Below are 50,814 nucleotides of genomic sequence, written 5' to 3' on the forward strand. Positions count from 1 at the left end.
TACGGGGGTGAGGCTGGATTCCATTACGTGATCGAGCTGCTCTGGGATGCCTGTAGCGGCTTGCTGGAATCCCTGGTTCCCGGGATCCAATGCCCGCCGTTGCCCCCCCGTGCTTGAGAGATTATTCGTCAGATCTGTATTCTTGATGAAACTTGACAGAATTCTTGATGAAACTTGACAGATAAGTCTGGACAACGGGATCCCTTTTGGCTAACTTTGTGGGCGGGATCAGAGTAGCTCCTGAACAGCTTTGGAAAGTTGGTTTTCTTGCGGTTTGGCCTTATAGCTGTATAGATTCGAGGGTTGTCTCTGACACCAAAGAGACGCTGGAGACAAGTGAGTTGACATTCGCAAATATCAAATATGTGGGAGGGTCACGATGGATGAGCTTTTACCAGGGCTGATTGCCGTTGCCCTTTACGCCTTCTTTAGCTACACCTTAATGGTGATTGGAGAGAAGCTAAACGTGCCGAATGCTTGGTTAGCTTGGATCCCGATTGCTAACATCTGGGTGATGTGTCGAGCTGCTGGTAAACCCGGCTGGTGGGTGATCCTCTTCTTCATTCCCCTAGTCAACTTGATCTTCGGTATCTGGGTGATCTTTGCCATTCCACCCCGCCTGAATAAATCCCGCTGGCTGGGTCTGCTGGTTTTCCTGCCTGTTTTGGGAGCTTTGCTCTACTCAGGCATTCTGGCCTTCACTTGAATTAGCCAGCCTTGCCTTGATACAAACTAAACAATCGAAAAAGTCTACCACTTAAGCAAGTTGAAGCTCTCCATATCGATAGTGGCGCGGTTGCGGTAGATCCCCAGCACGATGGCCAAGCCCACTGCGGCCTCGGCAGCCGCCACAGTGATGACAAACACCGAGAACACCTGGCCGCGAATCATCGCTGAATCGACAAAGTTGGAGAAAGCCATGAAGTTCAGGTTCACCGCATTGAGCATCAGCTCAATCGACATCAGGACGCGAATCGCATTGCGGCTCACAATCAATCCGTAAATACCAATGCAGAAAAGAATCGCTGCCACCACCAAGAAAAACTGCAGTTGCAACATCGCGATGAGCTCCATGTAGATACACAATGACAGGGGCCTCGGGAAAGCTCTAGGTTTTATGGCCGAGAGCAGTCAGCTTCAACGGGTGCTCACCAGCTCTGCCGGTCGTTCTGACTCTGATTCCAGCTGGGGTCGGGCCCGCTCCAGCAAGCTCAGATCCCCTTCTCCGGCTTGGGGAAGAACAAACTCCCGCCGCGCCAAGACAATGGCCCCAATCAACGCCATCAGCAGCAAAACAGAAGCCAGCTCAAAAGGCAGAAGATAATCGCTGAAGAAGTGGCCGCCGATCACCAACACACTGCTCAAAGGTTGGATCGGCTGCAGCGGCCAAGGGGTGTTCAAAGCCATCGCGGCTAGAAGAGCAAACAGACCCAAACAGACCACCGCCGTCACTCCGTTGCGCAGCCAGCCCAGCTTCAGAGGAGCAAAGGTGTAGCGCCGATTCACCAACATGATGGCAAACAGGATCAACACATTAACCGCGCCGACGTAGATCAGAACTTGGGCTGCGGCCACAAAATCGGCATTCAAGAGGAGATACAACCCGGCCATGCTCAGGAAAACGCCCCCGAGCAGAAAACCGGAATAGACAATGCTGGGGGCCCAAACCACGCCTAGCGCGAAGCCAATGGCCATCGCCGATAGCACCACAAACGTAACCAGTTGTACGCCTTCTCCGAGGGTCATGAGAGATCCGTCCTTAGCCAGTTTCTATTGCTGCTCCCTTACCACTGTACTGTCCTGGCGGATTTAAGAGAAGCCCGACTCCTTTTTCAGATCGATAGAGAAATCTCTAGAGTTGGGTCTCACCAACTGCCGCCCGCTCCGCCACCTCCGCTGCTGCCGCCACCGAAGTCTGAATCTCTGCTGCTATCGTTTGTGTGCCAATCGCTTGTGTCGCGATCGCTTGTGTGGCTGAGCTCGGGGATGACCACCTCTCGCTCGCTGCGGTACCCGCAGATAGGACAGCTCAGGATTTCCAGCTTCAAGCCGCTAGAGGAATAGGTGGCTTCCCTGAGAACCTGTGTGGTGAGGTCGAGGGTGAGGGCTTGGCACCGAGGGCAGTAAAGGTGTCGGGAGAGCGTGCCTTCGCGCACAACCACAGCTATTCCTTGACAGGTAGGACAAAACCAGCCGTAGTAGCGAGCTCTGCCGCGGCTCCTGGCCAGGCGATGCTCTTGGGGAAGGTACTTATCCAGAAGCTGGGGCTGGATTGGGCGCATGGGTCGGCCACAGGCTTGACAAACCACCGGCTGAAAAGGGATCCCACGCTTCCGGCCCAAGGTGCCGTCAGTGGCCATAGCAGCCACAACCGGCAGAGCGAACCCCAGCCAGTTGCCGCTGGACAATCCTAGGAACACGCCAAGGCAGAGGGATCCCGAATAGAGGAAGAGACGAATGGGGTCGCTCTGAACCGAAGAGAGCACAGCACCTGTTCTTAGATCTCTGCGTGTCAGGGAGAGGACTTGTCTTCCCCCTCGCTCAGCCCTTAGAGAGACGGGCATGCGAGAGCGCTGCCACCCCAGTCCCAAAATGATGATCCCCAGCAGCAGCAGGATCCCTTCCACCAGGGAAGAATCAATGCCCTGGGCCACCGCAGGAACATTTGCAACGGGCTGGCCCTGCAACACCGAGGTCAACTGCCGCACCCCCGCCAGAGTGCCGCCATCAAAATCCCCATTGCGAAACCGAGGCAGGATCTGCTGGTCGATAATCTGCTGGACTCGGCTGTCGGGGAGGATAGCGACCAGGCCCCTGCCCGTTTCGATTTCCACCCGCCGATCCCCTACCGAGATGAGAAACAAAACCCCGTTGTTTTGGCCTGCCTTGCCGATCCCCCAGTAGTTAAATAGCTGCGTGGTGAAGTCTTTTGGTGTTGCATATCCCTGAGTATTCGGCACGGTAACCACTGCCATCTCGGCACTGGTGCGCTGCTCAAGCTGAGTGATAAGACGGTTGAGCTCGTTTTCGGTGCTGCTGCTGAGGATGTTGGCGGTATCGGAAACCCACCCTCCATACTGACGGCGGGGGTTGGGCACTTGTTCAAGGGTAATGGCCCAAGCGGGCTGCGGCAGCAGGAATACAACTAGCAAAACTGCCGCCCAAACTTTCGGCATGGCTTACCTGGCTGAGCGCTGCCTAGGTTCTAGCACAGCTGTCTCGGCTAGACTGGCAGTCCTTTTCCCAGGGAGAGAGGGGAGTTGGGGAACGGTTGAGACAAGCCGCTTCTTGTTGCTGGTAATTGTTAACAGCAACCGGCCCTCAGTCCGGCCAAGGGAGCCAGGCTTCTTCTTGCCATTCCACTTCAAAGCACTCCCGGGCGGCCTGGAGAAAATGTTCGATCAAAGCAGGGATCCCTGGCGCCGTGGGGCAAATGTCGTAGATACCAATCACCTGCGAGCCGGGCAGATACCGTTCCCACAGCTCTAGATTGGGTTGCAATAGGAGGGATCCCTGTTGCAGGATCCCCCAAGGTTGCCACAGTTGGGCGTTGCCCATCAGCTTTTTGCCCTGCCAGCTCAAGTCAGCACGGGTACGGGAGGCAAAGCAACTGGTCTTGTTGCGGTAGCCGGGATCCCGGTGGCTTCGGCCGTGAGCAAAAGCGGGCTCATCTATGGCAATGCCCAGCTCCGCCAACCCCTGCACCCAAAAGCGGCAACAGAAGTCGTACACCCAGGCCCGCTGCAAACTGGGCAACCTGGCTTGCAAGTAAGAAAGGGGCAACACCAAGCTGTAGGTCAGCTCTGCTGCATCCTCAGCCGCCTGATGGAGCACCGCCCTTCCCCCCGTGGGTCGGCGCACAATCGGGATCCCTGGCAGGGGATCTGGCCAAACCTGGTGCCGTCCCAGCGAGAGGGTAAGCTGATCCCAGCCATAAAAGCGCAGGCAGGGCTGAGGATCCCGACGAAGCCTGTGCAAAAGCCGGAAGTCCTGCTCCATTTGCCAGGCCCCAGGGGCCACACAGTAGGGCAGCCAATGTCCCTGGGATCCCATCCCGGCAAAGCCAGACCTTAAACTTTGGGGAACTCCGCCTGGAGGGGCTCATCATATTCATCGGCCAAGCTGGCCACAATGGTGATGGCCCGGGAAATTTCGCCCGCTGTGATCCCTTCCAAGGTGCGGTAGTGGTTCAGCACCACCTGGTTGTTCCAGATGCAAAAGCGCGCCTCTAGGGTGTCGCTCCAATTCTTCTCCAGGAGCTTCTGCATCAGCTTGGCCGGTTCTGCCACCGGCAGAGAGAGAACGGGAGACCATACCAAAAGAGTGTCTTCTGGGGATTCGCCGCTCAGATGGACGAACACTTCTGCCGTGCCGTAGGTGAATTTCCAGGTGTGACCTTGCTCGTGGTTCTCGTAGGCGGCATCCTCCTTGAGGCTGGAAACCACCGCCGAGACAACCTCAACGTAGCGAACGGACTCTGGAAAAACCTCTGGCGAAGGGTTAAAGGTGCTCATGAGCGGCTCACTGTAGACCATGGTCTTCCCCCTATTCCCTATCCAACCACCTCAACTATACCGCTATACCGCCTAAGACTCCGACCTATCCGGTCATCGCTTTGGGATCCTCAACTCAGGCGAGAATGAAACCGTTGGCAATGGTTCACTAAGTGGCCGGACAGGTGAGGGCAAGCGATCCCCCCCGCCAACTGGAGAGAGAGCCTGTTCAAAAGTCTTTCGAAGAACCTGAGGGAAGCTCTATGGAATCTCCATCTCATCTCCCCCAGAAAGCCATTGGTATTCTTGGAGCCCTGCCCGAGGAAGTGGCCATGCTTACCGAGGCGATGGAAACCTGCTCCATCCATACCCATCTGGGGCGACAGTTCTACCGGGGATCCCTGGCGGGGCAACCGGTGGTGGTGGTACAAGGTGGGGTGGGCAAGGTGCGGGCGGCAACCACGGCGGCTCTGTTGGTGGCCCATTTCCCTTTGCAGGGGATCATTTTTACCGGTGTGGCCGGGGCCTTGGCCGATCACCTGCACATGGGAGATGTGGTGCTGGCCCATGCGGCGATTGAGCACGACTTCGGCACCGGACGACCCGAGGGCTTTGTCTTGGGGATCGACTTTATCCCAGAGCTGCGCCACCCACTGGCCGAGGCCGATAGCGCCCTCTACGACCTGATCGTGGCCCACCCCGAGCGGATCCCTCTCCACCCCCTACAAGGCCGGGATCCCGTCATTCATCAAGGCTTGGTGGCCACCGGCGATGTGTTTGTGGCCGACGCAGACCTACGCCGACAAATCCGAGAACGCACCGGCGCTTTGGTTGTGGAGATGGAGGGGGCAGCCGTGGTGCGAGTAGCGCAAGAAGCCGGGATCCCTTGTTTGCTGGTGCGCTCGGTTAGCGATGCAGGGGACGATACGGATTTCTTGAGCTTTTTTCAAACAGCAGCGCTCAACTCAGCAGCAGTTGTCCGCACCATCCTGCAAAACCTGCCCCCCTCCTTGCCTTAGCCCGACTGTGGGGATCCGGGGATCCCCTTTCCCAAGGAAGAGTTGGGCTGGATCGCGTTGGCGTCAGTTGTTCATCTCCCGCTCCAGTTTGGCCATCGAGATCTGGCTTTCCAGGCGGGAAATGCCTTCGCGAAGGGTTGCCACCTGCGCTTCAACTTCATCCAAAGATTTGCGAACCGCTTCTGCTGCGCTCATGTGCTGGTTGCGCCGGACCAAAGCCTCGCGGGCAAGGTCATCCTGGTTCTGTTGGCTGGCTTTCTCAGCCCTGACAAACCAATCTTCGGCCTTTTGCAAAATTTCGTCGTACCGCCGTTCCAGTTGCTTGCGACTGGCCAGGGTTGTGGTGAGGCTGCGCTGCAATTGTTTCAGATCCCGCTCCATCTGCCGGATGCTCACCCTCTGTCGGCTGGGCTTTCTCCACAGCACTTTGCTCAGACCCACCACCACCACTGCGGTAGCAATCCCCACACCCGCAGCCGCCGCCGGATTTTCACGAATCAAAGAACCATCCAAAACATTGACCCCCGCAAAGGCCGAGGTTTGCGTGGCCGTCTCCCGAAACTCCCAAGGCATCACCGGATTGCGTTGCTGCCAGAAGCCTAACCGCGCCGCTTGGGCCGCCTCTTGGGCTTCTAGGTAGCGTTGCCGATTGGCCCCGTGCAAAAAGCGCTCGTAAACCACCGCCTGACCCTGGCGCAACATCTCCAAATTCACCAAACCATCGGCGTTGTACACCTGGGCAATGTGAAGCCCTTCCGGTGTGACATAGAGGGTATCCACCTGCACCAGGGATCCCGTCGGGAGCAAGTTTTGCAGAGCCTCTTGGGATAGCCGCCCCCAGCGCCCTTGGGTCAGCTCCGGCGCATCCACGTAGGCCAGACGGAAACGGGTTGGCCTGCCGTTCAAGTCCGCCCAAAAGGTGTCCCCATCTACCACCGACCGCACCCGTGCCGTCCCGGAAGATTGTGCTGCCGCTGGAAGAACAAGCCAACTGCCCGAAAGGACAGCCACAGTCATCAGAAGGGAAGTTCTTGAGGTCATGGGGGTCACTCCTATTGTGCAGAACAAGAACAAAAGTTAAGAAATAATAAGATAGAGAAGTTTGGGGGAACAAACCGGAATCCCAGAGCGTCCTTGGGGGTTGCCGTGAGGCTGGCTGCTGCTCTTCCCTGGCAAAGGCAACAGAGCCAGCTGCTCCCTACGTCGGAAAAGCGAACCTCTCCCACGAAAAGCTGCGGCTCTTGAAGAGTCGGCCCGTTGGGTTGGCTTAATTTGGGTTAGAGTTTAGCTCACCTTTTGGGGCAACGTCACAGCCCTAAGGCGCAATCTTTATCCCCCGGATCAAATCACAGGCGCAAGCGATAGGGTTCTTCGTCGGGGAAGTCGGGCAGAGGAGGGGGCAGGATCTCGATCTCTCCGGTGGGCAGCGTTTGCAGCACCGTACCCAATTGGGCCAGTTGTTCCAGGACGTACAGGCGGGTATCCCGGTCGGTGGTGGAGTTAAACACGCTCAGCCAAACATCGAATTGGGAACGGCGGCTGAGGGGGCTGCGGGCAATGTTATCCCCCAACTGGCGAAATTCATCTCCAGGCAGGCCCACCTGCTCTCGCCAGGCAGCGGCTTGGTAGTAGTCATTGCGGCCCGCTTCCGCATCCCCCAGAAACATAAAGTTAAGTAGGGCGCGATCCACATAAAGTCGCCAGGCGTCAGGGTTGTTTTGGGGGTTGAACTGCTGCAAGCCGCGATCCAAAATCTCGACGGCTTTTTCCGGCTGGCCGGCCCGATAGGCCAACACCAAACTAGAGAGCCGGTAGCCCAAGAGGAAATGGGGATCCAGCCGCAGCATGTGATCGAAGTAGTCGTAGGCCAGGCCATAGCCAGTCAGGGTGCGAGCCGGTGCATCCCCGTAGTACTGGATCAGCTCCAGCCACAGCCAGGAAGCCCCCAAGTTGCGGTAGCCCAGCCACCCCAGCGTATTGGCCAGGGCAATGTTGCGGTTTTTGCGGGCCTCGGCATTTTCGAATTCTCCCAGATTGATCCGCTCCAGCATCGGCAACTGCAGCCGCACCACCAGGATCCCACACAGAAACGCCCCCCCAACGGCGGCCAGAGTGCCTGCCAGGGAGAAGCGAGAGCGACGACGGGGCAAGGAAGCAGTAGCCATGGCAAGTTTTTTGCGGATCCCTGAGGCTGTCGCGAACAGGGCTACACTCAATCATAAGTTGAACCGTTGAGCCTTTCCCCTGCCCATGGCCAGCTCTGCCCTCTCCGCTTCGGAACGAGCCTTGAGCCTTTACGAGGCTCTGCCCTACCCCAATGTGCCCCTCTCGCAGACGGCTCGCAATGCCCTGCCGGAGATGTTCAAGATGAGCTATACCACGGCTCAGTACCTGCGCACCCATACCATCGTCCCGCCAGAGGGCAAGGTGTTGTTGAATGCCGGCTGTGGCTCCGGCTGGGAAACGTTGATGATGGCCGAGGCCAATCCAGGGGCCCAGATTGTTGCCTGTGATCTGTCTCCGGCTTCGGTCAAGCTTACCGAGGAACGCCTGCGCCACCACGGCTTCACAGATGCCGAATTTTATGTCCTCAATCTGCTGGAGCTGGAGCGTCTGGGGATCCAGTTTGATTTCATTAGCCTCAATGATGTTTTGTATTTGCTGGAGGATCCCACCGAGGGCCTGCGGGCCATGAAAAATGTCCTCAAGCCCGATGGCATCATCCGGGCCAATCTCCACAGCCGCCACCAACGGCAGGTGTTTTTCCGCTTGCAGGAAGCCTTTCAAAAAGTGGGCCAATTTGACGTTCCACCGGCTGTAGGGGCGCAAAATGTGCGGGAGTTTATGGGATCCCTTCGGGAAGAAGTGGCCCAGGCGGTGCTCTGGAACCCGGCCAACTATGCCGAAGATGCGGCCATTATGAATAATTACCTACTCTCCAACGACAAGGGGTTCACGATCCCCGACCTGTTTCGCATGTTGCAGCAGGCGGGGTTGAGCTTTTTGAGCTTGGTGGATAGGCCCGACTGGTCGGTGGAGTCTTTGTTTAAAGAGGTGCCTGAGTTTGTGCGGCAGCGGTTGGCAACCCTCAGCATCATGGAGCGGCTGCATCTGTATGAACTCCTTCGCCCTGTCCATCGCCTCATCGACTTTTGGGCGGAGCATGCCGGCTCTTCGCCGGTGCTGCCCTGGAGCGACGAAGATTGGCTGTCGGGATCCGTACAATTCAATCCCCTGTTGATGGACAACCCCCGCTTTCGCCAGGAGTACAGCAAAGCCCTGCAAGAGAAGCGGCCCTACGAAATGCAGTGGACAGGAGCCACCCACGGGCGGATCAGCATCCCTGCCGAGAACGTGAGCTGGTTGGCGCCACTGCTCCAAGGGCCAACGCCGGTTCGAGAGCTGATTCAACAGGCCGTCCAGTTGGGATCCCCAGATGAAGAACGAACAACCGCTGAGGTGCTGACCTTCCTAACCAACCTAGAAGACTTTCTTTTTTTGATGCTGCAGTAGGCAGCTCCCCAAGTTCTGGCTGCCCATACCTGTCTGTTGTTTGTAACCTATGAGTCAGATGTCTGCCCGGTCGGGATCTTACTGGCGCGCAACCCTGACGCGGTGGTTCCCACAGCCTCTGGATCGCTGGGTTGCCCGGATTACCCTCTGCAACCTGGCCATCGGGGTGATCCTGGTGGTGTTGGGCAACCACACAGCTCCTTACGTGCGGGACTTTAACTGGCAACAGCAACGGGTGGGGGCGCAAGAAGTGCAGATGGTGCTCACCTTCAACCGCCCGATGGATCCCGTCAGTGTTGAAGAGCATTTGGAGATCCAGCCCCCTCTGCCAGGCCGAATGCGCAAACTGGGTCGCCGCTTTTTTTGGACGCTGACAGAACCAGCCCCTTACGGCCAGACCTACCGGGTGCGCCTGCAGGCAGCGGTAGATGAACGGGGCCAGCCCATGGCCCGGCCTTTCGAGGGAGAATTCCGCACGCCGGATCGGCAGTTGCTGGGGATCAGCACCGAACCTGCCCAGCGAGGGCGAATGTTTCTGTTCAACCTGGAGACGGGAGCCGCTACTCTGCTGACTCCAGCTGGGGTCAAGGTAACCCAAATGCAGCCCAGTGCTGATGGCCGCTTCGTGTACTATTTCGCCACGGCCACCAACCTACAGCACCAGGATCTGTACCGGCTGGATCTGGAGGATCTGTCTTCGCGGTTGCTGCTGGATCATCAGGGTTACCAAAACCTGCGCTTCCAAGTCTCGCCGACGGGGGAACTGGTGGTGGCAGAGCGGATCCCGCTGCAACGGGATCCCATGGCTGCCGTCCAGACGGAGCTGTGGATCCAGAAAACAAGCCGGGATCCCTTCGAGCGACTGGAATTGGATACGGCGGTGGGGGGAGATTTTTTCATTAGCCCCGATGAGAGCAGCCTGCTCATCTCGCAGGGACAGGGGGTGGGGATTGTACCCTTGCATCCACGGGCGGCAGCGGAGAGCTTTCTAGCCCAGTTCGGCCAAACCTTAGCCATCCGCCCCGATGGGGCTTTCGGGGCTTTGCTGCGCTTCAATCCCGACTACACCCGCAGCCTCTCCATCGTCAGCAATACCGGCAACAGCGAGGAGATTTTGAGAACCCAGGGATCCATCCTGAAAGGGGCTTTTTCCCCTCGGGCGCCCATCTTCTACGCCTTGGTCAGTGAGGTCTCTCACGTTAGCGGTGCGGAGCATTATTCTGTTGGCGAGGTCGCGATGGACTCCCCCAGCTACACCGAGTCGCCCCGCCTGCTGGCGATAACGCTCGGCACTGAAGCAGGCAACGCCATAGAGGTGGTTCGAGCCACCTATCCCGTCGATCTGGACTTCAGCATTTCCCCGGATGGACGCATGCTGGCCTACACGCTCTTGGAACCGTTCCCAGGGATCCCGGATCCCTCGGCTCCCCTTAGCCGTAGCGGGCAAGCCATCATGGCCTCGCAAGTGTGGTTGGTGGATTTGCAGGACGGGCTGCCCATTCCTGATGGACAAAGTGGTTCGCACCGCTGGCGGGAACGCCGCCTACCGCTGGGCAGCAGCGCCCTAGCCTGGATCCCTTAGGGCGAGAAAGCCACTTGGAGAACAAACCTGCCTAGAATCAAGACAGGGTGTGCGAGGAGAGCATGACTCTAGTCAATAATAAGCTCAACTATACTGAAAATAATGTATAATATGTTCAGTACGGATTACTACCAGTTGATCTTTCTGTTTACTTTCGAGTCTGCCAACATGGTAGCCAAAGCAAAGCAGAAAATTGGTAGTAAGACGACACGGAAACTGCGCTTTGGGTATTCTACTCAAAGCTTTGCGGGATACCGCCATTCTGTTTGGACTCCGTCCCGCTAACGCGAATGGAAACAAACAGAATGCTATCGCTGCATAGTTGAACAGTGATGTTCAGCAGTGTTCAGCGTAAATGTATCAGGTGATATGCGGCTCATTGACGAGCAGGGGCGGCTTTTGGGAAAAGTCAGCCTCTTGGATCTGGGAGCTCTGGCAATTGTGGTGGTGGCCATTGTCGCCGTCTTGTTCTTTCCGGGTCGGCAGGCGGGCAGTGTCGTCCAGGTGGGAGGTGGCCCCACGCTGCCGGTGGAAGTGGACATGATTGTGCGCGGGGTCAGCAGCCGCTCTATGGAACCTTTTCAGGCGGGGCAGAAGGCTGACCTGATCATCCGCAACCAGCCCTACGGCCAGGTGGAGGTGGTGCGAGTGGAGAATGTCAGCCGTACCGTGCCGGTGGTTTTCCCCGATGGGCGGGTGCAGAACTTGCCCGATCCCGAAGCCTATCGCCTCGATCTGGTGTTTACCTTGCGAGGGCGCGGCCAGCGGACGGAGAATGGCATCGTCCTGGGCAACAATCGCGTCAAAATCGGTGTTCCCCTAGAGCTAGAGACCTTTGGCTACAACTTGCGCGGCACCGTGATGGACGTGCGGCTGCCGCAATCGTAGAGCATGACTCTAGTCAATAATAAGCTCAACTATACTGAAAATAATGTATAACATGTTCAGTACGGATTACTACCAGTTGATCTTTCTGTTTACTTTCGAGTCTGCCAACATGGTAGCCAAAGCAAAGCAGAAAATTGGTAGTAAGACAACACGGAAACTGCGCTTTGGGTATTCTACTCAAAGCTTTGCGGGATACCGCCATTCTGTTTGGACTCCGTCCCGCTAACGCGAATGGAAACAAACAGAATGCTATCGCTGCATAGTTGAACAGTGATGTTCAGCAGTGTTCAGCGTAAATGTATCAGGATGTCAACCCCAATGCAGCTACAGGAAATTGCCCAAAAATTGGGGTGTGCCTACGAGGGGGATCCCACCCTGGAAATTCACAGCGTGGCCAGCCTGGCGGAGGCGCGTCCAGGGGAGCTGAGCTTTCTCAGCGAGGCCCGCTACCTACCTCTCTTGGAGCAAACCCAGGCCAGCGCCGTCATCGTGGAGGAAGGGCTGGCTTTGCCCTGTTCCATTGCCTGCTTGCGGGGCAGGGATCCCCGTCTGCTCTTTGCCCAGGCCATTGAGCTGTTCTACCAGCCCTACCGCCTACCGGTGGGGATCCATCCTACAGCGGTGGTGGATGCCAGCGTCCAACTGGGGGAAGGGGTGGCCATCGGGCCGCACGCAGTGGTGATGGAGGGAGTGAAAATTGGCGACCACACCCAAATTCACCCCAATGTCACCATCTATCCCCACGTGCGGATTGGATCCCGGTGTCAGCTTTTCGCCAACTGCGTTATTCACGAGCGCACGGAGATTGGGGATGATTGCCTCATCCACAGCGGCGCTGTCATTGGCGACGACGGCTTTGGCCACATTCCTCTGGCAGATGGCTCCTGGCGGCGCATGCTGCAGGCGGGCCGAGTGGTGCTGGAAGACAACGTGGAGGTAGGCAGCAACACCACCATCGACCGGGCCGCCGTTGGCGAGACCCGTATTGGCCGCGGCACCAAGATCGACAACCTGGTGCAAATTGGCCACGGCGTGCGCACCGGATCCCACTGCCTGATCGTGGCTCAGGTGGGCATTGCCGGCAGCACCCAATTGGGCCACCATGTCATTTTGGCCGGGCAATGTGGCTTGGCCGGGCATCTTCACATCGGCGATGGCGTGCGTGTGGCCGCCCAGACAGGTGTAACCAGCGATATCCCTGCTGGTCAAACGGTGGCCGGCTACCCCCACCAACCCATTGCCGAATGGCGCAAGAGCATGGCCGTCCAGCGGCACTTGCCTGAGCTGCAACGTACCTTGCGCAAGCTGGAAGCTCGTGTGGCCAAGCTGGAACGGAACAGCACGGATAGAGCCCCCAACGCAAAAATGCTCGAAGTGGGCGTGGATCCTGAAACTACATGCTCTAGCTAGAACCTCCTTTGTCAACTTCCCCAGTGGCCTTAGCTACTGACTGGGAGAACTTTTTACCGAAGAGGTTCTCGTGAAACGTCATGAAGGATATACCTTCTACTCAAGTAGCAAAGAGTACCTAGATGTGTGTGAACTATGTTTCCCTTGTACAAAACATGGGTAGGGCATAGGATCTGGTCTATTAATCGTCTATCTTCTTCAGAGTGAAACTCTAGGTATATTATCTTAATGTCGACTAGAATTTCGAATAAATCCTTTAATATTTGGGTCTCACTACCTTCAGTATCTATCTTGAGAATATCGATGTTGTAAGCGCCAACACTCTTTAGAAATGAGCCTAGGAATGAGCTTGCCTTTGCAAGCTGTACAACTCTTGGAAAGTCAGCATATCGGTTCTTGTGTATCGAACTATAACAGGCCGTTACAAGACTACTGTAGAAAGTCTTGGTGATATCATCACTGTACAGCCCAAAAGGGTATACAGTGCAGCCGCCTATAGCTAGGCTGTTTAGCTTCAGCAAGTGAAGAGCTACAGGGTCAGGCTCGAAGCAAAGAATAGTAGCATTTGGATAAAGCATTCGAAAGTAGGCGCTTGCGATGCCTATGTTTGCTCCTACATCAACAATTGTTGATACGCCATCGACGAAGTTTAAAAAAGGATATGGCTGCTTATTAAAGATTTCGTCAGTCGTGAATAGCGCTACGTTTTCTTCCTCCTTATAAAAATTGAGATGTAGTGTCCAAGAAGATCCATCCGCTCTAGTCGCGCCCAAGGAAAATCTTTCAACGTTCGCTAACTTTGTTGCGTTCGAGAACACCAATTGATTTTGTTCATCAAGGACAAAAACAAATTTTGAGTAGGGCAGGAGTCGAGAAGTAAGATGGCTGTTGGATCTGGCAATCAGAACATCCCAAGTCGCAGTACCTAAGTGGCTGGACTCTTCCTCCCAGACATGTACTCTGGAAACGACCCTCTCGTCCTTGGGAAGCTCAGACACTGGGAACCCGGCCTCAACATAGACTTCTAGTCTCGGCAGATCCAGGAGATCTGCCACAACTGCTACTGGGCAGTCTTTGCTAACCAGTACCTTAAGTTGCTCCTCTACACGGTGTAACTCCTGAACAGGTTCGTAGATAGCAAGGCGTGTATTGACAAGATCTCTGTAGGCAGTGCTAATGAAAAATCTGGGATCGGACTTAGCTGCGTAAAAGTTGGGTAGCTCTCCCTTGAAAACCCAATTCATCAGATCGGCTATCCGATGCTTGGGATGCCAGTCCACAAGAAACTTTTCATAAGCTCTTTTAGCTATCTCTAGAGCCAGCCCTGGATTTTCTAGGTAAAACTTGATTTTCTCAACTAGCTCCAGCTCAGAACTATAGACGTCGCAGTATAAGCCGGGGCTCAGATACTCATCAAAGCCGGATGCAAAGGAGAGCTTGTCTGTCAGCAAAAAGCCACCCGCAGAAATCACTTCCAGGTTCCTAAGGTTCAGATCCCCATTCAGGCTGCAGTTAAACGAAATCAGCGATTCGGCAAATAGGCGGGCTGCCTCTTGACGGTTGGCAGTTGTGGCAAGAATGGGCAAGTGTGCCCTCTTTATGGCTTCGACCAGACGGAAACGTCTGGGATGCCCGGATCCCAGCTGGCCAATAAAGACAACTTGGCTTTCTCTTGCTTCTACCCACTTGTGGACAACCGTATGCATGGAGATGAGAGGTAGCCAGGCCAGGTTTTCCGCGCCCGCCGCGGCAAACCAGTGCAGGTGCTGGCGGTTGTAAGCAGTAACAACATAATCAAAGGCTTCAACGGCCCAGTAGGCCAAAAGATGTTTGATGGGGAAGTGGCGATGATGCGTATCTCCGGCTAGTAAGACGGTTGGACAGCCAAATTTTTTCGTGTTGAAGGGGTTGCTGTATTCGCAGCTGGCAGCTAGTACAATCACCAAGTCAAACTCTTTATCCACAATCTGCTCAGACTGCTGGACAAAGTCATAGAGGTCATAATCTCCTTCCGGACACTCCACCAAGCCTTCACGACGGTTGACATAGCCTAGTCCACAGCCCCCCACTCTTTCTTTGGGACAGACAGTTACTTGCCGATCTGAAAGCTGCGGCGGTGGGATGTAGTCTGGCGCAATTGGCCAGCTCAGGAGAACTCGCGGTTGCAGAGTTTCTTTGTTGGAATTTTCCATGGCTCGTCCTTCTAATCAGTGCTGCTGACAAAGTGTAGTTTCTGCCCAGGCTACAAAGAGGGCTAGTTTTGCACTATCCTGCCCTACGTGCATCCATAATGACAAAGTCAGGAGCCATGTGCTGATTATACTTGCACACCTACCAAGTTAGACGGTGCATTCGCGGAAAGCTGGCAGCGCAAGTGTCAAATGGACTCACTCATCTGCGTTACCCAAGCCTGGTCGCAGCAGCGCCCCAGCTGCTTTGCTGACAACAATGAGATGGGGGAAGGTTTCCAGACATTGAGGCCGCGTGGGTTTGCTGGGCCACTGCTTCTGGGGAATTGGTGCCCACCGAGGCCGAACTGGAGCGGCAAAGGGCTGAGCAGGCCGAACAATGAGCAGAGCGCCTGGCCCAGAAGCTGCGGGAGCTAGGGGTGGATCCCGATACCTTGTAAGGGTAAAGAGAGGAGAACTGGCAATGACTAACCCGAACCCAATTACTGAGGTGCTGGATCCGGTTTATCTACCCGAGTTGCCCCCCACCCAAGACGAGCTCCCCTACGACGACAGCGAACCTATGGAAAGCTGGCGGCACAGGTGCCAGATGGACTTGCTCATCTCCACTACCCAAACCTGGTTGCAGCAGCGCCCTGATGGCTTTGTCGGTGGCAATATGTTTCTCTACTACAGCTTGGAGCAGACCCGCGGCCGCAATTTCAAAGGGCCGGATTATTTTGTGGTGTTGGGCGTGCCTAAAGGCGAGCGCAAAAGCTGGGTGATTTGGGAGCAGGGCAAAGGGCCGGACGTGGTGATTGAGCTTCTTTCTCCCAGCACTGCCCAGGAGGATAAAACAAGCAAAAAGCAACTTTATGAGCAGATTATCCGGGTGCCGGAGTACTTTTGGTTTGACCCGTTTGATCCAGAAGACTGGGCGGGGTTTCGGCTGAGGGGCGACCGCTATGAGCCGATTAAAGAGGATGCAGAGGGTTGCTTGCCGAGCGAGGTTTTGGGATTGTGCCTAGTGAAGTGGGAGGGCAGGTTTCGGGACATCGAGGCCACCTGGATTCGCTGGGCCACTGCTGCTGGGGAACTGGTACCCACCGAGGCCGAACTGGAGCGGCAAAGGGCTGAGCAGGCCGAACAACGGGCAGGGCGCCTGGCCCGGAAGCTACGAGAGCTAGGGGTAGATCCAGACGCCCTGTAGACAGCCAAGTAACTCAAGACAACAGATGGATCCCTAGGAGGCCAACAGCAACACAGGTAGCTTTTGAATAGCAGGCCGTAATCCCTTGGGAAAGCGCTCCCGCTTCAAGAGATAGCGATAGTTGAGTTGGGGAATAAGTCTCTCCCATTGATAGGGGTTCAAGCCAGCTACCACTGAACAGAACGGCTCTCTACTGAGCTCTAACCCCTCTTCCATGAGCCTGAGAGCTATGTTGCCTGCAGCTATCTCCAGAGTTTGATTGGCCAGTTGCGGATCCGGATCCCCTAGGAAGATCAGAGCATAGTCTTCTGGCTGAGGACTGCGCAGAATTGGCTCCAGCAAGCCCTCCAGTCCTTGGATAAGCTGCTCTGTCTCCATTTCCCAGTAGGGGAAAAGGCCCACGTTGATCTTGCTCAGGCGGATCCCTTGTGGTTTGGAGGTTTCTGTTATGCTATCTCTCATCACTACCAGGTTTTCTGAAGGACTTAACCACGCGGGACTAGGCCATTCTTGCAGCTCTAAGCTATCGATCTTCCAACCATAGGGCTCAGCTACACTGTGCAGTCGAAAGAAAACTCCAACTTCCTGCTCAAAGTCATGGACAGCCTTTGCGCATCCTTGCCAGTCTTGGTAGTCATCAACTTGGATAAACCCCCTGGGGTTAACTTGATGGTAGAGATGACGGAAAATATCCATCGTCGACTGATACCAGTCTGCATCTGCATGCAGCAAGGCAATCTCGCCCACCTGCTCTCGATAAACAGGCAAGGTGTCAGCAAACAGCCCTGGCACGGGGACAATGAGATCCCAAACTCCCAGTTCCTTGGCAACCACCTCTAAGTTCTCCGAAATGGGTGCTGCTAAGGCACCGGATCCAAAACCCGTATCGTTGGCACCAACTCCTCGATAATCTCGATCCACCTCTGTTGGATCAGGCATACCTGAGAAGGTATCGAAAGCATATAGCTTGCGAGGTCGACGGCTGTAGTTCTTAATCACCCAGGCCAGCAAAGCTGAGCTTCCACCCCTGCAAACACCACATTCTACAAAGTTCCCAGGAATGTCTTCTTCACAAACCTGCTTAGCCAGTGAATAAAGGCTCCAAAGACGCTCAAAGCCCAGCAAGGTAAAAGATTTAACTTTCTCTAGCACCCTAGACAACTCAAGGTTACAGACCGGATAGTCCTTGAGGTGCTCTGGCAATGTCCAATTCACAGCAGGGTCTGGAATATGCTCAACGGGCTTGACATTGCCTCGCCAGGCCACTCCCATAATTTGCATGGTCTGGTAAATCATCGTGTTCCAGCCCCTGTCTCTCAAGTAATTCAAACCTTCAGCCACATCCGGCGAGGCTAGATCATGAAACAGAATCAAGGCATCCTCAGCAGCATAGCGCTCTGCCACTTGAGCATCCTGCAAGGGGGCTGGTGAGTCATGATTCCCATCGATGAAAATCAGAGACCAGCGACAATCCTCTTGCTGGGCAATCTCCTCCACCTTCCCTGGGCTATAGCCAGGGTAGAGATTGACATTAGAGCTAACTCCAGCCGAGCAGAGAGACTGGTTCACGCTCTCATAAGCCAGTGGATTTTCCAAAATTGGATCGACAACATCGAGAATAACTCCTCCTGCCGCCAGGTGCGCAGTTGACCAACCTAGCCAACAGCCGATCTCTAGGGCGTTTTTTCCTTGTAGCTTAAGGGCAGTATTGTACAGAATATGAGCCTCGTCTCGACTAACAAAGTCGATAGTAGGTTGACGCAAATCCGCAGTACAAAGGTGAGGAACTTCTTTCCGTAGATAAGGCCAGGGATGAGGCCCTGGATCGATAGCAGTCATTAGAGGGAAGTTGTAGTCGAGATATATTTTCTTTTGATTAGCTGATACATAGTCATACCTTCTGATTGGAGAAGAATGGCTTCTAGGATACCAAAGACTGGCTTCAACTTTGAAGCCATCGGTAGTATGAGCTACATGAGTTTTTCTATCCTTAGCTTTATAGGTAATGTGTAGAATCCCTAAAGGGATGTAAGGCTTCCAAGGCTCAACCCAGAGCTTTCTTTTTGGATCCCATAGAGGTAGTTTACTATGAACTGTCCAGTTACAAAACAATGGTAAAATTTGAACGTTATCTATCCCTAAGTCATTATAAATAGCCAGGTTTAGAGAACACTGATCTGAGAAGGATAGATCGCGGCTCATAGAGATAGCTTGGCTCAGTCTGTTTTTCCATGCTACCCAGTGAATACCGGAATTACTTCCAGAGAATACACCATCATTTAGAATTGGTCTTATGTATAGGTGGTTATATACATCTCCAAAGTACTTGATGTATTCCGAGAGGTGAAAAGCTTGAAGCGAAAATGGATAGGGATTGAAGAGAGTATTTAGCAACTCAGGAACAACTGCAAGGTTTTTGTATCTTGCTCCCAGGGTAAGAAGCTCAATTGCAGACCAGTCTTGCACCCAAGCATCTGCATCAATCCAAATATAAACTTCATAGCCTGGAAAGTATTCAGGAAGGAAAGGCATACAAACTAGTGCCTTGAGATACTTGGGTTGTCTATCAATGTCGGGAATATCATAGTTCCAATCTGGCTCAACAATGTGGTCAACGTACTGACCTATCCATTGCAACTGCTCCGGTGTACAGCCTACATCCAAGAATCCAATATCTACAGAGTGCCTCTGAGGTTTCTCTCGGATGGAGAGAATAGTCCCCTGAAGTCAGCAGCCGTAACGATAATGGTTGAGTTCATAACCTTAAGTCTCTCCTCCAAGGCTTGAATTGTTGTCGACAAAGCAAGCCCTGCTTAGATAGCAAAGGACTCCTCTTTGGCCTGCTACAACTTCTCCCTGCCAGAGGAGATGAGAGGGATCCAGCATCTGGTCAATCCGCTTGCGGTCTTGCTCAGAAGTAAACTCCACGTAAATCACCTTGATGTCCCTAAGCTGCGGCTGCAGGTTAGCCAATACCTCCACCTCATCCCCACCCGTAGCTACCCTGAGCACATCGATGGGCTCCAAACCCAACTCCTTGAGGGCTGCCCTGGCTTCCCGGAAAGGGAGCGGCTGCTCCACTCCCCACTTCGCTTGAGGATCCTCCGGCCAGAGCCGACAAGTTCTGCAGCTATTCTGCCCCGCTAGCCCCACCGGATGCACAAAGCAGTTGCCCAGGCCAAGAGCATTCTGCTGCAGCAGGTGCAAGGCCAAGGGATCCACCTCAAAACAATGAATGGCCGCCTCAGGGCAGAAACCCCGAAAACAAACACTGCCAAGGCCCACCCCAGCTCCAATATCAACAAGCGTCCTCACCTCAGAAACAAACAGAGGAAAGTTCAGATAAGTGTTGACGAGAAAAAGGGTATCCTCATACAGCTTTGCTGAATACCAAAGTTCGCCTATACGGAACACGCGCGCCATCGGTTCCATCAATTTACCCGCATTGGCAAAGAGGAGCTGGGTATCTTGTCCCAGAATGAAAGCAAAGTTGGCCCTCACAGGCCGCCCCAGCCGCTGCAAGTCCTCAGCTGTGCACACCACAGCATCAAAACTAGGCCAACTGGCTGGCTCCCCTCTCACCTCATGAACTCGCTCGGGCACTCCCTTCTGCTGCAGCAGGGCACAGGGATCCCCAAACCCCTCTTCCACATACAGCTCCAGCCGCGGCAGGTCCAGCAAGTCTGCTGCTATCACTTCCGGACAGCCGCAACTATAGCCAATAAGGATTTGAGGGGTGGCTGGAGAGCATGACTCTAGTCAATAATAAGCTCAACTATACTGAAAATAATGTATAATATGTTCAGTACAGATTACTACCAGTTGATCTTTCTGTTTACTTTCGAGTCTGCCAACATGGTAGCCAAAGCAAAGCAGAAAATTGGTAGTAAGACGACACGGAAACTGCGCTTTGGGTATTCTACTCAAAGCTTTGCGGGATACCGCCATTCTGTTTGGAAACAAACAGAATGCTATCGCTGCATAGTTGAACAGTGATGTTCAGCAGTGTTCAGCGTAAATGTATCAGATACTGAATACCGAGTTTGAAGAGGACATCTGTGTTGATTCTGGACAATGTCCTGATTCAAAGGCCTACAGCCTGCTTTCGGGAACGGACGCTATCTTACTGGCTAGCGTCTCATTGTTGTTTGAATTGACCATCAACTGCCTCCCAAACCCTCTGCGCCGCTCAACCCTCATCCCCTGCCCCTCTCCCAGAGGGAGAAGGGAGTAGCAAGGATAAGGGCAACCTAAACCAAATCCGCTGCCACCCGGTGGGCGCAGGCAAAGCCGGAGAAGGCAACGGCATTGAGCCCTTGGCCGGGGAATGTGCTATCCCCCACGCAGTATAGGTTGGGGATGGCGGTGCGATTGAAAGGCATGCCCAGCAAGCCCCAGGGATCCCGGCTGGGGATGGGCCCATAGGTGCCGTTGCTGCGGCTCAAAAAGCGGCGGTGGGTGCGGGGGGTGCCTATCTCCTTCAGTTCAATGTGGGATCCCAGTTGAGGCCAAAGGGCCTCCAGGCGGCGGATGAGGCGGTCGGCGGCTTGCTGTTTTTGGATCTGGTACTGGCTTGGGCTTAACCCTTGCCAGGTGGATATCCAACTGGGGGTAAAGGCATGAACAATGTGGCGGCCCGGGGGAGCCAGGTCGGGATCCAACAGGGTGGGGATGGAGACGAAAAGGGTGCCCTGCTCAGCCTCCATCTGATCCCAATCTTCCAGGAGAATGTGGTGACAATAGCGTTCGCCGGACAGGGCCTCGGCCCGCACCCCCAGGTGCAAGCTCAAGAAGCTGGGGGATTGCTGGTAGCGTTTTTGCCACTGCCGCTCCGCCCTGGGCAGGGATCCCGGCCATAGGCGCTCAAAGGTGTCCCAGCGGGTGGCATTGGAGATGATTGTGCGGGCAAAGAGCTTTTCCCCGCTGGCCAGTTCTACGCCCACCGCCCGACCTCTTTCTTCCAGGATCCGCCGCACGGGTGCTTTGTAGCGGATCTGCCCGCCATGGGCCTCTAGCCCCTGGGCCAACTTTTGGGCGATCTGCCCCACCCCCCCTTTGGGATAGTTAATACCGCCGTAGTGTCGGTCACAAAACACCATCCCGGCATTGATGATGGGCGTGCGATCCGCCGGCACCACCGACCAGCAGTAGCACTCCATATCCACAAAGCGCAGCAAATCCGGATCCCGCAGACAGCGCCGCGCTACCTGGCCCACATTCACCGGCAAATAGCGCGCCAAGGTCAGGCAGCCGAGGGGATTGCTCACAAAAGAACGAAATAGATAGCCCCACTCCTCCAACGAGAGCAGCTCCATGGCGTTGAGGCTGTTGAAGATGGGCCACAGGCTATCGTAGAACCGGCGAATGCCGGCGGCTTCCCGGGGAAAGTAGCCGGATAGCTCCTGCAAAAACTGCTCGTAATCCCGGTGTACTCGGGGATTCAGCCCCTTGGGCAGGTGGTAGGCAATCTGCACCGGATCGGGGATAGAGTCTATGGACTGGCCCACGGCTGCCAAGGCGCGGGTCAGCAAGTTGGTGGTACCCTGGGTGCCCAACCCAAAGATCATGGAAGCGCCCACGTCGAAGCGGTAGCTCCCCTTGCCTAAGGGATCCGGACGCTCAAAATAGCCGGCACTGCCCCCTGGAATGAGGTATTTTTCCAGCACCAGCACACGGTATCCTTTGGCAGCCAACTGGCTGGCCGCGACCAATCCCCCGATCCCAGCACCGATGACGATGGCATCCCAAGCAGGGGAAGGGGTGTACAGAGCCTGCAAGAGGGTCTGAGAAGGCAAAGTTGAGGTCAAGGGATCCCTCTGGAAACTCAAACGCAAGATCAGTATCTTTACCGTACCAGAGGTTCTAGGGTTTCCCCATGAGTTGAGCTCCCCTGGGAATGAGTTTGCCCAGATCTGCAAGATCCCCAAATAGAGATTGTGGCGCGGGCTACGGAACCGAATTCACGAATTTGCTATACAGAATCCGGCCACACGACACAGATGGTTTTGCCATGTTGGTGACCCAGCATCCTGTCTTTCGGCGCTTCTGGTATCCGGTGATGCCCCTCAGCCTATTGGAGCAGGGATCCCCGCAACCTTTCGAGCTGCTGGGAGAGAGGATCGTCCTTTGGCTGGACAAAGCCGGACAGCCCCAGGCAGCCGCAGATCGCTGCTGTCATCGGTCGGCGCAATTGTCCAAGGGAATCGTCTGTGATGACCATATCCGCTGCCCCTACCATGGGTGGGAGTTCGATGGCACGGGAGCCTGTGTCAAGGTGCCGCAACTGCCGGATCAGGCCCGCATCCCAGAGAGCTACCGCATTCCCGCCTATCTCTGCCAGGCCCGCTATGGCTATGCTTGGGTGTGCTTGCATCCCCAGCCTCTACGGGGGATCCCGGTCATCCCAGAAGCCGAGGATTCCAGTTACCGGCTCATCCACGAGTTCTACGAACGCTGGGAATGTGCCAGCTTGCGCATCTGCGAGAACGAGTTCGATGCCGCCCACATCAGCTTTGTACACCAGAACACCTTTGGCAGTATGGAAGACTTGGTACCCAGCCACTTCGAGGTCGAGGAGCTGGACTACGGGATCCGCACCCGCACAGTGCTCGGTGTAGCCAACCCAGAGCTGCAACAAAAAAACCTGGGCATTGCTGCCGCCAAAACCGAGCGCACCACCACTTCAACCTGGCATTTGCCCTTCACCAACCACCTTCACATCCGCTACCCCAATGGCCGCAGCCATGTCATCGTCAACATCCCCACCCCCATCAACGACCGAGCCTCCCAAGTGGTGCAGTTTTGTTTGCGCAACGACACCGAAGCCGATACCCCAGCCGCCGAGGTTATCCGCTTTGACCGGGCTGTAACTTTGGAAGATAAAGCCATTTTGGAGACCACGGATCCCGACGTTCCTCTCACCCTCAGCACCGAACAGCACATGCTCACCGATAAGCCCGGGATCCTGATGCGCAAGCAATTGGCGGCTCTGCTCAAAGCCCACAGCAGCTCCTCAAACCAGATTTTCTAGGCTGCGGGTGCCAGCGTAGCGGCTGTAGGCGTAGATCAACCCCAGGGTGAGGCCGGTGACCAAAAAGCTGAGGGCCGCCCCGAAAGGATAGTCCAGGCTGGAGCCAAACTGCAACTGAATCACATTCCCGATCAACAGCGTTTTGCTGCCCCCCAACAGATCCGGCACTACGAACATGCCGAAAGCCGGGATCCCCACCAGAATGAGGCCCGCCGCCAGTCCAGGCAAGGTCTGGGGCAGAAGCACCCACCAAAAGACCTGCCAACCCTTGGCATAGAGATCCCGTGCCGCTTCCGCCAGCCGCCAATCGATGCGCTCCACCGCCGTGTACAGGGGCAAGACCATGTAGGGCAAAAACGTGTAGACCATGCCCAGATAAACCGCCAGCCAACTGGGATACAGAGCCGTTTGCGGTGGGATCCAGCCCAGCCAGGCCGCCAAGCGAGCCGGCCACCCTTCCGGGGCCAGCACCACCATCCAGGCATAGGTGCGGATCACCAGGTTCGTCCAAAAGGGCACCACCACCAAGGTGAGCAACAGATCCCGTTGTCGGGGTGGGTGGGCGGCAATGAAGAAAGCCAATGGGTAGGCCAGCAGCACGCAAAAAAAGGTGGTCACCCCCGCCACCAGCAGGCTGCGGCCCAAGATCTGCCAGTAGATGGGCGTCCATCCCAAGGGGCCAAAGCCGAGAATGCGCAGATAGTTCTCCAGGGTCAGGGGCAGTTGAATCTGGCCAAACTCCCCGCGGCTGAGAAAGCTGCACACCAACAGCAACAGCCCCGGCAGCACCAGAAAAAACATCACCCACAGCACCCCTGGCCCAGCAAAAATTAGGCTGCGCCCCAACTCCTGCCAAGGGGTGAGCAGCTCCCCAAATCGCACCTGGGCTTGGCCAGGGATCCACTTGCCCACAGGAGATGGCAGCTTCAACATCCAGTCTCCTCCTGACGGGGATCCGGTCGCAAACGGATTAGGCTTTTCGGGGGTAGGTGGGCCACCAGCGCTGCGCCGATCTCAAACCCTGCATCCTCAATATCGGTGTTGAGGGCCGTGGCCTTGAGCTGCTGACCTTGGTTTGTCCGCAACAGGTATTGGTTCTCAGCCCCAGTGTAGATGAGGTTTTCCACCCGCACCGGCACCTGGTTGGGCAGCAGATCCCAGCCGCTGCGAGAGAGCTGGATCTTTTCCGGGCGAATAGCCAATTGCACCGGTTCCGAGCTGGCCGGGATCCCCAAGACCTTCAGCTTTCCCAAGGGCGTATCCACACAGTCCGTCCCACAGGCGATCCCCTCGATCAGGTTGCTGGCCCCTAAAAAGTCGGCTACGAAGGCCGTCGCCGGGCGCTCGTACACCTCATCGATAAGGCCCACTTGCTCAATGCGCCCCGCCCGCATCACCGCCACCCGGTCGCTGGTCACCAAAGCCTCTTCTTGGTCGTGGGTAACGAAAATAAAGGTCATGCCCAGGCGGCGCTGCAACTCGCACAACTGCACCTGAAGCTGCTTGCGCAACTTGGCATCCAACGCCGACAGCGGCTCATCCAACAAGAGCACTTCCGGCTCGTTCACCAAAGCCCGAGCCAAGGCCACCCGCTGCTGCTGTCCCCCCGACAGCTCATGGGGCTTCCGCTTGGCCAGAGCTGCAATCTCCACCAATTCCATAGCAGCGGCCACCCGCTTGCGCAGAGCTTCCCCCCGCACACCCCGCATGCGCAGGCCGAAGGCGATGTTGTCCTCCACCGTCATAAAAGGGAAAAGGGCATAGCTCTGAAACACCGTGTTGACGTTGCGCTTGTGGGCGGGCAGGTGGCCTACCGGGCGACCTCGAATCACCACTTCCCCAGCATCGGCCATCTCCAGGCCGGCCAGGATGCGCAGCAGGGTGGTCTTGCCGCAGCCGGAAGGGCCCAGCAGGCCGAAAAACTCCCCCCGCCGAATGTTCAGCTCAATGCCATTGAGGGCCACAAAATCGCCAAAACGCTTGTAGAGGCCCGCCACTTCTACATCCCAGTCGGGATCCCGGACGGTGGAAGTACTGGAGATGACACTCGCGATCACAGTTGACAGCGCTGATAAAACCATCTAACCCAGTATGCAAGTCTCCGAGAAAATTGCAGTTATCCTCCACACCAGGGGCACCAGTTCCACGCTCAGCCCTGCAAACGGGGATCCCTGGCCGTAGCCTTTCCAGATGGGAAACGTTGGGAACAAAGGACTCCGTCTCGCTATCGCGAACGGCCCCATAATAGAGTATGCATGGGTTGCTGCCAAAACAGCTCCTGCCCCGGCCCTCAATAGGTATCAGGGATGGGATCCTCAGGCGGCGCGGGCTCCTGCATTGGCCAGACCCAATCCGTGAGGTCTTGAGAGGGGATCCCTTCCGGTAGCAGCCCATGGCAGCGGGAGCGAAACAGACAACTGTTGCAGCGCTCAGTGTGGGGGGTCATGGGAAAGTCTTGCGCCTCCAGTTGCCGCAGGTGGTTCAGAGTGGCTCTTAGGTGGGCCAGGTCTTGCTCATAGGCGGCGGCGCTGTAATACCGGTGGAAGGGCTGCTGCGGATGTTGCACATACCAAAAGGTCAGTTGCACCTGCTCCGGCTCAAAAGGGCCTTCCAGGGGCAGCTGCTGGGCCACCTCGCAGAGCAGCAGAGGGTAAAGGCGCACCTGCCAGTCTTGGGCCAACTGTTCATCGCGAGGACGTTGACGCTCAGTTTTCCAGTCCAGGATGTGCAGGGATCCGGGGATAATCACCAGCCGATCCAAACGGGCTATCAACTTAAAGCCCTCAATCCGTTGCCACAGGGGCAACTCCGCCAACACCCGTCCCTGGGGATGGGCATGGGAGCTGGCCAAGAACACCTGCCACCACTGCTGCACCCCTTCATCCAGGCCGGACAAACGCGGCTCCACCTGCCGCCCGCGGCTGTGCCACTCCACCAAACGGTGAAACTGCCGTCCGCGCCTCTGCTCCAGCTCGTGCTCAAAAACACTGGCAGCGGGCCAGATCAACCGCTCCAGGTACACATAGCGAAACAGGCGGGGGCAATGGTCCAGCAGGGCCAGTGAAGAGGCGGAGAGGTTGACCTGCTCAAAACTCAACCTCTCCAGAGAAGGGGCAGCAGGGATCCCAGACAAAGTGCTCCGCACCGCTGTCGCGAAGGGGAAGAGCTGGCAAGAGGGGGCTAAGTTCCACTGCTCTCAGGATACCCCCACCGCCACCAGGGGTCGCCCAGCGGAGGAGCATGACTCTAGTCAATAATAAGCTCAACTATACTGAAAATAATGTATAATATGTTCAGTACGGATTACTACCAGTTGATCTTTCTGTTTACTTTCGAGTCTGCCAACATGGTAGCCAAAGCAAAGCAGAAAATTGGTAGTAAGACGACACGGAAACTGCGCTTTGGGTATTCTACTCAAAGCTTTGCGGGATACCGCCATTCTGTTTGGACTCCGTCCCGCTAACGCGAATGGAAACAAACAGAATGCTATCGCTGCATAGTTGAACAGTGATGTTCAGCAGTGTTCAGCGTAAATGTATCAGCTCATTTCCAACCTGCTCCAAATTTCCATCCTGCTGCTCCGCAACGCTTGCGCAGAAGGGCGTGGGCGGGAGCTGGACTGCAACCGCCCGCTGGAGCTGGGATCCCTGTCGGGATGGCTAGACCCGGAACCGTCTGTGGTTGCGCTAGGTTCCCACCGGACTTGCCCAGACCCAGATGGCGACCATCCCATCCCAGAGCAACAGAAGCAGAGCAAAACATCCTAGGAGCCCGTACATCCAAGGCTGAACGTAGGGGCGCAGCCCGCCAATCTCCAGTTGAGCGTGCCGTCGAATCTCAGCCAACAGCTGCTTGAACCTGGTCACCCGCATCGGCAAAAGTACGCGATCCCCCCCTCGGCTGACCAAGTAATACACCATACCACCCTGGCTGGTGGAGCGGGGCTCAATGCGCTCGATATCGGCCCACCGGATCTGCCACTCCTGCCGCACAAAAGGCGGCACCCAACTGGGGTAGGTGGCCTGCATGCCCTCTTCGTCCAACTGAATCTGCTGGCTCAGGGATCCCAGGACTACCCCCCATCCCAGCAGCAGAGCAATCCAAAGGGATCCCAGCTCAAGAGGTGTTGCCTGTTGCCGAGCCAGCAGGATGGGTAGGGGCAGAACCAGTCCCCAGTACAGAGCCTGCACAGCGTAGCGAATTAGGGGGGAGATGGGGAAGGTCATCGTCGGCAAGATGAGGCTGGCTTTATCAAACTTAAGATAGCGCTAGATAGCGCTTAAAAAGGCACCTCCTCCTCCAAGGACTCCGTCCCGCTGAGGCGAACGGCAAGCTGAGAAGACTGCTCACGCCGGTAGGACGGATTCCTTACTGCATTGGGAAAGTCTACGGGATGAGGACTCCGCCCCGCTGACGCGGACGGCTCTGCTCCTGTTGGCGAGCCGTAGGTCTCACCGGAGAGCAGGTCAGGGGATCCCTCGGCTTCTATAGCCTCTATTGAGGAGAGCTCTTCCGTGGATCCCGTCACGTCAGCCCCCAACACCCCTTCCAAATCCACCAAGCTGCCGTTGAAGTGGTCGGCAAAACGGCGGGCAATCTCCGCCAGCTCCTGGGTTAGCTCGAAGGACTGCCCACCGTGCAGGGTGTCGCGGCGCTCTGCACGACTTGGAGAATCGGTCGCGACAGCGGTGCGGAGCACTTTGTTCGCACCGGCGGGAGAAAGTCCTTGGGTTGCCAAGCCGGCCACCTTGGGGCCACCCATAGGATTGTCCCGCTCAGGCTCTGGCGAAGGTGGGCTGGAGTCAGAAGGGGAATGTTGCTGTCGCCGGGCAAGGCCGTGGCTCTGCGGTTCTGCTCTGGGCTCCCTTGAGGAAGCATGACTGTTGGTGCTATCGCTCTGCAACCCCGGCGTGGTGACAGGATCCGGGGCCACGGGGGCGGGGGGCAGGTCTTTTTCTCGGCTGGGCAATGCCGAGGACTCCGTCCCACTGACGCGAATGGAAACATCCGGCCCCCGCTGCACAATCAAGTTGAGCTGCACAGGGCGCTGCAGCAGGTTGTGGAGCACCGACCGCAGTTCGGCTTCTTTGCTGCGCACTTTTTCCACCAGACCCTTGCTGGGAAAGGCGAGGGTAATTGCTTCAGGAGTCTCTTGGTGCAGGTGGCCGGATCCCATCAGAGCCTTGGTGAGGGGAGAGAGGCGCTTGAGGAACTCGTCCCAGTGGGGGCGCAGCAGCTTGACTGTGGCGGCGTCCCTTGCCGGTTCTCTGGGCTGCTCCGAGGACTCCGTCCGAGTAGCGCGATCTGCCTTCTGGCTCGACGCAACAGCAGGGGAGGCTGAAGGCCCAACAGTTAATTCATCTATCTCACCAACAGTTGATGGGCTTGATGGGCTGATGGTCGCAGCAGGGGCCGGAGGGGTTGTCCCGTCCGGGGGAGTTCTCTGGGGTGCAGGAGATAGGTCAAGGGCTGGGAAAGGACTCCGTTCCGCTGAATCCTCAGCCACCATGCTTGGGCGCAGCTGGCCCAGCAGATCCACTAGGGCAATTTCCAACCACAGTTGGGGCTGTCCGCTTTGACGAATTTGCGGCTCACACTGGCGCAGATGGCTCTGGGCTGCCAGCAGTATCTCCACCGAGTAGCGAGGGGCCCGTTGCTGCAGAGCTGCCCAGGTGGAGTCCGTTACAGCCACCAACTCCCGTTGCTGGGGGGCTGTCTTGACCAGCAGCAGATCCCGGTAAAGGGCCACCAAGTTCTGCAACAGGGCTAAGGGCTCTTTGCCCCGCTCCAACAATTGCCGAGTTTGGCTGAGCACCGCCTGCACATCCTGAGCCAGCAGCGCATCCATCAGAGCCAAAAGCTGCTGTTCCGGGATCCCGCCCACCAAGTCCCAAACCGCCTCCGGGGTGATGGATCCTTCCAAGAGGCTGAGCTGGTCCAGCAGGCGTTCGGCGTCCCTCAGGCCCCCTTGGGAAAGTTGGGCCACCAGTTGCAGCGCCTCCGGCGTGATAGGGATCCCTTCTTGGGCGGCGATCTTGCCCAGGTGGGCCACCATGTCGTCGAGGGGGATGCGGCGGAAGTCAAACCGCTGACAGCGGGAAACAATGGTGGGCAAAACCCGCTGCGGGTCAGTGGTGGCCAGGACAAATACCACGCGGGGGGGCGGCTCTTCAAGAGTTTTCAGCAAGGCGTTGAAGGCCGCATTGCTGAGCATGTGGCACTCGTCGATGACATAGACTTTGTAGCGGCTGTTCACCGGGGCAAACTGGGCCCGCTCGATCAGCTCGCGGATGTTGTCTACGCCGGTGTTGCTGGCCGCGTCAATCTCGAGAACATCCAGGGAGGCTCCCGCAGTGATGGCGCGGCATTGGCTGCACGCCTGGCAGGGATCCGGCGTCGGCCCCTGTTCACAATTCAAGGACTTGGCCAAGATGCGGGCGCTGGAGGTTTTTCCCGTGCCCCGCGGCCCGCAGAACAAATAGGCAGGCGCCACCCGCCCCAGCCGGATGGCATTGGCCAGCGTTTGCACCACCGCTCCTTGGCCGACCACATCGGCAAAGCGCTGCGGGCGATATTTCAGATGAAGGGGTTCGTACTTGCCGGCAGCAGCCATTTCCGAGATCTCCGGTCGCGATAGTGGGACGGAGTCCTTGCCAGCAGCGCCCCAACCGGAAGAGGAGAGAGCAGAGAGCAAAGAGGAGAGAGAAAAGAGGAAAGAGCCTCACTTCTCTCTTCTCGCTTCTCTCTTCTCATTCTGGCTCCTCGATGAAGGGATCCCTCTTTGCGCATCAAGAGTGGGGCTGGGCGGGCAGAGCTTTTGTGCTCCCCTCTGCTAACGTGACCGGCGGCGGGCCAGGGGACTTGGGATCCCGGCGACGCAGAGAGGGAAGCTGGATCCAGCCGGGCGAGTCAAGCTGATCCATGTGCTGCACGCGGTAGCTGAGCTGGTACAACTCCTTCCTAAGCTGGCGATTCTCGGCCTGGATGGCGGCGATGCGCTCGCGAATGGGCTGAAGGCGGGCCTGCAGCTTGCGCCGGTAGAGCTCCGGCAACTCCTGGATCATCTGCTCCAGCAACTGCTTCTCTTGGTAAAGCTGCTCGATCTCCGCCTCATAGCTGCGAATTTGCCGGTGTTGCTTTTCTTGGCGCAGCTCCAGAAGGTCTATCTGGCCCTGCAAGATGCGATTGCGCTCTCGCAAAAGCTGGATTTCCCGCTCCCGCGCGGCCAGAGCTTGAGCAAACTCCGTCTCGCCAACGCAGCCTGCTTCCTGCATCGTTTCTCCCTCAACCCACCCGTACATGGCTACCCTCCGTCCCACCGGGGCGTAGGGGATCCCCTATCCGTCACTGTATCCGGCCTGCCGAGGTGAGGCAAATGGCCTCTCTAACGCCAAAGCCTGCTTCACCTGGGCTTCCAGCTCGGCCAGGGATCCGGAGTTGTCCAGCACCACATCGGCACGGCGCACTTTTTCCGCCAAAGGCCACTGGCTGGCGATGCGAGCTTCGATTTCTGCCGGTGTAAGAAGATCCCGGCGAGCAAGGCGTTGCCGCTGCTGCTCTGGAGTGCAAGTCACCACCCAAATTTCATTCACCCACCCCTGCAGGTGGGCTTCAAACAGCAACGGGATCATCAGACAAACGGTTTGGGATCCCTGCCCAGAAGAAAATCCTACCCCGCTACGCTTTTGGGAGGCAGGCTCTTCCTCAAGCGGCACCCCATGGACTTTAGAGCTCTGCTCCGCCAACGCGGACAGAAAATCTTGCAGTTGAGCTCTAACGAAAGGGTGGATTTGGGCCTCTAGCCAAGCCCGCTCAGCGGCATCTGCAAACACGATCTGGCCCAACCGCCGGCGATCCAGATCCCCGGAGGGTGTTTGGATGGCCTTCCCATAGCGTTCCAGTACCCGCTCGCGAATGGGGGATCCCACCGCCAAGGCCTGGCGGGCCATTTGATCGGCATCGGCCACCGGGATCCCGTGCTGCTCCAGGATGCGGGCCACCGTGGATTTGCCCGTGCCCACTCCGCCCGTCAGGCCGATGATCCTCATCGAGCTGTAGGCCATAGTCAAGAAGAGGCCGCTGGTGCGGCCATTGCCGTTTGCGCTACTCGGACGGAGTCGTTAGAACGGTGCTCTGCAGAAGCGGGCAAAGGAGAGCTGGGCGGCAGCAGGCTGTACTCCAAGCCCTCCACCAAAGCCCGACAGGAGGCCTCGATGATGTTGGTGGAAACCCCCACCGTGGTCCAACGGCGGTGACCGTCGCTAAACTCCACCAGCACCCGCGTTTTGGCCGAGGTGCCGGCTCGCCCATCCAAAATGCGCACCTTGTAATCAGACAGGTGAATCGCCTCCAGTTGGGGATAGAACTCCAGCAGCGCTTTGCGTAGCGCCCCATCCAGAGCAGCCACCGGCCCATTGCCTTCCGCCGCTGTCACTCGAGTTTGCCCCTGCACCGCTATCTTCACCGCCGCCAAAGATTGCACATCCGTTGCTTCGCCACTGGGATCCCAGTCTTTGCTGTTCCAATCGGAGCGGGTGGTGGTCGTCACGTTGAAGCTGAGCACTTCAAACGGATGCGAGCGCTGACCCAACAACCCCCTCACCAACAGCTCAAAGCTGGCCTCAGCCGCCTCAAACTGGTAGCCCTGCAGCTCCAGGGTTTTCAGCCGCTCCAAAATCAAGCGCGCCTGTGGATCCGACTTGTCCAGCCGGATCCCGAATCCGGCCATTTTGTGGAGGATGTTGCTCAGCCCCGCCTGTTCTGAGACCACGATGCGGCGACAGTTGCCCACTTGCTCCGGGGCGATGTGCTCGTAGGTGAGAGGGTTTTTCTGAACGGCGCTGACGTGGATCCCGCCCTTGTGGGCAAAGGCCGATAGGCCCACAAACGGAGCATGGTCATCCGGGGCCAAATTGACCACCTCGCTGATGGAGCGGGAGATCTCCGTCAGGTGTTGCAGCTTCTCTTGCGGCAGACAGCGATAGCCCAGCTTCAGTTGCAAGTTGGGAATGACGCTGCACAGGTCGGCATTGCCGCAGCGTTCCCCATAGCCGTTGATGGTGCCCTGCACCATGCGCGCCCCTGCCTGCACCGCCGCCAGGGCATTGGCCACAGCAGTGCCGGAGTCGTTGTGGGTGTGGATCCCTAGGGGCAAGTGCTGCAGGTGATGGGATTCTGCCAAGACAGCTGCCGTGATCGCCGCAATCTCGTGGGGCAGGGATCCGCCATTGGTATCGCAGAGAACCAGCCACTCCGCCCCTGCCTCGGCAGCCGCCACCAGGGTTTGCAGGGCATAGTCGGGGTTGTGGCGATAGGCATCGAACCAGTGCTCGGCATCGTAGATGACCCGCCGCCCCTGGGATCGCAGATAGGCAATGGTGTCGCGGATCATGGCTAGGTTTTCCTGCAGCGTGGTGCCCAGGCCCTCGGTGACGTGGAGATCCCAAGACTTGCCGAAGACGGTTATATAGCGGGTGCCCGCCGCCAAAATGGCCTGCAGCATGGGATCGTCTGCCGCCCGCCGCCCCGGCTTGCGGGTAGAACAAAAAGCCACCAGCTCGGCTTGCTCTAGGGGCTCTTCCCGCATCTGCCAGAAAAACTGCACATCCTTGGGATTGGCTCCTGGCCAGCCCCCTTCAATAAACGGGATCCCCAGCCGATCCAGCAGCTTGGCAATCTGTAACTTGTCTTGCACCGACAGCGATAGACCCTCTCGCTGGGCCCCATCCCGCAATGTGGTGTCGTAGAGGGTGATGGTGGCTGAGCAACCCAGATCAATCTTCATATCGCATCAGTTTCTTGTAAAAGGCGGTGGAGAAATCCGGCTGTTGTCCGCGCTGCACCAAAGAGACGACATCAATCAGATAATCCACAAACTCGTAGTTGGCGATGGAGAGCTGATAGGTGAGATCTGCATCCTGAGCAAAGATGACCTGAACCACCGTCAGATCCGAAGGCAACGGGGACGTATGCCAACTGGCCAAGAAGCGGACAGGCTCTTCCCCCTCGATGGCCCTCTGCCCTTCCAGGCTGGCTTTTTTGTAGAGGCCCACCGCGAGGGCTAGGTACTGTCGGCGGGCAACGGCGTAATAGGGCTGATAAACGGCCACTTCTGGCGGGCTAGCGGGTTCAAGTTGCAAAGCCATGGTGCGCTAGGAGAGGGGTACCGCTTTTTCTAAGTTTCATGAAGTTCTGCAAGATAGGTGGGATCCCTATAACCAAGTAGATATCTCTGCATTGGCTGTAGCAAGTGTCGCCGGAAAAAGCTGTGAGGTCAATTGCGGCAGAGAACCCAGAAAAAATTATAAGGGGCCACTGCAACCCATCTTATTCAGCGTATCGCGAAGCGGTGCGGTTCCCGGTAGGGTGCCGGAGGCATAGCACCATCGCGACAGCAGGTCAGCGGACTACGGATAGATTGCCCAATTGTCTACTTTTCCTTGAGGGATCCCGCATCCCATGCTGGGGAGAAGCGTTGGAAAGTCGGGGATCTCTGGGAAAGAATAGAAAGAGGGGGGATCCCTGCCCCTGATAGCAACCGGCTTTTCTCCTGCCGGCAATAGCGAGATGGCATCCTTGCCTGGTTATCCAAACGCTTGGCATCTTCTGTCTTCATGAGCACAGCCCAAGGCCCAACCGCTTCTCGTCTCGACCTTCTCCCCCCGGGAGAGGGAGGAACAACGGCCAACCTCCTGCTGGAGTGGGATCCCGTCCTGCAGCACAAGTTCCAGCAGCTTGTCCAGATCTTCGCCGAGATGGAGCAGGTCTTGGTGGCCTACTCGGGGGGAGTTGACAGCAGCTTGGTGGCCAAGTTGGCCTGGGATCAGTTGGGGGAGCGGGCCCTGGCTGTCACCGCTGCTTCTCCTTCGCTGCTGCCCGAAGATTTGGAAGAAGCAATTCAGCAGGCTCGGCAAATCGGGATCCGCCATCAGATCGTCGAAACCCACGAGCTGGAGGATCCGAGCTACGCCGCCAACCCTGTTAACCGGTGTTACTTCTGCAAAAGTCACTTGCACGATACCTTGCGCCTGTTGGCCCAAGCCCAGGGATATAACCATGTGGTGGATGGTCTCAATGCCGACGATCTGGCCGATTACCGACCGGGGACACAGGCAGCTCGGGAGCGCGGCGTGCGTTCCCCTTTGGCGGAGGTGGGGATGAGCAAGCTGGAGGTGCGGCAATTGTCTCGCCACCTGGGGCTGTCTTGGTGGGATAAACCGGCCCAACCCTGCCTCAGCTCTCGCTTTCCCTACGGGGAGGCAATCACCCCTGAGAAGCTGCGTCGGGTGGGAGCGGCGGAGCGCTACTTGCGCAGCTTGGGTTGGCGGCAGGTCAGGGTACGCTCGGAGAAGGACACCGCCCGCATCGAACTTCCTCCGGATCAGATCGTGGAGTTTGTGCAGAAAACCAATCTGGAAGCGCTGGTCAAGGCCCTGCAATCCTTCGGCTATCTCTATGTCAGTCTCGATTTGGAGGGCTACCGCAGCGGCAAGCTCAACCGAGTCCTCAACCTTTCCCAGTTGGCCACAAGCTAGCGGGCTGGGGAAGCCGTAGGGGATCTGTGTTGAAGTTTTGCGCCGGGTGATTATGAGAGGGTTGCGGTTGCTCTGGCTCTGCTTGGGGGTGCTGGGGTTGGCAGTTGCCGGCCCTGCTGCGGCTCAGGTGGAGTCCCAGAAGAAGGGGGTCGCCCAGCCCATAAGTACGACCGACCTCGGCGCCCTTGCCGACCGAACGTTACGGCTGCGTTCTGATCGGCAAACCTTCGACCAACGGGCGGAAGTTTTCCAGGCGGAAGGCAATGTGGAGATGCGGCTGGGTCGCTCTGTGTTGCGGGCGGATCGCCTGCGCATTGAGCTGCGACAGCGGCGGGCTGTGGCCGAGGGCAATGTTTCTATTCAACTGGATCGGCAGCGCATTCAGGGATCCCGCCTAGAATACGACTTTGAGCAAGAGCGGGGATTTTTGGAAGAGGCCTTCGGGCAGGTGGATATTGGCCAGTTGCAGGCCAGTGGATCCCCGGCAGCCGCCCTCTCTCCGCAGCGGCTGGTGCGCTTTCGTGCCGTTCGCATCCGCTTCGATGCCACCACCTGGGAAGGAGAACAGGTGCGGCTGACCAACGACCCGCTGGATCCGCCGGAGTTGGAGATTCGCAGCCCACGGGTGACCTCCACTCTTCAGGCAGATGGTTCCAGCCTGCTGATTGCCGAGGCGGGGCAATTGGTTTTCGACCAGGTCTTGTTTCTGCCCCTGCCCATTCGGCTGCGCTTCGACTCGTTGAACCGTCAGCCTCCGGTCAGCATCTTCTACGACGATTTCGACCGAGAAGAATTGCGACGGGGCCTGATCCTGCAACCCAACTTCGAGCTGCTGCGGGATCCCAACGTGAGCTTGGTGCTCTCCCCGCAACTGTATCCACAACGTCTTTGGGGCAGTGAGCAGGGCCTTTTGGATGGGATCGGGCTGCGGGCCGATTTTCGTTGGCGGCAACCGGAAGCCAACGCTCAAACCTCGCTGTTTGCCGAGCTGCGGGGGATCGTCTTCCAGGAGTTTGCTCAGCGCTTGCGAGCCCAGGTCGAACACCGCATCACCACCGGCGATGGTGGAGAAGTCGCCTACACCTACGCCTATCGGGAACGCTTCTTCAGCGGTCGCCTGGGGTTTCAAATTGTGGAAAACCGCCTCGGTGCCAGCTACCGCTCACCCACCCTGCGCCTAGGGAATACCGGCTTGGATCTCAGCTACCGCATAGCCGTCGACTACATTGATGCCTTGGGGCAGCCGGATGAAATCGACACGGATCCGGAGTTGGCCTTAGCCAACACCACCGACCGCATTCAGCTCTCCCGCCTGCAACTGGGGGCAACCTTGAATCGCTCCTTTCCCCTCTGGAGCCCTCCCAAGACGGCGGCGGATCCCCCACCCCGCTTTTCCGCTCTGCCCATCGAGCAAGGGATCTGGCTCAGCACCGGTGTGAGCAGCAGCCAGTCTTTTTACTCCAATGGCCGAGCCCAGAGCTATACTGCCGGCAGTATTGGCATTGATGCGGTGATTGGGGCTTTTGTGGCCGATACCTTCGACTACACCAACCTGAGGGTGACCTACTCCAACGGTTTTTTGGCCGGAGCCTCGCCATTTTTGTTCGACCGCATCACCACGCGGGAACAGCTCGTCCTGGGCTTTTTGCAACAACTGTACGGCCCGCTGCGGGTAGGGGCAAAGACAACGGTAGATTTGCAGTCGGGCCAGCAGGTGGATGTCGTCTATCGCCTGGGCTACGACCGCCGCACCTATGGCTTTAGCCTGCAGTACAATCCGGTGCGCCAGTCGGGGGCTCTGGAGCTGCGGGTGGAGGGCCTGAACTGGGATCCCGGCCAATCCTCGCCGCAGCCGACGACGGGATCGAGGATCCAAGAGCCCTGATCCCCAAACTCCAAGGGAACGGAAAAATGTAATCCTGACTACTACTCTGTGGAGATTTTCTATGAGAAATTGCCCCAACTTGGGGAGAAATCCTACCTCAAATCTGCCTTGAATTGCAGAACCCTTCTGGACATCGAAACGGTAAGGTAAGATACAGAAGTTACAGTCATTTTAAACAGGAATGAGACCTTTCCGTGGCATTGCTTCCTAACTCTCCTCTCCCAAAGGAGAGGGGCTGGGGGTGAAGGATGACTCCCTCTGTAAGCGGCGCGGAACGCTTGGGAAGTGTTTCAATCTAGTTTGGAGTGACTATGAATGACTATGTTTTTCCAGGATTGATTTCTGCCAGTTGGGATCGCCGTATCGCAGACTACCGCAGTGATCCCCAGACGGTGTTAGGGTAGATGATAGGCTGAGCAACGTGGGCTGGTAATCTGAATTATGCAAACACTCGATGCAATCCCCGATAAAAAACGAGCAGAGCGAATAACCTGTAGCTACATCAATGCGACCAGCTCTATTCAGGTGGTTCGCATCACGAATATCGAAAACTGGTACTTTGAGCGGGTGGTCTTTCCAGGCCAGCGGCTGCTGTTTGAGGCGGTGCCCGGAGCCAAACTGGAGATTCACACGGGTATGATGGCCAGCTCCATTCTGGCAGACACCATCCCCTGTGAAAAGCTGCGCGTTCGAGAAACGGAGCCGGTGACTGCGGGCGCCTAGATCTCCAGAGGTCAGGGGTGCGGACTAGGTTTCGCGGCCTTGCTGCTTTCTCTCTTCTCTTTCCGAACTGGGGGAAGGCTGAGGTGAGGGGCTGGCGGAGCGGCGGGGCTTGGGAGGTAGTGGGATCTCCAGGAAACGGGCGCTCAATCTCACCAGGCTGGTCTCTTGGGGCGGCCAAGGGATCCCCAACCAACGGGCTGTGAGCTCCAGCAAGCTGGGGGGTGGTGTCGGCGTAGGAGTTGGCGTGGGTGGTGGGGTGGGGTACAGATCTAGGCGCGGTGGCCGTGGGGTGCTAACCCGAAAAGCATCGGGGGGCGGTTGGGTCAGGGGTACATTCGGATCCCCGCATCCCAGCAAGCCCAGTCCGCCGGCAAGCAACAGGCCGTACAATTTTCGAGTGCCTCTACTGCCCATGAGTACGCTGCTGGACACCTCCAACAGGGTATCATCGAGAGCCCAAGGTTCTGAGCTGAGCTTGTAGATCTGCCTCCAGGCCGGACAGCTCACGAGCCAGGGTTGCGTAGCGGTTGCCAGTCAAGTTTTTGGCGGTAAATTGCTCCAACAGTTGCTGATCCCGGGCAACCATTTGGTTGAGATACTGAGCCACAGAGGCTTGTGGATCCTCGATCAAAGCTCGGCACACCTGTAGGGCCATCACCAGTTGGGCCCGCACTTGTAAAAACAGCGATTGGATGTACTTTTGCTCAGCCTCACTGAGTTGCCGAAAATCCCGCCAATGCTGCCCCCCCTGCAGGGATTGTTGGAGCTCGTTGACCCAGTGGTTGTAGTCTTTTACCTTGCGGGCCAGATCGGTGGCAAACTTCATCATCTCAGGGGTGCTGTTGAGCAGGTGGGCCTCCTGCCAACGCTGCCGGATGCGATGCAGGCTTTTTCCCAAGCGCAGGCTGACTCTCAGGATCCCCAACAGGAGCAGCAGTAGGATCCCGGCAGCCGCGGTATAGGACACCCAAGAGCCGGGATCCCGCATCCCCAAGAAGATGACCAAGGCTATTGCTATCAAACCAAAGGCCAGCATGCCCCAGGAGCGTAGCCGCTGTTGCTGCAAACGCAGGTACTCTGCCCGCAGATCAAAGGCCTCGCAGCAAGCGTCCAGATCGGCGGCCATGAGCTGGCGAAACTCGTCCACAGAGATCGGTTCCACACTAATCATCGAGGGCACCCTTAACGCAAGTGGATCGAGGCCAAACGGCATCAAGACCTGCCCTGCCAATCACGGGCAGCTTCCGTGCTTTCTTGTAGGGGCTCCAGCGTTTCGCTGGCCGGAACCACCATCAACCCATACCCTCCGCTGCGGCAAAAATCGACGATCTCCTGCGTGTCAAAGCGTTCTGCCACGGGCTTGGGCAGTCCCTGTTGAGCCAACCGCTGCGCATATTTTCTTGCCGCAAACGAGCTCTCGAAAGCAATGACGATATCTTGACCCCCAACCTGGCGCGTGCAGATTCCCTCCTGCCCATTGGCTTGGTAAAGCAGCACAATCACCTGGGGGGGCAAGTCCTCTGGGCTGACCCAAGACAAACCCTTCTCAGCCTGGGATCCCCCGCTGAGCAACACATCCCGCGCCTCATTCAGCCGCGCCAGTTGCGCCTCTAGCAAGGGTCTTTGTCGCTCGTCCTCCAGTTCTGCGAGGGCAGTACTGAGGGTTTGGTATTCCTGAAACAGTCGCCCCCGGATCTGCCGCTCGGTTGCATCGGGCGGAAGGTTGAGAATCTCAAGGGCTTCGGTGGTGTTCATCATGGGCTCTGATTTTATTCAAAATCATTGCCTAGACTAGCTGCTTTGAGAGTCTCTGGAGAGAAATTCTCCTATGATCGTGGCTGCCCGCTTTCTCGGCCAGAAGAGAGGGTGGACTCACCGTTCGCGCCAGCGGGCCGGAGGCCTTGTGCGGCGATGATGACTTCCATCTTGGGGCTGCTCAGCAGGGGAATTGACCTGGGGTTGGTCAGATAAAGAGGGAAGGGGGAAGCCCAACTCAAAAGCCTCTCGTGCCAGCAAAGCCAGCAGAGACGGATTCAACTGGGCGCGTTTCACCCGCTCCTTGAGGCGATTCCACAGGTGTGCTCGGTGGATGCGTTCCAACTCTTCTCGCTGTTCACGTATCATGTTGTTCCCACCTCTCTTGTATCAATCCTAACTAAGCAACAGGGGAGCTGGTGTCAGGGAACTTTGATGGATTTTAGGAGATGGGATCCTCATTTTCTCCGAGTTGACCCGCCGGGATCCCTGGGGTTGCCAGCAGGGAACACCATTCACATCTGTAATTTCTTGTGTTGCAGCAAGCCCGTCTTCGGAATGTACAAGGGCGGGATCCGACAGTTTTTCTAGGGACATTTTGGGATCCCTGCTCGCCTTAGAGGTCTTCCACACAGGGAACTGCGGCCTTGACAGGGCCAGCTTGCCCCAATCTATCCAAAAAATGCTGCAGGAGCTGAAAACCGGGTGGGTTGAGGCTGTAGTAAATCCAGCGCCCCTGCTGGCGAGCATTGACCAATTTCGCATCCCGCAGGGTTTTTAGGTGAAACGAGAGCTTGGATTGGCTCACCTTCAGCTCCTCGCAGAGATCACAAACACACAACTCACGCCCCTGCAGCAGTTGCAGCACGCGCAGGCGAATCGGGTCAGAGAGGGCGTGGAATCCCTCCCGCACCTGCTCATCTGTCAAATTCCCCTCTACCTCAACCAGGAACGAAACCATCATTCAACCAGGGTAGCAGGAGTTTTGCGCTCCAGTTGTCGATCAGTTGGACGGCAGGGAAAAGGCGCAACAGTCAACCGGCTCAGCGACGGTAGGTCAACCGCGCTTGAAGATAACACTGCCAACATTCCGTTGCCAACTTTGTGTTCTCTTTAACGTTTCTTGTTGCTGCCTTCACAAGCTCTCTACAGTTTCGCTGAAATCAATCACTGGGATCCGTTATGCGAGAGACACAGTTGCACCGGCTATGGCTGGTGTTGCTGGAAAAAGCTGCTTTGAATCATCTGTTGAAAAGCCTGGGCTGCTCGCGAAGTGTGCAGAACCCTCGCGAGAGCATGACTCTAGTCAATAATAAGCTCAACTATACTGAAAATAATGTATAATATGTTCAGTACGGATTACTACCAGTTGATCTTTCTGTTTACTTTCGAGTCTGCCAACATGGTAGCCAAAGCAAAGCAGAAAATTGGTAGTAAGACGACACGGAAACTGCGCTTTGGGTATTCTACTCAAAGCTTTGCGGGATACCGCCATTCTGTTTGGAAACAAACAGAATGCTATCGCTGCATAGTTGAACAGTGATGTTCAGCAGTGTTCAGCGTAAATGTATCAGCATCTACAAACGGCTCATCAATCTTTTGCCAAGACGGAGACGTTAATCCCGACACAGGGATCCAATACGAGCTTGGCAGGTGGCGATTTCTTGGGGGGTGAGGTTGTCCCAATTGACGTCGCGGCGCAGCACCAAGCCATTGTGCCCAGTGATGAAACGGGGCAGCTCTGCTTGGTCGATCACGCTCAGATCCCGCATGTGATAGGTAGTGTAATAGGTAACATCTGGGCTCTCGAAATCCACGTCGATAAGGGTGAGGGTCTTGCGGGGGGGCAGAGGGCTGCCCAAGAGGGGACGAGGGCCAGAGCCGAGAATGCCGCAGTGAAGCAGTTGCAGTTGCCCTTTGTGGCCAGGGTAGTAGCCGTGGTCGTGGCCGCTGATGTAGGTGTGGACGCGGTACTTCTCCAGCAGAGCCCGTTTGGCATCCGCCTCCAGCAGCACTTCTCCCGGATCGTCGCGCCCGACAGTGATGGCGTAGAGGGGCAGATGGCCGATGACAATGCGCAACTTGGCCTTCTGAGCCCGTTCGCTGGCCAGAGCCGCTTCCGCCCAGGCCATTTGTTCGGGCGGGATGTAATTGCAGGTGGCATCCCAGACTAGGTAAAACACATCGTCTTTTTCAAAGGTGTAGTAGAAGGGAAAGTCCCCCCGATCCACAAAGTTCAAACCTGGGTCGTGGGCCGGATCGTTCCAAAACTCGCGGGCCAGATCCCGTTCTTTTTGAAAGAGAAAGCCGCCCCGCGTGGTGCGGGCACAGGAAGCATCGTGATTGCCCAAGGTAAAGCCGTAGGGAAGTTTGGCCGCACGGATTGGGCCAGCCACATGCCGGTCGAAGGCTGCCCACATGGCGCGAATGCGCTCCTCCGACAGGCGGGGATCCTGCCCGGCCACCATATCTCCTCCTCCCAAAACAATATCCGGCTGAAGATAGGGGATGAGGCCGATGCCCCGATCCACCTCTGGGTCGTATTCCACCGAGCCGTAGATGCCGTTCATGTCACTGATGACCAAGAGGCGCAGATCTCGGCGGGGGGGGATGTAGAGGCCATGGGGGGCATCTGGATGGGGGACGACGGTGGGGGTGGGCTGGGGGGTAGGAGAGGGGAGAGCGGCTCTAGGGGATCCCATCCCTGGGGCTAGATGAGAGGGCTGCTGCCGACTGGCCCAATAGGCTCCTGCCAATCCACTGCTGCTGGCCAACCCCAACAAACCCAGAATTACCTTGCGCCGCTGCATGATCTTTGCCCCCAACACTCCAGCGGTATTGTAGAAAATCAAAAGGCTGATGTTGGGCTCTTCCATCTGCGCACGGCCTGGACTCGGCTCGAAGATGGCTATGCGCGGCAGCTCTTGTAGAGTTCGGGGTGTTTTTTGAACAACTGTTGACGCACAAATGCTACCTTGGTAGAGATGAGCAACTACCTATCTCAGACTCGGTATGACTTGAGGTTTTCCATGCCTCGCCCCTTGGATTCTTTGGAAGCTGCTTTGGAACGGTGCCGGGAGTGCAATCTGCGTTTGAGCCGACAGCGCCGTTATATCCTGGAGCTGCTGTGGCAGTGTGGCGAGCACCTCTCCGCCCGCGAGATTTACGATCGCCTAAATCAGCAGGGCAAACTGATTGGCCACACGTCCGTTTATCAAAACCTGGAAGCTTTGGCCAGCCACAACATTGTCGAGTGCTTGGATCGTGCCGATGGGCGCCGCTACGGCAACCGCACCCATCCCCACAGCCACGTGAACTGTCTGGATAGCAACCGCATCTTGGATGTGGACGTGGAGCTGCCGCCTGAACTGCTGGCCCAAGTGGAGCAACAAACGGGCACCCGCATCCAAAGTTACCGCATTGAGTTTTTTGGGGTGGAAAAGCCTGCGGAGCCCCAGCAGTAACCTTGGCAAAGGGATCCCTGCTGCCCTGAGCAAAAGTTGGGCAAAGGTCAGTAAGCCCGGTTTTGGCCTTTGGTGATTTGGGACTGGATTTGCTCGAGAGAACTGGCAGGGGCCAGGCATTTGTTGCCCCAGCACACCAGCCCCAGAGCTCCTTCCGGCAGAGGTTCGGTCTCGGTGGGGAGAGCAAAGACGGTGGTGGGCCAAGATCGTTGCTGAAAGGCGGGAATGGAATCGGCCTCCAGGGTGACTTTCACCCAATTGCTATACCAATCCAGTCCGGCAAAAAGGCTGGGGCAGGTGCGCGGCTGGGTGCTCATGATGTGGGCAAAGGTTTTCAAGGCCTGCTCTGCCCGCTCCAGGTAGTCCAGATCTCCAGTGAGGGCGGCAAGGCGCACCAGGTTGGCAATGGCCACCCCATTGGCTGCAGGGGTAGCGTTGTCCTGGAACTCCTTCTCTCGCACCAACAGCTCAGGGGCACTCTGGGCATCGCTGACAAAGTATCCCCCCCTGGCCGGATCCCACAGTTGCGCATCCATCTCCTGCTGGAGCTGGAGGGCAGCCTGCAACCAGTCTTGAGGGGTGGGATCCCCCACCAGGGGCAGGCAGGCTTGCTGCAAGTCCAACAGGGCCTTGATCAGCAGGGCGTAATCTTCCGATTTGGCGGGCACCTGAGCTGTGCCATCGTAGTTCAGGCGCAACAGGGATCCGGTCTCAGGGTGGCGCTGCTGGCTGAGGATGAATTGGGCAGCCCGCAGAGCGAATTGCAGATAGTCTGCGTTGCCGAACACTTGATAGGCCCGCGCCAGGCCGGAGATCATCAAGGCGTTCCAAGAGACGATCATCTTGGTGTCGGTGACAGGTGGGATTCGCCCTGGCCAGGATTGCAGACGGGCCGATTGGGCATCCACTGCCGGAGGGAAGGGAACTCGTCGATCCGCAGAGCCATAGCGTGCCTGAAACAGATGGGTGGTCAAGGCGGCTTCAACTTCTGGCGGCAACGCTCCTCCCTGTTGGCGCTGCAAGACGATGCAGCCGGGCCGATCGGGGAAGTTGCCCCCCGGCGATAGGTCAAACGCCTGCTGCAAGGCGCGGAAGGTTTCTTCCTCCAAGAGCTCCTGCAGCTCCTGCCAGCGCCAGACGTAGAACTCTCCCTCCTCTGGCTCTCGATCTTCTGCCCGGGCAAAGCTGTCGGCATCTTGAGCGGCGTAGAAATACCCGGCAGGGGCGGTCATCTCTCGCGCCACCCACTCCACCGTCAGCCGCACCGCCCGCTCAATGGCCGGATCTTGGATACCGTGCGCCCACAGATCGGAGAGAAACTCTAGGATCTGCCCGTTGTCGTAGAGCATCTTTTCAAAGTGGGGCACCGTCCAGGTGGGATCCACGGTGTAGCGGTGAAATCCTCCGGCCACATGGTCGAAGATCCCTCCCAGCACCAAGGCCATGCCTCGCTCTTTGGCCCGTTCCAGAGCGCTCTGCGAGCCGGGGATCCCTTCTGGTGGGTCGAAGCGGGCCGAACGCAATACCAACTGAGCGTAGGGCATCATGGGAAATTGCTGCACCGCCCCGGCATTGGAGAGCAAAGGCTGGATCTTGGGGATCCCAGAGCGCAGCAGGTCGGCGGGAATGTGGTCTTCCGGCACCAGGTCGCTGAGGGTGGTCAGAGCCGTCAAAATCTGGCCTTTCATCTCCTCTATTTTTTCCTTTTCCTGCCGGTAAAACTGCAGGATGCGCTGCAGCAAGGCCAGAAACCCCGGGCGGCCAAAGCGGGGCTCTACAGGAAAATAGGTGCCGGCGTAAAAGGGCACCAGGTCATCGGGCGTGAGGAAAACATTGAGGGGCCACCCCCCCTGCCCGCTCATGAGCTGCAACGCCTGCATGTAGATGCTGTCGAGATCCGGCCGCTCCTCGCGATCCACCTTGATGGGCAAAAAATGGGCATTCAAAAAGGCGGCAATTTCAGGGTTGGAGAAGGCCTCGCCCTCCATGACCGTACACCAGTGGCAACTGGAATAGCCGATGGACAGAAAAATCGGCCTATCCTCGGCCCGGGCTTTCTCCAGAGCTTCTGGGATCCAAGGCCACCAGTCCACCGGGTTCTCGGCGTGCTTGCGCAAGTAAAGGCTGGAACTTGTGGCGAGGCGATTGGCCATGAGTACACCCTCTCACCCTTTTTGCTTTTCAGGCTAGCGCGTCCTCCTCCCAAGGCAGAGCCAACCCACTGTTGTTCAAGATACACTCACCCAGGATCCCTGTCGGTCAAGCCTGCTCCTGCTCGGCAGCCGGGACTAAAAACTCCAGAGGGCGCCCGTGTAAAACCAAGGTGGTGCTGGGATTTTCCACAAAGCCGATTCGCTCGTAAAAGCCACGCTGATGGGTTGTGAACAGGTAGATGCGCTCCACCGACTGCAGGTGGGGATGGCTGATCAGGGTTTCCACCAACTTGCGGCCAATGCCCTGACGTCGGTAATCGTGATCAACCACGATATCCCAGAGGACGGCTCGGTAAACCCCATCGGAAGTGGCGCGGCCAAAGCCAATCAGGCGCTCCCCATCCCAGGCGCTGACCACCGGATGGCTGTGGGCAACGGCCCGCTCCATCTCCTGCCGCTGGCGATTCTGCGCCCAAAAGGCATTGCGGTTCAACAGCAGGAGAAGTTGATCCAGATCCAGCTCGCCCCGCTCCAGAGAGAAGCGAATGTTGCGGTTGTCCACCGGCTGACGAGAGAGGGCAATGACAGGCTCAGGAGAGGGATCTGACATGAAGCGGCCTTTGCAGTGGCGAGGGTTGACAATGGGGAAGGTCGGCGAAACACTTGGGCCTGACGAACGGAGACTAGCTGACCGAGGCATTGTCGGCGGCTGGCCCCGCCTGCTCTAGGGCATAGGCTTTGAAGCGCTCCAGATCTGCCTGGATGGTGCTCTCCACCACTTTGCCCACAAACAGGCCATCCAAGATTTTGCCGAGGATCCCCGGGAGCTTGTAGGCCACCGACAGCTTCACAATGGTACTGCCTTTGCGGTCGTAAAAGCGCAGCGCGCCCCGGTTGGGCAGCCCCTCCACCGAACTCCAGCCGATGTGTTGGTGTTTCACCACCGTGTGGGTGCGGGAGATCCAACTGAAGGTGAGGCCGCGGGTATCCAGTGTCCACCGGGACAGCTCCTGATCCAGCAATTCCACCGAGCGGATCCACTTCATCCAACGGGGCATGAGGGTGAGGTTGGCCCACAAATCCCATACCTGCTCAATGGGAACAGGCACCTCCACCTGACAGGTATGCTCTAGCCAATCCGACTCTGACATAGGGCCTCCCACGCAACACCCAGCAGAAACACAAACCATCCAGGGGCTTGGCCACAACGCCTCGGGACGGGATCCCTGCCTTTACAAAATTTTATATCGACCTAAGATAGCATTATCGGCCTGATGAAAGTTTGGGGCTCTGCGCTTTTTGGCAGCCCGATTTCTTTTGCCGGCAAGTTGCGGCTGCCCCCCATGAGGGCAACGCAGAAGGCAGGTATCATGATTGCCATCTGCAAGCTCCACTTGCAAGGGTTCGATGCATCCACTCGGTTGACTCGACGGGACGACCTCACCATGGTTTCACAATGGAAACAGCATCTTAAGAACTACTTCGTGGCGGGGTTGCTGGTGGTGATCCCTCTGGCAACTACCATTTGGCTGACGGTGGAGGTGGCCACCTGGAGCATTGGCTTTCTGACCAGCATTCCGAAGCAGTTCAATCCCATCCAGGGTTTGCACCCGATCTTGATCAACCTCATCGATCTGGCGGTGGGCCTGTTGACGCCGATTGTGCTCATCCTGTTGATTGGCTTCATGGCCCGCAACATTGTCGGCCAGTGGCTGCTCAATCTCAGCGAACAGTTGCTCCATGCGATTCCGGTGGCGGGGCTGGTGTACAAGACCTTGAAGCAATTGGTCAGTGTTTTGTTTGCCCCCAACAATCAGCGCTTTCGGCGGGTGGTGCTGGTGGAATATCCCCGACCAGGAGCTTGGGCGCTGGCCTTTGTGACGGGCACCATTCAAACTCCCATTCGGCCCGATGGGCCGCAGCGCTCCCTTGGCCTGTTTGTGCCCACCACCCCCAATCCAACGACGGGCTGGTACGCCATTGTGCCGGAAGACCAGGTGGTGGAAGTGTTCATGCCGGTGGAAGACGCTTTTAAGATGCTCATTTCCGGCGGCATTGTCACCCCTGAGAGTTTTGAAGCGGGGCTGCAGCGGCGAGAAGGAGCTTTGGCCGTGACCATGCCCAGTTTGCGGGAGCTGGTGGAGCAGGAGCGGGTGGCAGGATCCCCCAGGGCTGACTCGGTGGGCTCTGAGGTAGGTTTTGAGACTGAAGGGATCCCTTAATCCTGCTTTCCTGTCCCTGCAGAAGGGCCGGGCTGCCAGAGCTGGTATTCTTTGGCCTGTTCCAAGCGCACATAAAAAGGCCGCATTTGCCGATCCAATGCCTCCACTTGCTCGGAGGGAAAGGCCTTCCAGTCAGCACGGCTGGCCCAGCGGAGGATGAGGTGGACAAGTTCGGGATCCTCTTGATCCAGCCAAACTTCTTTGCCCAGAAAACCCGGATGCCGGCGCAGGGCGGATCCCCAAACCCGCTCGTCTTGCTCAAGAAAGGCTGCTTGCCCACCGGGAGGAACCCGGAAGCAGAGATGTTCGATGGCGATAGGGCCGGGCGGGCTGGGGCAGGTCGACATAGGAGCAGAGGCGGCAAAGTTAAAGATGGGCCCTCTCAAGACTCCAGGGGGGAAGCAGTCAATCGTTGCAGGGTGGGAATGAAGTCGGGGTAGGAGATGCGGGCACAGTCGGCTCCCCTGAGGAGGGTGGATCCCTGCGCTCCTAGAGCTGCCACCATCAGGCTCATGGCGATGCGGTGATCCTCGTGGCTGTCGACCTCGGCCCCGTGAAGAGGGATCCCTCCCTTGATTTCCAGGCCATCAGGATATTCAGTGACCTGGGCTCCCATGCGGCTCAGCTCTTGGGCTATGGCAGCCAGACGGTCGCTTTCTTTGACCCGCAGCTCTGCGGCATCGCGAATCACGGTGATCCCCTCGGCAAAGGCCGCCGCCACCGCCAAAACCGGGATCTCGTCGATCAGGGTGGGGATGAGATCGCCGGCGATGGTGCAGCCGCGCAAGCGGGCCGAACGCACCCGCAGATCTCCCAGGGGCTCGCCGGCCATTTCCCGGCAGTTTTCAATTTGAATATCGGCCCCCATCTCCTGCAACACCTGCAGCGCACCGGTACGGGTGGGGTTGAGGCCCACATCCCTTAGCAGCAATTCGCTCTCGGGCACAATGGAGGCGGCCACCAGCCAAAAGGCTGCCGAGCTGATATCTCCCGGCACCTGAACTTTTTGGCCCACCAGGCGGGATCCGCCCACCACGGCCACGGTTTTCGCCTCTGGATCCACGTGAATGTCGGCTCCGAAGGCCCGCAACATCCGTTCCGAGTGGTCCCGAGAGAGAGCCGGCTCGGTGACTTGGGTGGTGCCTTCCGCCAGCAGGCCCGCCAGCAAGAGGCAGGATTTTACCTGCGCTGAAGCCACCGGGGAGCGGTAGTGAATGCCCTTGAGGGATCCCCCTTGTACGGCCAAAGGTGCCAACGTCCCACCGGCCCGTCCCCAAATGCTGGCCCCCATCTGCCGCAGCGGTTCTACCACCCGCCCCATGGGCCGCGAGCGCAGGGAGCGATCGCCGGTGACGGCAAAAAAGCGCCCGGCCTGGCCAGCCAGGATCCCCAGCATCAGGCGCAAGGTGGTGCCGGAGTTACCTGCATCCAACACGTCTGCCGGTTCTTGCAGCTGGCCCAGGCCAACTCCCCGAATGCGAACACACTCGCTGTTGAGCTCCGAAATATCTGCCCCCAGCGCCCGAAAACAGGCTGCCGTACTGCGGGGATCCTCTCCCAGCAACAGCCCTTGGATGGTGGTTTCTCCTTCGGCCAGGGATCCCAGCATCAGGGCGCGGTGGGAAATGGACTTGTCGCCGGGGATGCTGACTTGGCCGCGCAGGCCCTTGGCCGGCGAGAGGGTCAAGATATCAGTAGCAGAAGAGTGAGTCAACACAGCAACCCTGACGGCAGACTGGGCAAAAGCGGCAGCAGTCTCATCATACTCAGAGCGGGACTCGCGCCCCAGAGATTTTGCCAGGGATCCCAAGACAGCCTGTCTTTTGACGGCCACCCCTCTTTTCCCAGAGGATCACCTTAACAACATGGATTCCTCGGTCGGGGCCTGGCCTCGGCCTTTTTTTTGCAGATACTGAACTTTGTAGCAGCAGAAATAGAACCCCCGCAGACCGTGCTTGGCGAGGCGTATCAACACGATTCCGTTTTGACCGAGGAGGTGATGGCCTACCTGCAACCCCAGGGGGGCGGCACTTTTCTGGATGTGACGTTGGGAGGGGGTGGGCACAGCTTGGCGCTGCTGCGGGGGGGAGCTGCCCGAGTGGTGGGGTTGGATCGGGATCCGGCGGTTCTACAGGCGGCGCAAGCGCGTTTTGCAGCAGAAGGGATCCCCGGCAGCCGCATCCAACTGTGGCACCTCAATTTTGCCGATTTCGATCTGCAGCAGCACGGCTTTCGGGATGAGCAGGGGCAGGGGATCCCCTTCGATGGCATCGTGGCCGACTTGGGGGTGAGTTCTCCGCAACTGGACTGTCCTGAGCGGGGATTTAGCTTTCGCGGAGAGGGGCCGCTGGATATGCGCATGGATCCCAGTGCCGCTCAGGAAACTGCCGCCGATTGGGTTAATCATCGCCCGGTCGAAGAGTTGATCGAGATTTTCACCCGTTACGGCGAAGAGCGATTTGCCCGCCGCATTGCCCATCACATCGAGCAGGCTCGTCCCCTCGCCACAACTACCCAGTTGGCCCAGGTGGTTTGGCAGGCAGTACCTCCGGCAGCTCGGCGAGGCCGCATTCACCCGGCCACTCGGGTCTTTCAGGCGTTGCGCATTGCCGTGAACCGAGAACTGGAGGCTTTAGAAACCTTGCTGGCCCAAGCCCCCACTTGGTTGAAACCCGGCGGCAGGTTGGCCGTAATCAGCTTCCATAGCCTTGAAGATCGCTTGGTGAAATGGGCCTTCCGCAGGGATCCCCGTTGGCAGGTGCTCACCCCCAAGCCCTTGTCCCCTTCCGAACTGGAACGGCAACGCAATCCACGGGCCCGCTCTGCCAAACTGCGAGTGGCTGCCCGCAGCAGTCAGATGTAGCACCAGTCAGTTCTCCCAATCTCAAGAGATCGGCTACTGTGAAGCGGACGGCTAGCCCGCCGAGACCAGGAATCGGGAGAAGGGGGTTGCTATTGGGGGATGCGGGGAACTAGGGTGAAGCGGAACCGGCAGTCCTGCACCGTCGGATCCCTTGGTGTGTGTGAGGTTAAGCCCTATGGTTAGCCAGCCTTTGAACGCAGGTCTTGATCGTCCCAAAAGCCCTCGTCGCCACAGACAGCCTTCTGCTCTGAGCCGACCCCTCTCCGGTACAGTTCAGGCCAGCCGCACCCAGCCTTTGGATTTGAAGTTGAAATCAGCCCATCCTCGCAGCCGACATTCGGCTTGGGCAGAACACCTAGCTTGGTGGAAGCAGATCTCCACAGGGATGGCTATCCTCTCTGGGGTTTCAGTGTTAAGCCTTTACAGTTGGACTGTGCATACCCAAAGCCGGTGGAGCCAGCGTTACCAGGTGTGGCAGCAGATGCAGCGCAACGAACGACAGTTTCTGCTGACTCAGGAATCCATCGCCAATTCTCTGCGGGAAATTGCCGACCGCTCCGAAATGGTGCCGCTGGTACCGGATCGGATGATTGAGGTGCCGATTGCCTCTTCCGGCCAAGTTGAGCCGGATCCAGCCCACCAGGCAACGGCTTTGCCAGAAAGAGCGCTCCGCGCCGCTCACGCGACCGAAAAAGCCCCTCTTTTCTATCCGGTTGGGTACTAATTCATACGGATCCCGCCCATGACGGCTAGGCCAGCGTCCCCATCTTGCTTTCCCAAAAGCTGTGGGTCTTGTGAAGTCTCAGCGTATCTGATACATTTACGCTGAACACTGCTGAACATCACTGTTCAACTATGCAGCGATAGCATTCTGTTTGTTTCCAAACAGAATGGCGGTATCC

The 50,814-nt window shown here is 57.4% G+C and carries 46 protein-coding genes; 15 read left to right on the forward strand and 31 right to left on the reverse strand.

Annotated features, from left to right (window positions below; translation table 11 throughout):
* Positions 1-379 precede the first annotated feature (379 nt).
* Positions 380-706: a DUF5684 domain-containing protein gene (locus ACVWZU_RS08675; protein WP_011432901.1), complete on the forward strand. Its 327-nt coding sequence runs from the start codon at positions 380-382 to the stop codon at positions 704-706.
* A 44-nt stretch (positions 707-750) separates the two neighbouring features.
* Here the strand turns inward: ACVWZU_RS08675 and nuoK are convergent, their stop codons facing one another.
* The 5 genes from nuoK to ACVWZU_RS08700 all read right to left on the reverse strand — a co-directional run bounded on the left by nuoK (position 751) and on the right by ACVWZU_RS08700 (position 4,535).
* Positions 751-1,056, reverse strand: a complete 306-nt coding sequence (gene nuoK, locus ACVWZU_RS08680; protein ID WP_414328814.1) for an NADH-quinone oxidoreductase subunit NuoK — start codon at positions 1,054-1,056, stop codon at positions 751-753.
* An 81-nt stretch (positions 1,057-1,137) separates the two neighbouring features.
* Positions 1,138-1,746, reverse strand: a complete 609-nt coding sequence (locus tag ACVWZU_RS08685) for an NADH-quinone oxidoreductase subunit J (RefSeq protein WP_414357958.1) — start codon at positions 1,744-1,746, stop codon at positions 1,138-1,140.
* Positions 1,747-1,865: 119 nt separating this feature from the next.
* Positions 1,866-3,176, reverse strand: a complete 1,311-nt coding sequence (locus ACVWZU_RS08690) for a TPM domain-containing protein (protein WP_457388154.1) — start codon at positions 3,174-3,176, stop codon at positions 1,866-1,868.
* Between the two features lie 145 nt (positions 3,177-3,321).
* A complete protein-coding gene (locus tag ACVWZU_RS08695) occupies positions 3,322-4,053 on the reverse strand; it encodes a lipoyl protein ligase domain-containing protein (RefSeq protein WP_457441480.1) in 732 nt (243 codons plus the stop codon).
* Between the two features lie 17 nt (positions 4,054-4,070).
* Entirely contained in the window at positions 4,071-4,535 is a 465-nt protein-coding gene (locus tag ACVWZU_RS08700; RefSeq protein WP_011432906.1) for a YbjN domain-containing protein, read from the reverse strand.
* A gap of 221 nt (positions 4,536-4,756) precedes the next feature.
* On the opposite strand from ACVWZU_RS08700, the gene ACVWZU_RS08705 reads away from it, so the two are divergent.
* Positions 4,757-5,512, forward strand: a complete 756-nt coding sequence (locus ACVWZU_RS08705; RefSeq protein ID WP_457444404.1) for a 5'-methylthioadenosine/adenosylhomocysteine nucleosidase — start codon at positions 4,757-4,759, stop codon at positions 5,510-5,512.
* Positions 5,513-5,575: 63 nt separating this feature from the next.
* On the opposite strand, the gene ACVWZU_RS08710 is transcribed toward ACVWZU_RS08705, so the two are convergent.
* Together ACVWZU_RS08710 and ACVWZU_RS08715 are read right to left on the reverse strand one after the other, a co-directional pair.
* The gene (locus ACVWZU_RS08710) at positions 5,576-6,529 is read right to left on the reverse strand and encodes a PspA/IM30 family protein (RefSeq protein WP_414418492.1); all 954 of its coding nucleotides are present in this window, start codon (positions 6,527-6,529) and stop codon (positions 5,576-5,578) included.
* A 329-nt stretch (positions 6,530-6,858) separates the two neighbouring features.
* The gene (locus ACVWZU_RS08715) at positions 6,859-7,677 is read right to left on the reverse strand and encodes a hypothetical protein (protein ID WP_457444406.1); all 819 of its coding nucleotides are present in this window, start codon (positions 7,675-7,677) and stop codon (positions 6,859-6,861) included.
* Between the two features lie 85 nt (positions 7,678-7,762).
* Here ACVWZU_RS08715 and ACVWZU_RS08720 point away from each other — a divergent pair, with 85 nt between their 5' ends.
* The 4 genes from ACVWZU_RS08720 (at position 7,763) to lpxD (ending at position 12,905) form a co-directional block, all read left to right on the forward strand.
* Positions 7,763-9,025 (forward strand): class I SAM-dependent methyltransferase, encoded by a 1,263-nt coding sequence (locus tag ACVWZU_RS08720; RefSeq protein ID WP_457444408.1) that lies wholly within the window; start codon positions 7,763-7,765, stop codon positions 9,023-9,025.
* Positions 9,026-9,083: 58 nt separating this feature from the next.
* Positions 9,084-10,607, forward strand: coding sequence for a hypothetical protein (locus ACVWZU_RS08725; RefSeq protein WP_414418495.1), 1,524 nt, complete (start codon positions 9,084-9,086; stop codon positions 10,605-10,607).
* Between the two features lie 369 nt (positions 10,608-10,976).
* Positions 10,977-11,495 carry a DUF4330 domain-containing protein gene (locus ACVWZU_RS08730; protein WP_414342569.1) on the forward strand — a complete coding sequence of 173 codons (519 nt, stop codon included), beginning with the start codon at positions 10,977-10,979 and terminating at the stop codon, positions 11,493-11,495.
* Positions 11,496-11,813: 318 nt separating this feature from the next.
* Entirely contained in the window at positions 11,814-12,905 is a 1,092-nt protein-coding gene (gene lpxD, locus ACVWZU_RS08735) for a UDP-3-O-(3-hydroxymyristoyl)glucosamine N-acyltransferase (RefSeq protein WP_457444440.1), read from the forward strand.
* A 53-nt stretch (positions 12,906-12,958) separates the two neighbouring features.
* Here the strand turns inward: lpxD and ACVWZU_RS08740 are convergent, their stop codons facing one another.
* On the reverse strand, positions 12,959-15,097 hold the full coding sequence (locus ACVWZU_RS08740) for an FkbM family methyltransferase (protein WP_457444411.1): 2,139 nt from the start codon (positions 15,095-15,097) through the stop codon (positions 12,959-12,961).
* Between the two features lie 460 nt (positions 15,098-15,557).
* Here ACVWZU_RS08740 and ACVWZU_RS08745 point away from each other — a divergent pair, with 460 nt between their 5' ends.
* Positions 15,558-16,283 carry a Uma2 family endonuclease gene (locus ACVWZU_RS08745; RefSeq protein ID WP_414373264.1) on the forward strand — a complete coding sequence of 242 codons (726 nt, stop codon included), beginning with the start codon at positions 15,558-15,560 and terminating at the stop codon, positions 16,281-16,283.
* Positions 16,284-16,316: 33 nt separating this feature from the next.
* Here the strand turns inward: ACVWZU_RS08745 and ACVWZU_RS08750 are convergent, their stop codons facing one another.
* From ACVWZU_RS08750 to crtH, 3 genes are all read right to left on the reverse strand, one after another.
* On the reverse strand, positions 16,317-18,920 hold the full coding sequence (locus ACVWZU_RS08750; protein WP_457444413.1) for a class I SAM-dependent methyltransferase: 2,604 nt from the start codon (positions 18,918-18,920) through the stop codon (positions 16,317-16,319).
* A gap of 126 nt (positions 18,921-19,046) precedes the next feature.
* Positions 19,047-19,964 carry a hypothetical protein gene (locus ACVWZU_RS08755; protein WP_457444415.1) on the reverse strand — a complete coding sequence of 306 codons (918 nt, stop codon included), beginning with the start codon at positions 19,962-19,964 and terminating at the stop codon, positions 19,047-19,049.
* 569 nt (positions 19,965-20,533) lie between these two features.
* A complete protein-coding gene (gene crtH / locus ACVWZU_RS08760; RefSeq protein WP_457444417.1) occupies positions 20,534-22,090 on the reverse strand; it encodes a carotenoid isomerase in 1,557 nt (518 codons plus the stop codon).
* A 203-nt stretch (positions 22,091-22,293) separates the two neighbouring features.
* On the opposite strand from crtH, the gene ACVWZU_RS08765 reads away from it, so the two are divergent.
* On the forward strand, positions 22,294-23,313 hold the full coding sequence (locus ACVWZU_RS08765; RefSeq protein WP_457444419.1) for an aromatic ring-hydroxylating dioxygenase subunit alpha: 1,020 nt from the start codon (positions 22,294-22,296) through the stop codon (positions 23,311-23,313).
* On the opposite strand, the gene ACVWZU_RS08770 is transcribed toward ACVWZU_RS08765, so the two are convergent.
* From ACVWZU_RS08770 to ebsA, 9 genes are all read right to left on the reverse strand, one after another.
* Positions 23,296-24,246, reverse strand: coding sequence for an ABC transporter permease (locus tag ACVWZU_RS08770; RefSeq protein WP_414342559.1), 951 nt, complete (start codon positions 24,244-24,246; stop codon positions 23,296-23,298). The genes ACVWZU_RS08765 and ACVWZU_RS08770 overlap by 18 nt on opposite strands.
* Positions 24,240-25,379, reverse strand: coding sequence for an ABC transporter ATP-binding protein (locus tag ACVWZU_RS08775; protein WP_148202818.1), 1,140 nt, complete (start codon positions 25,377-25,379; stop codon positions 24,240-24,242). The genes ACVWZU_RS08770 and ACVWZU_RS08775 overlap by 7 nt, the downstream gene beginning before the upstream one ends.
* Positions 25,380-25,603: 224 nt before the next feature.
* Positions 25,604-26,458, reverse strand: coding sequence for a PD-(D/E)XK nuclease family protein (locus tag ACVWZU_RS08780; protein WP_457402686.1), 855 nt, complete (start codon positions 26,456-26,458; stop codon positions 25,604-25,606).
* A gap of 541 nt (positions 26,459-26,999) precedes the next feature.
* Positions 27,000-27,539, reverse strand: coding sequence for a hypothetical protein (locus ACVWZU_RS08785; RefSeq protein ID WP_457402684.1), 540 nt, complete (start codon positions 27,537-27,539; stop codon positions 27,000-27,002).
* A gap of 53 nt (positions 27,540-27,592) precedes the next feature.
* Positions 27,593-29,926, reverse strand: a complete 2,334-nt coding sequence (locus tag ACVWZU_RS08790; protein ID WP_457444421.1) for a DNA polymerase III subunit gamma/tau — start codon at positions 29,924-29,926, stop codon at positions 27,593-27,595.
* Between the two features lie 175 nt (positions 29,927-30,101).
* Positions 30,102-30,614, reverse strand: coding sequence for a hypothetical protein (locus tag ACVWZU_RS08795; RefSeq protein WP_457444423.1), 513 nt, complete (start codon positions 30,612-30,614; stop codon positions 30,102-30,104).
* Between the two features lie 36 nt (positions 30,615-30,650).
* Entirely contained in the window at positions 30,651-31,361 is a 711-nt protein-coding gene (gene coaE, locus ACVWZU_RS08800) for a dephospho-CoA kinase (RefSeq protein WP_457444442.1), read from the reverse strand.
* A 17-nt stretch (positions 31,362-31,378) separates the two neighbouring features.
* Positions 31,379-33,097: a citramalate synthase gene (gene cimA, locus ACVWZU_RS08805; RefSeq protein WP_457444425.1), complete on the reverse strand. Its 1,719-nt coding sequence runs from the start codon at positions 33,095-33,097 to the stop codon at positions 31,379-31,381.
* A complete protein-coding gene (gene ebsA / locus ACVWZU_RS08810; protein WP_414343182.1) occupies positions 33,087-33,458 on the reverse strand; it encodes a type IV pilus biogenesis protein EbsA in 372 nt (123 codons plus the stop codon). The genes cimA and ebsA overlap by 11 nt, the downstream gene beginning before the upstream one ends.
* A 468-nt stretch (positions 33,459-33,926) precedes the next feature.
* On the opposite strand from ebsA, the gene larE reads away from it, so the two are divergent.
* The 3 genes from larE to ACVWZU_RS08825 all read left to right on the forward strand — a co-directional run bounded on the left by larE (position 33,927) and on the right by ACVWZU_RS08825 (position 37,455).
* Positions 33,927-34,847, forward strand: coding sequence for an ATP-dependent sacrificial sulfur transferase LarE (larE, locus tag ACVWZU_RS08815; RefSeq protein ID WP_457444427.1), 921 nt, complete (start codon positions 33,927-33,929; stop codon positions 34,845-34,847).
* Between the two features lie 52 nt (positions 34,848-34,899).
* A complete protein-coding gene (locus ACVWZU_RS08820) occupies positions 34,900-36,732 on the forward strand; it encodes a DUF3769 domain-containing protein (RefSeq protein WP_457444429.1) in 1,833 nt (610 codons plus the stop codon).
* A 438-nt stretch (positions 36,733-37,170) separates the two neighbouring features.
* A complete protein-coding gene (locus tag ACVWZU_RS08825) occupies positions 37,171-37,455 on the forward strand; it encodes a DUF1830 domain-containing protein (RefSeq protein ID WP_457402739.1) in 285 nt (94 codons plus the stop codon).
* A gap of 24 nt (positions 37,456-37,479) precedes the next feature.
* Here ACVWZU_RS08825 and ACVWZU_RS08830 read toward each other — a convergent pair whose 3' ends face one another.
* From ACVWZU_RS08830 to ACVWZU_RS08855, 6 genes are all read right to left on the reverse strand, one after another.
* Positions 37,480-37,869, reverse strand: coding sequence for a hypothetical protein (locus ACVWZU_RS08830; protein WP_414357066.1), 390 nt, complete (start codon positions 37,867-37,869; stop codon positions 37,480-37,482).
* Positions 37,870-37,900: 31 nt separating this feature from the next.
* The gene (locus tag ACVWZU_RS08835) at positions 37,901-38,626 is read right to left on the reverse strand and encodes a hypothetical protein (RefSeq protein WP_414408960.1); all 726 of its coding nucleotides are present in this window, start codon (positions 38,624-38,626) and stop codon (positions 37,901-37,903) included.
* Between the two features lie 41 nt (positions 38,627-38,667).
* Positions 38,668-39,213 carry a DUF3110 domain-containing protein gene (locus ACVWZU_RS08840; RefSeq protein ID WP_414399571.1) on the reverse strand — a complete coding sequence of 182 codons (546 nt, stop codon included), beginning with the start codon at positions 39,211-39,213 and terminating at the stop codon, positions 38,668-38,670.
* Between the two features lie 114 nt (positions 39,214-39,327).
* A complete protein-coding gene (locus ACVWZU_RS08845) occupies positions 39,328-39,579 on the reverse strand; it encodes a hypothetical protein (protein WP_414330072.1) in 252 nt (83 codons plus the stop codon).
* 247 nt (positions 39,580-39,826) lie between these two features.
* Entirely contained in the window at positions 39,827-40,171 is a 345-nt protein-coding gene (locus ACVWZU_RS08850; protein WP_414330075.1) for an ArsR/SmtB family transcription factor, read from the reverse strand.
* A 655-nt stretch (positions 40,172-40,826) separates the two neighbouring features.
* Positions 40,827-42,020, reverse strand: a complete 1,194-nt coding sequence (locus ACVWZU_RS08855; protein ID WP_041437268.1) for a metallophosphoesterase — start codon at positions 42,018-42,020, stop codon at positions 40,827-40,829.
* A gap of 219 nt (positions 42,021-42,239) precedes the next feature.
* Here ACVWZU_RS08855 and ACVWZU_RS08860 point away from each other — a divergent pair, with 219 nt between their 5' ends.
* Positions 42,240-42,674, forward strand: a complete 435-nt coding sequence (locus ACVWZU_RS08860) for a Fur family transcriptional regulator (RefSeq protein WP_457444432.1) — start codon at positions 42,240-42,242, stop codon at positions 42,672-42,674.
* A 47-nt stretch (positions 42,675-42,721) separates the two neighbouring features.
* Here ACVWZU_RS08860 and ACVWZU_RS08865 read toward each other — a convergent pair whose 3' ends face one another.
* The 3 genes from ACVWZU_RS08865 to ACVWZU_RS08875 all read right to left on the reverse strand — a co-directional run bounded on the left by ACVWZU_RS08865 (position 42,722) and on the right by ACVWZU_RS08875 (position 45,978).
* Positions 42,722-44,827: a thioredoxin domain-containing protein gene (locus tag ACVWZU_RS08865; protein WP_457444434.1), complete on the reverse strand. Its 2,106-nt coding sequence runs from the start codon at positions 44,825-44,827 to the stop codon at positions 42,722-42,724.
* 106 nt (positions 44,828-44,933) lie between these two features.
* Positions 44,934-45,437 (reverse strand): GNAT family N-acetyltransferase, encoded by a 504-nt coding sequence (locus tag ACVWZU_RS08870; RefSeq protein WP_414413899.1) that lies wholly within the window; start codon positions 45,435-45,437, stop codon positions 44,934-44,936.
* 73 nt (positions 45,438-45,510) lie between these two features.
* On the reverse strand, positions 45,511-45,978 hold the full coding sequence (locus tag ACVWZU_RS08875; RefSeq protein WP_457444436.1) for an SRPBCC family protein: 468 nt from the start codon (positions 45,976-45,978) through the stop codon (positions 45,511-45,513).
* A 294-nt stretch (positions 45,979-46,272) separates the two neighbouring features.
* On the opposite strand from ACVWZU_RS08875, the gene ACVWZU_RS08880 reads away from it, so the two are divergent.
* Positions 46,273-47,049, forward strand: coding sequence for a DUF502 domain-containing protein (locus ACVWZU_RS08880; protein ID WP_238376947.1), 777 nt, complete (start codon positions 46,273-46,275; stop codon positions 47,047-47,049).
* On the opposite strand, the gene ACVWZU_RS08885 is transcribed toward ACVWZU_RS08880, so the two are convergent.
* On the reverse strand, positions 47,046-47,396 hold the full coding sequence (locus ACVWZU_RS08885) for a TIGR03792 family protein (RefSeq protein ID WP_011432948.1): 351 nt from the start codon (positions 47,394-47,396) through the stop codon (positions 47,046-47,048). The genes ACVWZU_RS08880 and ACVWZU_RS08885 overlap by 4 nt on opposite strands.
* 35 nt (positions 47,397-47,431) lie before the next feature.
* Entirely contained in the window at positions 47,432-48,766 is a 1,335-nt protein-coding gene (aroA, locus tag ACVWZU_RS08890; RefSeq protein ID WP_457444444.1) for a 3-phosphoshikimate 1-carboxyvinyltransferase, read from the reverse strand.
* A 216-nt stretch (positions 48,767-48,982) separates the two neighbouring features.
* On the opposite strand from aroA, the gene rsmH reads away from it, so the two are divergent.
* Complete coding sequence (rsmH, locus tag ACVWZU_RS08895; RefSeq protein ID WP_457444446.1) at positions 48,983-49,912, forward strand: 16S rRNA (cytosine(1402)-N(4))-methyltransferase RsmH; 930 nt, start codon at positions 48,983-48,985, stop codon at positions 49,910-49,912.
* A gap of 175 nt (positions 49,913-50,087) precedes the next feature.
* On the forward strand, positions 50,088-50,636 hold the full coding sequence (locus tag ACVWZU_RS08900) for a hypothetical protein (RefSeq protein ID WP_457444438.1): 549 nt from the start codon (positions 50,088-50,090) through the stop codon (positions 50,634-50,636).
* The last annotated feature ends 178 nt before the right edge of the window (positions 50,637-50,814 follow it).

The sequence above is a fragment of the Thermostichus sp. MS-CIW-26 genome (assembly GCF_054059115.1).

What these genes read in the sequence shown, in the direction of transcription:
- ACVWZU_RS08675 (WP_011432901.1), top strand. Translation starts at nt 380, where the DNA reads ATGGATGAGCTTTTACCAGGGCTGATTGCCGTTGCCCTTTACGCCTTC.
- ACVWZU_RS08685 (WP_414357958.1), bottom strand. Translation starts at nt 1,746, where the DNA reads ATGACCCTCGGAGAAGGCGTACAACTGGTTACGTTTGTGGTGCTATCG.
- ACVWZU_RS08690 (WP_457388154.1), bottom strand. Translation starts at nt 3,176, where the DNA reads ATGCCGAAAGTTTGGGCGGCAGTTTTGCTAGTTGTATTCCTGCTGCCG.
- ACVWZU_RS08695 (WP_457441480.1), bottom strand. Translation starts at nt 4,053, where the DNA reads ATGGGATCCCAGGGACATTGGCTGCCCTACTGTGTGGCCCCTGGGGCC.
- ACVWZU_RS08700 (WP_011432906.1), bottom strand. Translation starts at nt 4,535, where the DNA reads ATGGTCTACAGTGAGCCGCTCATGAGCACCTTTAACCCTTCGCCAGAG.
- ACVWZU_RS08705 (WP_457444404.1), top strand. Translation starts at nt 4,757, where the DNA reads ATGGAATCTCCATCTCATCTCCCCCAGAAAGCCATTGGTATTCTTGGA.
- ACVWZU_RS08710 (WP_414418492.1), bottom strand. Translation starts at nt 6,529, where the DNA reads ATGACTGTGGCTGTCCTTTCGGGCAGTTGGCTTGTTCTTCCAGCGGCA.
- ACVWZU_RS08715 (WP_457444406.1), bottom strand. Translation starts at nt 7,677, where the DNA reads ATGGCTACTGCTTCCTTGCCCCGTCGTCGCTCTCGCTTCTCCCTGGCA.
- ACVWZU_RS08720 (WP_457444408.1), top strand. Translation starts at nt 7,763, where the DNA reads ATGGCCAGCTCTGCCCTCTCCGCTTCGGAACGAGCCTTGAGCCTTTAC.
- ACVWZU_RS08725 (WP_414418495.1), top strand. Translation starts at nt 9,084, where the DNA reads ATGTCTGCCCGGTCGGGATCTTACTGGCGCGCAACCCTGACGCGGTGG.
- ACVWZU_RS08730 (WP_414342569.1), top strand. Translation starts at nt 10,977, where the DNA reads ATGCGGCTCATTGACGAGCAGGGGCGGCTTTTGGGAAAAGTCAGCCTC.
- lpxD (WP_457444440.1), top strand. Translation starts at nt 11,814, where the DNA reads ATGCAGCTACAGGAAATTGCCCAAAAATTGGGGTGTGCCTACGAGGGG.
- ACVWZU_RS08740 (WP_457444411.1), bottom strand. Translation starts at nt 15,097, where the DNA reads ATGGAAAATTCCAACAAAGAAACTCTGCAACCGCGAGTTCTCCTGAGC.
- ACVWZU_RS08745 (WP_414373264.1), top strand. Translation starts at nt 15,558, where the DNA reads ATGACTAACCCGAACCCAATTACTGAGGTGCTGGATCCGGTTTATCTA.
- ACVWZU_RS08765 (WP_457444419.1), top strand. Translation starts at nt 22,294, where the DNA reads ATGTTGGTGACCCAGCATCCTGTCTTTCGGCGCTTCTGGTATCCGGTG.
- ACVWZU_RS08770 (WP_414342559.1), bottom strand. Translation starts at nt 24,246, where the DNA reads ATGTTGAAGCTGCCATCTCCTGTGGGCAAGTGGATCCCTGGCCAAGCC.
- ACVWZU_RS08785 (WP_457402684.1), bottom strand. Translation starts at nt 27,539, where the DNA reads ATGACCTTCCCCATCTCCCCCCTAATTCGCTACGCTGTGCAGGCTCTG.
- ACVWZU_RS08790 (WP_457444421.1), bottom strand. Translation starts at nt 29,926, where the DNA reads ATGGCTGCTGCCGGCAAGTACGAACCCCTTCATCTGAAATATCGCCCG.
- ACVWZU_RS08795 (WP_457444423.1), bottom strand. Translation starts at nt 30,614, where the DNA reads ATGTACGGGTGGGTTGAGGGAGAAACGATGCAGGAAGCAGGCTGCGTT.
- coaE (WP_457444442.1), bottom strand. Translation starts at nt 31,361, where the DNA reads ATGAGGATCATCGGCCTGACGGGCGGAGTGGGCACGGGCAAATCCACG.
- cimA (WP_457444425.1), bottom strand. Translation starts at nt 33,097, where the DNA reads ATGAAGATTGATCTGGGTTGCTCAGCCACCATCACCCTCTACGACACC.
- ebsA (WP_414343182.1), bottom strand. Translation starts at nt 33,458, where the DNA reads ATGGCTTTGCAACTTGAACCCGCTAGCCCGCCAGAAGTGGCCGTTTAT.
- larE (WP_457444427.1), top strand. Translation starts at nt 33,927, where the DNA reads ATGAGCACAGCCCAAGGCCCAACCGCTTCTCGTCTCGACCTTCTCCCC.
- ACVWZU_RS08820 (WP_457444429.1), top strand. Translation starts at nt 34,900, where the DNA reads ATGAGAGGGTTGCGGTTGCTCTGGCTCTGCTTGGGGGTGCTGGGGTTG.
- ACVWZU_RS08830 (WP_414357066.1), bottom strand. Translation starts at nt 37,869, where the DNA reads ATGGGCAGTAGAGGCACTCGAAAATTGTACGGCCTGTTGCTTGCCGGC.
- ACVWZU_RS08835 (WP_414408960.1), bottom strand. Translation starts at nt 38,626, where the DNA reads ATGATTAGTGTGGAACCGATCTCTGTGGACGAGTTTCGCCAGCTCATG.
- ACVWZU_RS08840 (WP_414399571.1), bottom strand. Translation starts at nt 39,213, where the DNA reads ATGATGAACACCACCGAAGCCCTTGAGATTCTCAACCTTCCGCCCGAT.
- ACVWZU_RS08845 (WP_414330072.1), bottom strand. Translation starts at nt 39,579, where the DNA reads ATGATACGTGAACAGCGAGAAGAGTTGGAACGCATCCACCGAGCACAC.
- ACVWZU_RS08850 (WP_414330075.1), bottom strand. Translation starts at nt 40,171, where the DNA reads ATGGTTTCGTTCCTGGTTGAGGTAGAGGGGAATTTGACAGATGAGCAG.
- ACVWZU_RS08855 (WP_041437268.1), bottom strand. Translation starts at nt 42,020, where the DNA reads ATGCAGCGGCGCAAGGTAATTCTGGGTTTGTTGGGGTTGGCCAGCAGC.
- ACVWZU_RS08860 (WP_457444432.1), top strand. Translation starts at nt 42,240, where the DNA reads ATGCCTCGCCCCTTGGATTCTTTGGAAGCTGCTTTGGAACGGTGCCGG.
- ACVWZU_RS08865 (WP_457444434.1), bottom strand. Translation starts at nt 44,827, where the DNA reads ATGGCCAATCGCCTCGCCACAAGTTCCAGCCTTTACTTGCGCAAGCAC.
- ACVWZU_RS08870 (WP_414413899.1), bottom strand. Translation starts at nt 45,437, where the DNA reads ATGTCAGATCCCTCTCCTGAGCCTGTCATTGCCCTCTCTCGTCAGCCG.
- ACVWZU_RS08875 (WP_457444436.1), bottom strand. Translation starts at nt 45,978, where the DNA reads ATGTCAGAGTCGGATTGGCTAGAGCATACCTGTCAGGTGGAGGTGCCT.
- ACVWZU_RS08880 (WP_238376947.1), top strand. Translation starts at nt 46,273, where the DNA reads ATGGTTTCACAATGGAAACAGCATCTTAAGAACTACTTCGTGGCGGGG.
- ACVWZU_RS08885 (WP_011432948.1), bottom strand. Translation starts at nt 47,396, where the DNA reads ATGTCGACCTGCCCCAGCCCGCCCGGCCCTATCGCCATCGAACATCTC.
- ACVWZU_RS08900 (WP_457444438.1), top strand. Translation starts at nt 50,088, where the DNA reads ATGGTTAGCCAGCCTTTGAACGCAGGTCTTGATCGTCCCAAAAGCCCT.